Raw genomic sequence first — 52,635 nt, 5'->3', positions numbered from 1 at the left:
TTGCGGTGCTTGACGAATCAGATGGACGACACGATAGGTCGCATCCGTTTGTTTTAAAACAAGCAAAAACTGCACTTTTGCCGTCTTGACGAAAGCAATCGTGTGCCTGTCACCGAGCGGTTCGATCCAGTAAACTTGTTTGGTTGAGAACGGAATCGTTTCCGGTTGCTGCTTCATAACGTCGACCAGCGTTTGAGGGGTCACACCGTAAGCGTCGGGCTGCGCCGTCTGTTTCAATGGTGAAATCAGCAAACCGACGAGACAGGTGATGGCGAAGAATAACCCAATTCGTTGTTTCATGCCGAACCGGAAGACGGAACAAAGTGTTTGACGAGTGTGTACTGCGCAGAACCCGGTGGATAGTCGGGAATCACACCGGTCGTCTCGTATCCGTGTTTTTGATAAAAGGCATAGGCCTGAAAAGAAAAGGTCGTCACAAGCACCCGTTCAACCCCTGATTGACGGGCCAGCTGTTCAATCCGGTGCAACAGTTGGCTGCCGAGACCTTGTGCGCGTAAGTTGTCCGGGAGATAAAGAAACTCCACCTCGAGCCACCCCCAATAGATTTCGCCGTAAATACCTCCGACGATCTGCTCGTCATCAAATACCATCACATGAACGGGACGAACCGCGGTACGGCGTTTTTCGGCATGGTACGGAGAATGTTCGTCATTGTACGTGCGGATTTTTTCTTGAAGAAACGTTTTGTAGGGACCGGATTCTTCCGTTCCCTCTTGAATGGTCAGCATCCGCGTCTCCCCCTTCTCATTTCCCGATTGAAAAGCCATCAAAGTAACGGCCGCCGTGTTGATCCAGCCAGCGTTCAACGAGCCGGATGACGGCTTGTTTTTGATCCAGTCGGAAATAGTCTTCAAATGCAGTCGTCAGCTGAACCGCTTCAGACGGATCGACGGCTGCCAAGCTCCGGATCAGCCATTTGCCTTGTCCGGTCCAGTGACCACGTGCCCGCAGATAAAACTGCGTCGCTTGTTCCAGTAAACGCGACGCAATCCCGAGTCCTTCCGTCCGGTCTGTTACACCGATGAAGTCATCCAGTACATCCGTCAGAAAATAACGGGCCTGGTTGGCTTCATTTGCTGAAAATACCGGTGGACCAGCCAACAACTCTGTCTCTGCCTGGTGTTTCAGTGTCGTCAGGACAGGATGATCCCGAAGAATCATCCCTTCCGCCATCATCCTTTGCATCGACGGGCGTCCCCGTTTTTTGTCCTGCTGAAAGAAGGCCAGCACCGTCGTACTGGAATGGATAAAGGCTTCGACGGGATAACCGTCCGCGATAAACGATTCCCGGTATGAGGACGGGACCGTCTCATCGATGATGACAAGATCCAAATCTGATGTGGCGGTAGCTTGACCGCGGACAAAACTACCGGCGAGCACTGCCGCGTCACAGTTCGGATAACGCGTCGCGATGACGGCGCGTGCCGCCAAGAGCGCCTCTTGCAACCGGTCACTCATGGGTTTGATCCAACAGCATCGTGTGATCCGAAGCGAAGACCGCCAGTTCGTCCCCCGGCACAGCGACGATTGAGACGAGTCCTTCCTGCGGTAATTTCATATCGATTGTCCATGATTCGTAATAAGTGTCAGAACCGTTGATGACAAGTGTTTTACCGGAGCTGAACGTCAGGAACAGGTGCGGTGCGGCCTTGCCGATGCGGACGGCGATGATGCGTTCGGTATGTAATCGGACAATCAGTTGCAGCATCTCTTCTTTTGGCATATGACGGACAACCCAGTCCTTGGTCGATTCGACGTCGCCGTAATACAGACGATCGGTTTCGATCCGAATCGAGATGTCGGGAATCGTCGCATCATATAGATTAATCAGTTCGATGCTTGTAAATCCGGTTAGGTGGAGAGTAGCGATTTGTGTTCCTGTCAAATAAGTGGAAACGAGCTTACGGGCGAGTTGATGATCTTCCTTGTTCATAATTACACCTCTTTGTAAAATATTCGATAGTCGGAATAAATCGAAAGACATAGTTTCAGCACTTTTACCCTCTCAATTTACCACATATTAGCAAAGGACGGGAGTGGGCAACAAAAAACAGATGCCCGCCACGCGGGCGTCATCTGTTTGGTCGTGCTTAGTTGGCTTTTTTTAAGATGTTGAGTAACCACTTCTGAAGATCCTTGCCACCTTCGTAAAACGAACAATCACGGAGTTCGATCGTATGTCCACCCGCTTGGATCAGCTCGTTAAACGTGTTTCCGAGATCACGGTTCTCCCATTGACGCTCATCATTGAGATACTTGAAACCGAAGTTACACTCAACGTTGAAGATGATATGGAACGGTTCCTTAAATGACTGGACGGCACGGATCATCTCGAGGAGAATCATCCGCTTGGGTGTTGATTTTTTGAACGTATCGATGACGGTTGTCCGTCGTCCGTGAAATTCGACGACGCGGACGGCGCGTCCTTCATCCGCTTTGAAGTCGTAACTCGTCCGAATCGAGACGATGATTTCGCGTTGATCTTGTTGTTGCATCGTATACCACTGCCTTTCTCTCGATTGAGTATACCATCTCACTCCACTTGTCTTGAAGCGTTATTTCGCAATTGGTCCGAAGAATGATTGAAACCTCCTATAATTTGGCTTATAATGAGAAATATGCTGAAAGGAGCTTGATTGTGAAACCGTTATTTTCCATCGTTTTAACTGTTTGCTTACTTTTCACAGGGTGTTACTGTACGCTCGACGAGCAGACAGACGGCCCACACTTCAAGTCGCGTGCGCGGACGATCTCAAAGTACCATACATTTGACATCGAGTTTTCAAAAGGACTCCGTCCGGACCAAGTCTCGGACCGGACTGTCACGATTACGGACTCGACCGGCGAGCGGATGCAGACGGAACTTGAAATCATCGACGGTAAGGAACTCCGAATCAAACCGCCTCGTTCAGGCTACCAAAAAGGACGACGCTATATCATCCACATTCGGGATTCAATTGATGCACGAAAACAAATCAAAAGTAATACGATAAAAGAACGGACCTTCACTGTTGATCGTTAAACAGGAAGCTCCGTTCTTCTTTTTTAGTCGGCGCGTTTTGGAAACAACATGTAACTGAAGGCAATCAGTCCGTCGACGAGGAGGACAAGGAACCAAATTTGAATCGTTTGCAGCAAGGCTTCGGTCTGTTTGAAGTCTGCAATCCAATAAATCATCCCGGCTAACAATACACTTCCAATGACGAATGCCGTCAAGTGGCGAAAAAATCCCTCGCGTTTTCGCTGCGCCTTTGGGCGGACATCGCGTGCGACATCTTTGCGCAAGACGAATCGTTGATACGTCTGGTCCGCCCATGCAATCAACGATTTACCGAAGGCGAGTGAGACAGCGATATAGATGGCGGCGACACCATGAGCCCAAGTTGCTTCCGTCCCCTGTCTTAAGTCATAAACGGTCAAAACAAGCAAGACAAGATCAATGACCGGCGACATCGCCATCAGGCGCAGACCAAGTCGTTTTCGCCCCCACCCATAGCGGACGATCAGTCCGGCAAGGATGAAAACCCAAAACATGATTTCACACACGATGATGCCCCATGCAATTCCGTTCATGTTGACTCCTCCTTTTTAATACGGATGTATTATAAAAATACCACATCCAACTCCGGTTGCCTATCGTTTTAATACATTTGTATTAAAAAAATGGTATACTAACGTCATGCCAAAACAAGTCGATCACGAAAAAAGACGACGCCAAATCGCAGAAGCGACCTGGCGTCTCATATCAACAGAAGGAATTGAACAAGCGACCGTCCGTAAGATTGCCCAGGAAGCCGGTTTATCGCTTGGTGCATTACGGCATTACTTCGCAACTCAGGACGAGTTGCTTCGCTTTTCGATGGAACTCGTCTCGGAACGGGCGCAACAACGGATTACCACCATCTTCGAACAAGGAGGTCCGCCGCAGCAAGTCTTGCTCGATGTTTTACTGGAAGTGTTGCCGTACAAAGAAGAATACCAGCTCGAAATGAGTGTGTGGTTTCAATTCATGATGGCGGCCTATCGTTCCAAAACCGATACCGGCACGGACGATTTGTTTCGGATGTGCCTCGTCCTGCTCGAACGATTGCCGACAGGTACGTTACGGGATGGAACCAATGTTCGGCTCGAAGCGGAACGATTGGCGGCACTGGTCGACGGTCTGGCGTTTCATGCCTTATTCCGACCGGAACGGTTGACGAAAGACCGCTTGAAGACGATTTTGGTCCACCACCTGAACACCATTTTCCAGTCATGACGACACCCCGCCGCCCTCCCCTCAGGAGCGGACGACGGGGTGTTGTTTGTGTACCCGGCGTTCTGCCAGGTGAAGCGATCCGGAACGCATCAGACCAAAACCGATGAAGGCGAGCCAAACGCCGTGATTGCCGATCCAGTTGATGGACAGCAACAGCACGGCAAACGTGATGAATCCTTGAATCATCGAGTTCCGGACCGGTTTCGCTTGGGCGCGTCCGGCGAACACCCCTTCATACAGCATCGCAAACCCTCCGGTCAGCGGGAACAAGAGAATCCAGCCGTAGTAGGCACCGGCGACAATCAAAAGTTCCGGGTCAGCTGAAAACAAGCGGAGAAAAGGCTGCTGGAACAGAAACAACAGGAGCATGATGAGGACAATCGACGCCAGACCAAACTGCCGGGTCAGCCGGACACTTTGTTGATAACCCGCTTCATCGTTGCGTCCGCGCGCTCGTCCGACAAGAATCGTCGAAGCACTGCCGAGCCCGCCAAACCAGTACGCGATGACATACTGCATTTGCAACAGGATTGCATTAGCCGCCAGAATGTCCGGTCCAAACGACGCTCCGGTCCGGGTGAACCAGCCGGTGACGAGCAAAAGAAAAATCGTTCGGATGAACAAGTCGGCGTTGACGCTAAAAAACTGCCGGTAGTCCTGAAGGCGGAATAACAGGTGCCGATACGTCGGTTTCCAAATCAGTTGTCGGACAATAAAGGATAAGGCCAAGAACACGGTACAGACTTCGGCGATCAGTGTCGCAGCGGCGACGCCGGCAACACCGTAATCAAGACCGACCACGAAGATGACGTCCAGCCCAATGTTGATGATATTACTCACGATTTGAATCATCAGAGCCCGTTTCACCTGCCCTTGTCCAATCAGCCAACCGAGTACCGCATAACCGATCAAGACGAACGGCGCACCGTAAATCCGGTAATCGATGTATGTGTTGACGTCCGACAACAATGAGGCGGGTGCGGCCAACAGGTATAATCCGACAGATGCTAAAGGGGCGCGGCAGACAATCAAGATCAGACCGATCACCAGTCCCAGCAGGACCGGCCGGTATAAGGCAAACTGCAACGAGGTCTCATCGTGGTGGACACTCGCTTGGGCACTGAAACCGGTTGTACTGACTTTCAAGAATCCGAACAGCCAGTAAATCGTATTAAAGAAGACGGCGCCAAGCGCGATGCCGCCGATTGCCGCGGCATCCCCCGTCTGACCGATCACAATCGTATCCGTGACGCCGAGCAACGGCGTTAAGATACTCGACAAGATCAACGGATAGGCCAGCACCCCATACTGCCGGGCCGTAACCGGTGCCGTCACCACGCTGCCGCCTCAATGAACGCCTTGGTGTAATCAGGGCGGTTCGGATTCCGTTGCTCCATCGTATCGAATCGATCGATGATCCGACCATCCTGCAGCACCAGAATTTCGTCGCACAGGGCCGTCACACAGTCGAGCTGATGGGAAATGAAGACGTACGACATCTGCAGGGATTGTTTTAAGTCCTGCAACAAATCAATCATCTCACGCAAGGCGAGCACATCGAGTCCGGTCGTCGGTTCATCGAGAACGATGACGGCGGGCTCGATCGAAATCGCCCGGGCGATCGCCATCCGCTGCAATTGTCCGCCGCTGAGAGCCGCCGGCAGTCGATCGAGCAGGGATTCGTCCAGTCCGACAGCAGCCAGCAATTCGGCTGTCAGATGCTCTTCCGATTCATTTGAGAAATGGTTCAAGTCCGGTTGATGCAGACGATACGGTTCAAGCAGCGACCGACGCATCGTCCAATCCGGATTGAAGGAGCCGTGTGGATGTTGAAAAACGGCTTGAATATGCCGGCGCTGGGACCGCTTCGATCGTGTTGAGAACGGTTGTCCGAGCAACTGAACTTGTCCGTCGTCCTGCGCCTGCAGTTGTAATAACACCCGGGCCAACGTCGATTTCCCGCTCCCGCTTTCGCCGATGATGCCGAGGGAGCGACCGGCGGAAAGCGCAAACGTGACATCGGTCAGGACGGGGTGATTCCGGTAACGAACCGAGACATGCTCGACTGTCAATAATGCGGACATCTTCATGCCTCCTCTTGTCAGTGTCTGTTAATGTATAAATCTTGGGTATAGGGATGCCGGCTCGCGTGAATCGTCTCCGGAGTGACGGCATCGATGATGGTTCCCTCTTTCATGATATACAACGTATCCGCATAATGTAAGGCATGGGTCAGTTCGTGGGTGACGAATAGGACCGTCGCCGCCGTTTGTAGTTGGTAATTGCGGAGCCAGTCCAATAGTTGCCGGGTCGCGACCGGATCGAGGGCCGTCGTCAGTTCATCGGCTAAAAGGAGGCGCGGTTTCAGGAAAACAGCAAGGATGATCGCCATGCGTTGGAGTTGTCCGCCGCTGAGTTGATGCGGCAGACGGTCCAGTAAGTCGATGTCGAGACGGAATGAGCGCAGTAACGATTCCGTCTGTTCTTTATCGTAGGCGACATGATGTGCCCGGCACAGATCGCGCATCGTTTCCTTGATTGTCAAAAACGGGACAAAGGACTGCTGGTAGTGTTGCGGAATGTAGCCGATCTCCCGTCCCCGCACCCAGTCCTCCCCTTCTGCAAACGTCACCGTTCCACCGACCGACAGCGTTTCCGGTACCAATCCGAGCAAGTGTTTCAGCAGGAGGGTTTTGCCGCTTCCGCTCGCACCGATCAGACAGATGAATTGATTGGCCGGAAAATCGACGGTGATGGCATGCAACAACGGCTTGACCGGTGCCGTGACCGTCACGTGATGCAGTCGAATCATGTTCATGCTCCTTTCTTTGACGTCTGCTGTTGCAGACGGCGGTTCCACCACATCGAAGCACTGACCGTCAGGACGATACACCATCCGGGCCAGATCATGAATCGGGGGGCCGCCTGAAAATACGGTCGGGCTTCATTTAACATTGCTCCCCATTCGGGTACGGGAGGCTGGACACCCAAGCCGATGTAGGAGAAGGCGGACAAAAATAAGATGATTTTTCCGATGTCGACACTCATCAACACACGGACTTGCCGCAGGACGGGCCATAACAGATGGCGCCGGACGATCATCGCATCCGATAATCCGTTGACCCGTGCCATCCAAATGTACTCGGATTGTTTCGTCGACGAGACGATTGTTTCCGTGAGTCGGGCATAGGAAACCCATTTAATCAATAAGATGGCGAGGACGAGACTGTTGATTCCGGCACCTAACAAACCCGCCAAGACGAGAGCGAGCACCGTATCCGGGAAGATGATCAGACTTTCTTCGATCCGGTGAATGATCCGTTTCAACAGACCGCCGTAATAACCGGCGAACAGTCCGAGAACCGTTCCGACGGTTGCCGTCAACAACACGGTCACGCCGCTGAACAAAAAAGAAATCACTCCCGCCAGAATCAAACGGGCCAGAAAATCACGTCCCAAGGCATCCGTTCCGAGCCAATGTTGCATCGAACTCGACGCGAGGCGTTGCGTGACGTCCGTCGTGTAAGGCGAGTGGGTGCCGAGATAGATCAGCAGAATCCCAATCCACACGCTGAGGATGAACCAATGCAGTCGCTTCATCTCACGTCACTTCCCCGCCAATCGGGACGCAGATGTTGCGTCACCAGTCGCATGATCACGTTCAGCGTCACGATGATGGCCGTCGTCACCAGGATATAACCTTGAATCAGCGGATAATCCCGTTGCAAGACGGCGTCGACCATCAATTTCCCGACGCCCGGATAGGCGAACAGGACTTCGAGTACGACGACGCCACCGGCCAGGCTGCCAAGCGATAAGGTAAAGACGGCGAGGACCGGGGGCAGACTCCCGCGAAAGGCGTATTTCCAAAAAATCGTCTGTTCGGAGATCCCGCGGGCGCGGGCAATCTGAATGTACTCTTTTGCCAGTTCCGTCTGTAGATTGACCCGTAACAGCTGGATGTAGACACTGGCCAACGCCAAACTGAGCGAGACAGCCGGCAAGACGACGGATAATGCTCCGTCCCGCCCCATGACGGGGAACCACGGCAGACGGATGGCAAACCAATCGGTCAAGACGAGCCCGATCCAAAAGCTCGGGACAGCCGCACCAATCAGGGACACACCGTCAGCAGTCAGCCGGACGGCGTGACGGTTGGAACGGGCACTCCATGTTCCGAGCGGTACGGCGAGGAGCAAGGCAAGCACCAAACCGCTTCCGGCGATTTCAAAGGTTGCCCGGTAACTTTCTGCCAACATCAACAAAACCGGCCGTCCGGTCATGAACGATTCTCCAAGGTCGAGTCGACCGACCCGGCTCAGCCAGTCGATATACTGCGCCAGCAACGGTTCGTGAAACCCGAGTTCCCGGCGGACCGCCTCGATTTGTTCCGGTGACGCACTTAATTCGTCGATATTGAGCAACGTCAAGACAGGATCCCCCGGTAAGAGACGTAAGAGCGCAAAACTGCCGAACGTCATGAAAAACAGAAAAAACAGGGCTTCCCCTGTTTTGCGGACGAACAGACGTCTCATGTCACTTCACCTCAAGCTGATTCGTGATCATGTAGTATTCGCTTTTTTCCGTTTTCCAGCCTTTAACGTGTGCCTTGTCGTAGGCGACGAGCGTCGAGGGATGGAGTAAAAAGCTGTTCAGTTGCTTGGCATCAACCTCGCGGGCAATCTGTTCAGCGAGGACATTTCGTTCTGCGGGTTTGACGGTTTGCTTCAGACGATCAAGCTGTCGTGTCAGTGACGGATCGTTGACACCACTAAAGTTCAATCCCCCCTGCGGATGATACGTCGCATTCAAGTAATACCCGGCATCTCCCCGCGGTGCCGTCAAATTGCTGTAGGTCGCAAGATCCCAGTCCCGGTGACTGCTCATGTATTCTTCCGGCACGTCAATCTGCTTGATCTTGATCGTCACTCCGATTTTCTTCGCGTCATCCTGCAAGACTTGGGCAATCAACGGTAAATCGGGTCGTGCCGAGTAGGTCAGCAACGTCAACGTCAACGGTTGACCGTTTTTTTGCATTTGACCGTCCTGCAACGTATAGCCTGCCTGTTTTAAGTAGGAGACAGCCGTCCGCTGTGTCTGTTTTTCGTATGTCGGCGCAAACGGAAACGACTGGATGAACGGACCGGTCGCGACCGTCGCATATCCTTGCAGGACGTGATCGACCAACTCGTCCCGGTCAACTAACGCATCGATGGCTTGGCGAACGGGCAACGACTGCATCGGTCCGTTCGAGACGTTCATCGTCAGTTGATGGACACGGAACGTCTCCACCGCCTCGACCGTCAGTCCTTTGTTCTTCAGCTGATCGACGGATTCGACTTCCGGTCGATAGACGACATCGGCTTGTCCGGACTGCAACGCCATCGTTCGTGCCCCGGCGTCCTCGTTGAATAAAAAATCAACGCTCTCCAGTTTGGCCCGCTCGCCCCAGTATCCGTCAAACCGTGTCAAGTCAACTTTTGTCCCGGGAGAGAAGTTGCTTACGGCAAACGGACCGGTTCCGACGGGTTGTGTATCAATCCGTTTCGCATCGATATCAATGATGGCCGTGTTCGGATTGACCAGTTCCGAGATGAACTCGGGATAAACCGTCCGGGTCTCAATCAGCAGATCTGCGCCGTCAACGGTGATGGATTTGATGTTTAAGGCGTTTTTGACGCCTGCATTCTCGCGGATTGACCGCTCTAGTGAAGCTTTGACGGCGGCAGCATCAAGCGGCTCCCCGTTTTGAAATTGGATGTCTTCTTGTAAAACGATGCGCCAAACGGTCTGACTCTCATTCGTCCAGCTTTTGGCAAGCCACGGCTCGATTGTCAGCTTGTCGTCGTCCAGACGGACCAAGGTCTCCGTCACGCCTGCCCGTAACGGGACGTAACTGCTGTCACGATGCGGATCGAGGGATAACGTCGCGAAATTGTAGACGAACGTCAAGTGCTGATCTTTCGGGGAATCGGTTGCCGGACTGCATCCGCTGAGTAATACCGTACCGATGGCGACGGTCACGAACGTCTGTCGTGACCACTTTTTATATGTAAACATTTGTGTTCCACCTCTATTTCGGAATAATTACGTTTTACATCATATCGTAATCATTCCGATTTAACAACACTCTTTTCACCATGAACAAAAAATCCCTTTCAGATCTTCCTGTTAAAAAAGATACGCGAAAGGGAGTATGGATTGTATACTGTTCATTTTACAAGACGCGGACAAAGTCCTTGGCTTGCCGTTCAAGTTGTTTGGCAGACTCGGCCAACAGATCAAATTCATTGACGGTCTGCTCGAGTTGCCCGCTGCTCGTCTTGACCTTGGACGAAATTCGCTCAATGCTCGTCGAGACGGCTTCGATTCGTTTGACGATGCCTTCAATGTTCTCTTTCACTTCTCCAATCGATTGGGAGACTTTATTTGATAAGTTTCTGACTTCGGTTGCGACGACGTTAAATCCACGTCCGTGTTCACCCGCCCGTGCCGCTTCGATCGCGGCATTCAGGGCAAGGAGATTCGTCTGGGCGGCGATTTCCCGGATTGTCTTGACGATGTCTGTGATTGAATCGGCTTCCTCTTGAAGCTGCACAAGGTTTGCTAAATTTTCGATTGATTCCGCTTCGACTTGCTGGACGGTCGCGAGGACGTTGAGTCCGTCCTGACGACCGCTTTCAGACTTAATGGTCAAGAAAGCTGAGGTTTCATTTAATTCCTGAGCCATCCGCAACACGTCCTGTTGCCGGACCGTGATGTCGGTCGCGATTTTCGATACACCGACGACACGCCGACCGTCGTCGGAGAAGATGGGCATATAGGTCGCTTCCAGCCACTTATGTTGTCCATCGGCAGCCTTCCGTTCGATTTTATCCTGATAGGTGATGCCTTGCATCAACTTTCGCCAAAACATCTCATATGCCGGGCTGCTTGTATATTCGGAGAAACAGAGATCACGATGGTACTTACCGATTAACTCATTGACTTCATATCCCATCGTTCGGGCAAACAGCTCGTTGACATAAGCGACTTTGCGCCGGTCATCAAAACGAATGATGGCTAAGTTTTGTTCGATGGCACGAACGACTTGTGTATCCGTGATCTGAGTTGCTTGATCTTGCATCGACATATCCGTCCCTCCCTAAAGTTACACTTGCTTGTCAGCATAATGCTTACACTGTCTTATTATCCCTTCTAATGTCTAATTCCTTCCAAAATAAACCGAATGCAGTAAATAATTTGTCGGATTGTACGTAAAAAGAGGTCCCCTCGTTTAAGGGAACCTGAGGGAAATTCTTCAATAAGCGCTCCAACCGCCGTCGGCGACGACAATCGCTCCATTGACGAAACTGCTTTCTTCCGACACGAGGAACAGTGCCAGCTTGGCAATTTCTTCTGGCTGGGCCGTCCGTGGGTTTAAGCCCATCCCGAGCATCGTCCGTCCCATCCCGAATTCGTTGATGTGCGTCATCGATTGACCGATGTTTGTCTCGACCGCTCCTGGAGCCATCCCGTTACAACGGATTCCTTCGTTCGCATAGAGATAGGCTGTGTTTTTTGTCAATCCGACGACGGCATGTTTTGACGCCGTATAGGCGGCTCCAGCCCGAGCACCATTCAGTCCCCCGATTGAAATATTATTTAGAATGACGCCGTGCCCTTGCTTCTGGAAAATGGGAACGGTCAACCGCATCGTCCGCATGACGGCTGTCGTATTGATGGCGAAGACTTGGTCCCACCGTTCATCCGTGATATCTGCGACCCCTTCCATTCCATCCATGATGCCGGCATTGTTGACCAGAATATCCAGTTTTCCGTAAGTGGTGAGGGTGTGATCAATTAAATGTTGAACCGCAGTCACATCAGACACGTTGGTTTCCATTGCAAGTGCCGCTCCGCCACTCTTCGTAATCGTTTCGGCAACTTGTGTTGCTCCGTCACCGTGAATATCCGAAACGACGACACGTGCCCCTTCTGCCGCAAACAATTCTGCCATCGCTTTCCCCATTCCGGAAGCGGCTCCGGTCACGATGATGACTTTTTCCGATAAACGCATGATTCCTCATCCTTTCCGATTGGATTTAGTCCTGCCTTATTCTCTTCCCGTTTTTCGTTCGGACAGTCGTTGTACTGGATGGCGATTTGGTAAACATTCTCTCAAAGAAGCACAAAAAACAGGAACCCCGTTTTAAGAGTTCCTGGTCGTTTCGATTATTTTAATTCGCGATTCGTTTTCTCTTCGGCAGCATCATTATTTTTACTTTTCGCATCAAATTCAGCACGTGTCATCACGTCTTCGACATGCATGTTGACTTCGACGACTTCTAGTCCTGTCATATCCCCGATTGCTTTTTTGATTTTCGCGACCGCTTCTTGGAAAATCGATGGAATGTTTTTACCGTATTCGACGATGACACGGAGGTCAAGCGCGACTTGACGTTCGCCAACTTCAGCACCGATACCTTTTGTGATGTCTTCCGTGCTGCGCAGGCGATCCGTCAAACCGCTCATGAATCCACCACTCATTGATAAAATGCCTTGTACTTCATTTGAAGCAATCCCGGCGATTTTTTTAATGACCTGATCTTCGAACGTTAATTTGTTTGAACGTACCTCTTCAGTTTGTCCAGTTGTGTTTAATGATTCGTTTGCCATTTGAAATCTCTCCTTTTGAATAAAGTATAAGGTGTTTTATATATGAATCAGTCCCGGTTAAAGAACTGAATCCATCCTTCAATATCGAGTGCCCCGTCCCGCCATTTCCCGATCAAAAAACCGATTGCAGTAAAGACGAGCAGTAATAATGTAGGTCCGAAACCGATCGTCAGGAACAGAACCGCGATCACGAGTCCAACAAGACCGCCGATTAACCGGAACCGGTACGGATACAACTGTTCTTTCGTACTCATGTTCAATTCCTCCCTTTAGACGACACGTTCCGAAGTTTTCGTTTTCGTATCACTGATTTTGACTTTTGTACTGCTTACCGGCAACTCGAGCAACGATTCGACGGCATGTTTGGCACGCTCTTGAATATCTTTACCGATTGTCGGTAATCCTTCTTTCCCAAAGACAGAACAATCGATTGTTAAGGCGACTGTCTCTTTCTTTGAATGAATGTCCGCGTGGACACTTGGTGTCCGGACTCCACTGATGCCTCGAATCGACTCGAGGGCTGTTCTTTCAATGGTCTCTTTCGAAATCGTAATATTGCCATCTCCTGTCCGGATCAACAACCGTTGACCTTTCGAGCGGCTGAGCAATCCGGTGAATAAGAGAATAACGAATACGAAAGCTAAAAATCCACCAATCGAGAGAACCGTATAGCTGTACCATTGTTGATCCTGCCATTGTTCGAGTAACGGGCTGAGTCGCGGAACATCGTAGACGCCGAGGACCAGTAAGCCGACACTCACTAACCCGAGCAGACCGATGAGAACGAGTAAGAAACGATTGAACCCATTCATCTTCATCTCTCCTTTTAAATAACGTTGTAAAATACTTTCACATAAGACTTTCTCTAGCTGAAATATTATGTGTATGGTGTGTTTATTCCCGTTCACTAGACCTTAAAACATTTAATTGCACTTTCTTTTGAAGTTCAATTATTCTGAAAATTAAGCTTTGATTACTGGTCAATCCAGTGTTTTATCTACTATATTTAACAAAAAAAGCCCCTTTCACCTGAAATAGAGGAAGGAACTTTTGTGTTTTTTACGATTCGTACGATTTAACATGTTCTTAATGCTCTGTCAATATCATTTTACCCGGACGGAAAATGCAACGTTTCCGTCTCCTTGCTTCCACCACCCATACACATGATAGATATAAAGACCTTTCTTGTTCGGTGCGGTTAACTGTTCGTTCTTCAGTTGAACGGTTTTGTTTGTTCCTTCCTTCAACCACTGTTCTATCTTTGTTCGTTGAGGCGTCGGACCGTCGTTAAAAGCAACTTTAATGATCGCACCCGGTTTGACCACAATCGCTTTTTGTTTTGCCGTCATCTCGAGCGGTGTCGAAGACGTGAGGTCAATACATTTGCTGTTTAACAGGCTACGCCAACAAGACGATCCGCTCGTCACGTCGATGTCCGTCCCGTTGACGGAAACATCCGGTTCAGGCGGGGCACCGCGAAACGGTTCAACATATAAAATCAATCCGACTACCAATAAGAGAACGAGCCAAAATCCTTTTCGCATCGCTTTTGTCCTTTCTGTCTTCGAAACTGTCCCTTCGAAGTTTGTTCTTCTATAAAACAGGTTAATACTCCTAAGGTCGAGATAAAAAATATACAGGAGGTTTTTTGCATGATTGAAAACAAAGTCGTCATCATTACAGGAGCATCAAGCGGCATAGGGGAAGCCACTGCCAAGTTACTGGCAAAACAAGGTGCGCAACTGGTACTCGCAGCACGCCGGGAAGATCGTCTGAAAACCTTGCAACAGGACATCGAACAACTGGGCGGTAAAGCCGTCTACCAAGTAACGGACGTAACGGACGCGTCGCAAGTCGATGCGCTCGCAAAACTCGCACAAGATACGTTTGGTTCCGTCGACGTCCTCGTCAACAATGCCGGCTTGATGCCGCTGTCGAAATTGAATAAAAATAAACAGGATGAATGGAACACGATGGTCGACGTCAACATCAAAGGCGTCCTCTACGGTATCGGTGCCGTCTTACCATATATGCGGAAACAACAACGAGGTCATATCATCAACATCTCTTCTGTTGCGGGACACGATGTCATGCCGTCGAGTGCTGTTTACAGCGGGACGAAGTTTGCAGTCCGTGCGATTACGGAAGGACTACGTAAAGAAGAATCGGTCGAGAACAACATTCGGGCGACGATCATTTCGCCAGGAGCGGTCGATACGGAATTGAAAGATCACATTACGGATGAAGAAATTAAACAAGGCATCGGCAACTTAAAAGCAATGGACGCGGATGCGATTGCCCGTGCGATTGCCTACGCCGTCAATGAGCCGGACGATGTCGCGGTGAATGAGATCTTAATCCGTCCGACTGCACAACAATGATTCAAAAGGAACACCGCCTGCTTGGGCGGTGTTTTTTAATGGAGCAATTGTTCCGCGATCAACTGATAGGACCGAAGCCGTTTTTGCTGATCAAAGGCATTGTTGATTAACAGGAACTGATTGGTTTGGTACCGGTCGGACAAGATTCGCAGTTCTTCGGCGACTGTCTCCGGTGTTCCGACGATCGTCCGACGGCGGTCATGTTGGATCCGTTGTTGTTGTTCCGCGTTCCATCGTTTGGTTTTGGTCGTCGCAAACGACGGCACAATGGAGTGGCCGAGACGGATGCCTTGAATCCAGCCGTCCTGAGTTTGAGCGAGACGTTCCGCTTCCTCCATTGTTTCGGCACAGATGACGAAGACGCAGACGATGACATTTGGTGTTCGTCCGTCGATCGGCACGAATCCGTCCCGGTAGGTTCGTAATGTCTCTTCCCACTTATCCGGATTGATGAAGTGACCAAACACCAATCCGTGTCCCCGCTCAGCAGCAAGAACCGCACTGCGCGGCGACAGTCCGAGAATCGAAAGTGGAAGCTGTTCCTTGACACGCGGCGTCGTCTTGACAATCCGGTACGGATGACGGGACGACAAAGAGTCTGTCAAAAACCCTTCGACTTCATCCAATAACCGCGGGAATTGGGCCGCCCCGTTGTCTGCCCCGTCCGTCAACGCACTCCGGGTCCGTTCACTTCCTCCCGGTGAATTGCCGATGCCGAGTTCAATCCGGTTTGGATAAAACGCAGCTAATGTCGAAAATGACTCGGCGATTTTTAACGGGTGGTACTGAGGTAACAAAACTCCACCGGAACCGAGTTTGATCCGAGAGGTTGCTTCCCCCATGCGGGCGATGAACAATTCCGGTGCCGCACTCAGCAATCCGTTTGTATTATGATGTTCGGCAAACCAGTATCGCTCATAACCGAGGCGTTCTGCTTCGATGACCAATCGTTTCGTTGCCTCCATCGTTTGTTCGATGGTATCCCCCTCGTGCAAGGGGACTTGATCTAAAATTCCTAATCGCATCATCTTACCTCCTCTACACCTTTCAGTGTACGCGGTCGATGCGGTGAATTCAAAAAGAAGGTGTCAGGCGTGCATGAGCCTGCGGTCTTCGATGATTAGACCGTCACGCATCTCGATTTTCCGGTCAGCACGTTCGGCCAGTGCCGGGTCATGCGTAACGAACAGGACACCGCATCCCTTCTCCTCATTCAAGCTGCGCAACAGATTAAAGATGATTTCACCGGTTTCGGTATCGAGATTGCCGGTTGGTTCATCGGCAAGCAGCCATTTTGGTTCATGGACCAAAGCGCGGGCGACCGCGACGCGTTGTTGCTGACCGCCGGATAATTGGGACGGCAGTGAGCCGGCTTTGTCCGCAAGACCGACTTTCTCAAGCAGGGACAAAGCCCGCTCTTTTTTGTCGTAGGTCACTTTTCGTCCGAATAACGGTGCCATGACGTTCTCGAGTGCCGTCAAGGTCGGAATCAAGTGAAACTGTTGAAAGATGAAGCCGACGTTCTCGAAGCGGAAATCGGACAATTCTTTGCTCTTTAACTGATGAATTGCCTGATCACCGTACGATAACGTGCCGCTCGTCGGACGATCAAGTGTCCCGATCAAGCTGAGCAGGGTCGATTTTCCAGAACCGGACGGACCGATGATTGAAATGAAATCACCTGAATCCAGTATCAGGTTGATATCTGATAAGGCATGTGTCTCGATGCCGTCACCAATAAAGGACTTTCCGAGTTGTCGACAAATGAATGTATCCTGCATGAATACTCTCCTCCTTTGATGTAGCTGTTTACCTGTTTCTCCTTTTTATTGGGAATTCCTGCAAAAAAAGACCTTCTTTTCAGAAGGTCGCAGTCATGAAGACATCGAGGGATGATTCGTCGATGATTTTTTTTGATAGATCCATTCATACGGTACGATATAAAACAGACAAGCAAGTGTCGCAAATCGGACGATGCCACTTAAGTTTTGGCGTGACTCGACGAATGTCGCTTGCCCGAAGTAGTCATAAAAGCCGACGAACAACAAAATCGTAAAGACACCAGCCGTCACATAAATCAAACAGCGTAAGGAAAACGGATATCGTCTCGTAATGAAGAGCATCGGCAGACCGACGGCAAATGTAAACAAGGTCGTCGCAAACGTACCGAACTGATATAAAAACTCATTTTCAACATTCGTTAAGAAGGCATAGGCTGTGAACAACAAAAAGGATCCAATTGCACTGACGGCTGAATAACTGATCAGTCGCATCTTGACATTTCTCCTTTCAAAAGTGGAGACATTCTTAAATAAATTAAACGACAGGCGACCATCATCTTGCCCGGACAAGACGATGGAGAATATCAGAGAGGGTTTCGGCCCCCAATTCTCCTTCTAGAGCCTGTTGGGCCCGTGTGAAGGACTGATTGAGTGTCGATTGGATGTCCCGACCGACAGGACAAGCAGGATTCGGTTGATCATGCATCGAAAATAATGTCTCTTTCGGTTCGACGGCCCGGTAAATCATCAACAATGTAATGTCATGCGGATCTTTCGTCAAGGTCGCCCCGGTTTTTCCGGCAACCGTCGTAAGCAGCCCGGCTTGACGCAACGAACCGATCAAACGACGGATGACGACGGGATTGGTATTGACACTTCCAGCGATGTATTCGGAAGACAAGGCTTGGTCCGGGTGTGTCGCGATCAAGGCCAAGATATGAACAGAAACCGCTAATCGACTGTTAATCATTTGTTTCACCACCAATGCATTTAGTGTAATGAGCATCCCGCTTAATGTCAATTGGCTTGACAACGGCAGTTTCTGTAACTAAAATAATTACATGTACAGTTACATACGAAAAAAGGAGGCGTTTTGGTTGAAGATTGCTATTATCGGAGCTAGTGGAAAAGCAGGGCGGGTTATTTTAGAAGAACTTGCTGCACGGGGGCATTCCTTGACTGCGATTGTCCGTGACGCCGCGCGGACAAAACACGACACAGTGCTCGAACGTAATGCGTTTGAGCTGACGACAGAAGAATTGACGGGTTTTGATGTCGTTATCAATGCCTTTGGGGCAGCACCCGGAAATGAACATCAACATGTCGATTTAGGTCGACATTTGATTGATCAATTACGCGGAACATCGACGCGGTTGATTGTCGTCGGTGGTGCAGGCAGTCTGTTTGTTGATCCGGAAAAAACGTTACGGCTAGCGGATACGCCGGAGTTTCCTGATGCATATCTTCCGACGGCAAAGAATCAAGCAAAAAATTTGGAAGATTTACAACAAACGTCCGATTTGCACTGGACGTTTATCAGTCCGGCGGCTTTCTTTGACCCGGAAGGTGCACGAACCGGAAAATATCAATTGGCACAGGATATCCTGACCACGAATGCAGCCGGCGAAAGTTATATCAGCTACGCGGATTATGCAGTGGCTTTGGCGGATGAAGTCGAACATCATCGCCATGAAAAGCAACGGATTTCTGTCGTATCAATCTAACCGTCATTACAGCGTTCTCGTTCGACGAGAACGCTTTTTTTGTAGTCGGAAGCTCGTCCTAGGGTCCTGTCTTTCTTCCGGTTGGGTTTTCCCTTATACTAGAATGTGACAGATGAAAAGAACGACTCAATGAACTGTGAACGCACGTCACTCGGGAATCCCCCACCTTGCAGTGAAACACAGGTGAAGAGAGTTCAGTTCATTGCAGCATGCACTACGAATCGAGCGAGGAGAAAAATATGATTATCGGCTATATGCGACCATTTTTTGAAGATCCTACATGCGAGAAACAGACAATGGTACTTGAGACGTATGAAACAGATGAAGTAAGAACAGAAGAACACGGTGCCTCCAAACGCCGGTACGTGCTCGATCAACTGTTAGAAGACGTAACGCCGGGAGATATCGTGCTCGTTTCTCATTTATATGTACTGGCGGACTCTACTCGCCATTTGATTGAAGTGTTAAATACTTTGGACGCAAAACAGGCCTATCTTTTATCCATCCGCGAAAGCATCGATACCCGGCAGGCTTTGAAACAATCGTTCCGGGATATCGTCCAGCACCTCGTCGCTTTGCAGAGTGACGTCGTCAGTATGGCAACCCGGGAAGGATTGTCCAAAGCAAAAGAACTCGGCAAGCAGACGGGACGTCCACGGAAACCGGATGAAAACGTCAAACGGGCCATCAGCATGTACCAAAGCAAACAATACAGTTTGGCAGAAATCCGAGAACAAACAGGAATCAGTAAAAGTACGCTTTATCGTTATCTAGAACAATGATATCCCTCGCCTTCTTAACGTTCTGAAGTGAAAAAAGTTCAGAAAGGTGGAAACACGATGCAACAGAAATCGTTACAAGAAACCTTGCAGCAACGGTTTGAATCCAATATGACACGTCACGCTGCCGTTTCTTTTGCAGATGTCCTTTCTCGGTTTTCTCAGGAAGCACTCCGTTCTCTGGATTGGATGGAACAGACCGGTGGTGAGCCGGATGTGGTCGTCATGCCGGACGGTCAGTGGTTGTATGTCGACTGTGCCGAAGAAAGTCCCGCCGAACGGCGCAGCCTATGTTATGACGATCTGGCGCTTGAAAAGCGAAAGAAAAATAAACCCGCCGGTAGTGCCGTTGCGGCAACCACCCAATACGGTGTGGAGCTGTTGACGGAAGATCTCTACCGGCATCTGCAAACGATTGAGGCGTTCGACGTGAAGACGTCAAGCTGGATCAAGACGCCGGAGTCGATCCGGACAAAAGGCGGTGCCCTGTTTTGTGATCGACGGTATGACCATGTTTTCGTGTATCATAATGGAGCCGATTCGTATTACGCCAATCGGGGTTTTCGAACATATTTCGTTTTATAATCGATTTGAAAAAGTGGTACCCACAGTAATAAGTGAGTACCACTTTTTGTTTACGGAATAATCACCAACGACACGGTTCTTTTTGTCTCATCTTCTTCTTTTTGTGCGGATAATTCATAATATTTTTCTAATAACGCACTCAGCTCTGATTGAAAGGAATGAAACATTTCGTCGGGCAAATTTAATTTAACTAATGAAAATGTTGCTTTATCCGGAGAAACGGTTGTCATTAGCTGATCATGGTAATTTTTATAGTTTTGTAAAATGTACATAAAATAAAACGAGACAAAGTTGACCTTTTCATCATATGTCGCTGAAGCCCAGTCTTCTTCTTTAATTTTGTATCCGGATGTATTTAATGCATAAACTTTTTCCTCGACTTTTCCTGCGCGTTGAATGCCAACCACTTTCAATAAAGAATCTTGGAGCATCGCATTTACATGGCGGTAGAGTGTAGCTTGCGGAACGTCTTCGAGATGTTTATTCAGTTGCATGATAGACAACCCTTCATCCCGATCAATTAATTCCAATGCGATTTTGAATCTGACTTGGTTTTTAAATAAATCTAAATTCATTTCATCTATCCCTTCGTTTGCTAATGTAAATAACTGTTCATAAAAAATAGGACGTTCTTTTGTTGTTCCTGCTACATGAACATACCATATGTCTCTCATCATTTTTAAAATTTCGTTCATTTCATAAAAAGTAAAAAATTGGTTGACTTATTAATTATCATTATCGATAATGATAATAGAAAGAGGTGAGAGCATGAATACAGATATAGCTCCTTTATTGGAAATGGATTGGTTTCAACTGCTTCCTCTCATGATCCCTGTCTTGTTCTTTAACATGCTGTTGATTGGAATTACTCTTCTAGATTGGTATAAAAGAAAAAATCAACTTGTGCAGCCGTATATGTGGCTATTGATCATCGTAAGTCTGCAAATGATTGGTCCAATCGTGTACTTGATGATAGGAAGGAGAACCGTCCGCCATGATTACGATTCATAATCTGCATAAAACAATCGGCAAACAAAAGATTCTTAACGGTGTTCAGCTTTCAATCAAGGAAAGTGAATGTGTTGGATTGCTTGGTCCAAATGGAGCAGGGAAAACAACTCTTCTGAAATGTCTGATGGGGATTCTTTCGTACGAATCAGGCGATGTTTTATTTGATGCGCAACCGATCGAAACACGTAAACAACAGATTGGTTACCTCTCACAATATACAGATTTTAAAGCATGGATGACTTGCAGAGAATCGCTTCGGTTTTTTGGAAGGTTGTCTGGCATAAAAAAAGATCGATTAGAAATCAGGATTCAAGAAACCTTAAAAGAAGTCGGTTTGCACGAAAAGCAACACTTCAGAGTGGAGCAATTATCTGGTGGAATGAAACAACGCCTAGGCATTGCTCAAGCGATTTTACACAATCCACGATTTTTAATTCTGGATGAACCTGTTGCATCACTTGACCCGATTGGTCGAAATGAAATACAGAAGTTGATTGTCCGCTTGAAACAACGGATGACCATTCTACTCTCGACGCATATCTTACACGATACAAAATACATTTGTGACCGTTATATCATCATGAAAGACGGAAAAATTATTGGCGATATCAATCAGGATGATCAAAAATTCGATACGAAACAGCTGCTTGTTACATTAAAAGAATCTGTCCAACTGAATCATCTTCGAGAATGCTTGGACGTTATCTGTTTAAAAGAATTAACACCACACACGTTTCTGATAACAGGAGCGGGCGCATTCGATTTAAAAGAAGTCATCAACACTTTTTCGGTTAACAGGATTGAAGTGATGTCCGTTGGGTTTTATGAAAAAGGGTTGGAAGAAGTGTTTACCGAATTGGCGGCAGATGTATGATGAATTTAGCGATTCTTATACGGGCTGAACTGACGGAAGCGGGAAAGGATTATAAATATGTGTGGTTGACAATCTTTTTTATCCTTCTGGGCTTTACGCAGCCCCTGATCAATATGTATTTGGACATCATTCTGCAACAGTTAGGTGGCACGATTGGAGTCATACTGGATCCAAACAAACCGCCCCCCACTTCAAGTGAAATTTTTTTATCGACTGTCTCCGGTCAATTTAATCAAATCGGTTTGATTATTCTGATTATCAGTTTTATGGGTCTGATTACAACAGATCGTCAAAGTGGAATGCAGGATTTTATTTTGACACGACCGGTATCGATTTACAGTTACGTACATGCAAAGCTGATTGCTCATTGGTTGATCAGTATGTTCAGCATCTTCTTCGGGATTCTGGCATCTTACCTCTACACGGTGTATTTATTCGGTTCGTTCCCTTTCTTAAAGCTACTTTCCTTTTCAATCTTGTACAGCCTTTGGATTCTTTATCTCGTTAGTCTTGTTCTGGTCATCAGCGTATACATAAAACAACAGATCCTTATTGCTGTTTTGACCATCGGAGTGGCCTTTTTCCTTCTTGTTATCAAAGGTCTTTCCCCCACGTTTCTTTATTTTTTACCGTCATCGATTTTAGACGTAGCAACACATCAAATATCAGGTGCTCATGATGTTCATAATTCAAGTGTTGTATGCTGCCTTTTAATTACTGTCGCTCACCTGATATGGGCGAGTAAGAAGCTGAAACAACATTAATCCTCATTCTTGTCGTCTCCTTAATTTCGATGTCATGAAAAAACACGGTCCCTGTAAATCAGGTGCCGTGTTTTTTCATATTCATATTTAAGGAAAATCACAATGGTTAAAATGGAATTTTATGTATTTATAAAACAATTCATTTGGTATACTTTAGTGTATCTCATTTATAATTCATCCATCCTAACACTGTAGGATGAAAACCATAAGGCAGGTGAACACGTTTGTTCTGGACCGGTATCGTGATTGGAATTGGATGTACCCTGCTCGGACGATGGGCTTTTAAGAAGTATCTCTTGCCGTCCGTTGCCACTTCGACGATTGCCACATTCGGAAACCATTCGAAGGATATCATGTATATTTTTGAAGTAAAACCTGTTTATCGGTTCCGTTATATCAGTCCCTCTCTCGACGAACACATCGGACCGGGTACAGTCGAAGCCAGTTATGCCGATCCTTCGGAATGTTTTGACCGGATTCATCCGGACGATATCGAGATTTTGATGTCGAAAATCTCCGGCAACTGTAATTACGATGAACCATTCTCGCAACGTTGGCGGACGAATGACGGTACATACATTTGGTTTGAAGAATACACGACGCCGATTTATGAAGGCGGCGAAATCGTCGCCGTTCAAGGCGTGATTCGGAATATGGATGCAGCCAAAGCCAAACAGGAGGAACTCGAGCAATTATGTCAACGGGATTCCTTGACAGGATTGTATAACCGGCATGCGTTTGACGAAACAGTTGTAAAACTTCAAGCGGGTCCCCCGCTTAACCTCGGCGTGATTGCCCTTGATCTCAATGACTTAAAGCTGGTTAACGACCGGTTCGGTCATGTCGCGGGTGATGCCTTGCTTGAGCAGACGGCTCTTTGCTTAAATCGCTTCAGTCACGAGACGTTTCGCCTCGGTGGTGATGAATTTGTCATCGTCTGCAAAAATGATACAGAACAATCAGTTCACGATTTAATCGCAGCGTTACGGCAGGATTTTATTCGTCATGAACTATCGGTCTCGCTGGGGTTTGCTTATCGGACAGCAACGACAGACCTTCCAGATTTGTTGCGAAAAGCCGATCAGGCGATGTATGAAGAAAAACAAACCTTTAAAGCGTCAGTAGGATCGGCTTAGTATCTGCTCCAACCGTTTGTTGAAGGATTCCGGCTGGTCCAGGTTTGCCGTATGTCCGGCATCTGCGATCAAATCGATTTCCGTCGCCGGATAATCTTTCTGCAGACGAGAGGCACCGTCTACTTCATAGGCTTGATCAGTTCCGTTTAAAATATGGAGCGGGATCGTCAAATCAGCTAACGTTTCCTTCGTCATCACCGGATAACGGAACGTCATTTGATACAAGACGTGTTGCATCGTTGTTTTCCAACGGTTTCCGTGCAACGCTGCAAACTGTTCGGCGACGTCCGGTTGATGTTGGTCAATTTCCAAAAAATAAGTATATTGTTGTGCCATGATATCTGTCAGCTCTTCCGGGACATCCGGCGTATAACCGGTTAAGACAACACCCGCGACAAGCGTTGGTGCTTGAAGGGCGATTTGTAGGGAAAGCGATGCCCCGAGCGATAATCCGACGAGGTATCCGGGACCTGTTTTTTTCATCTGTTCCAGAACATAATCGGTTGCCTGATCGATATAATCAGCAACAGCGTCCGTTTCTGAAGCACCGTGTCCCGGTAAATCCAGTAAAATGACATCGTAATCGGTTTTAAAATAAGTCAGTTGTGGTTCGAAGTGTGTTTGTCCTGTACCCATAAAGCCGTGCAAAAAGTAAATCCGTTTCACGATTGACACATCCTTTTGAAATTGAAGTCGAGTTTGCGGACCGCTGAGATCACAAGATCCGGCCGGTCCAAATGAATCGAATGTCCGGCTCCCGTTGCCGTAATGAATGTTGCTTCTTCTGTTAACGCAACTTGCCGTAATACCAACCGGTGCCATGTCTGCTCAACTTGTTGCAGTTCGGATTCCGGTAATCCTTCGTCGAGTCCGTCCTGAATGGCCCGTTTTGAATCGCGACCGATGACGATCAGTGGAAGATTCGGAAATGGACCGGTCCGAATCCGGTCCGCATCTGCTTTCCAGTATTCGACTTCCGAATCCATCATGGCATAGAGTGCCGGTTCGGTGTGAAAGTCAATTAAAGCCGACTGGACGGCTTCCGGTAATTGTTTCTGAGATTCAGTCAGGATCGGTGCCAGCAAAGAATGTAATTGCTCTTTCGTTTGTATGGCATAGTGCCGGCATTGTTCTTGCCATGACGCGTCCGATGAAAAGGAATCGAGAACGGGTGTATCGAGTGTATCGAGTTCATGTAAATCAACGGATGTGGAGTCAACCAGTAGCAAACCCTTTATCTGTTCAGGGAATCTTTTTGTGAATTCCTGGGCAATTAGCCCGCCGTAAGAGTGGCCGATCAATAAAAACGGTTCATTCACACCAGATTCTGTTAACAGTGTTTGAAGTTGCAGTACTGCGTGACTGGTTCGGTGAATGCCGTTCCCCTCTTTCCAGGTATGCCGATGAAAACTGAGAACACGATTCGTTTGTTGCAGCGATTGAACAATTTCGTACCATTCTTCGTAAGAACAGCCCATTCCGGTTAAGATAATCACGGGAGTTCCCGGGGATTTCGTGTCTAAATAGTGTTTAGTGTGGGTTATGTTTGAATGAAACTGCATTGGATACCTCCTTTGTCCGCTTTAAGTGGTATTTGACAAGAAGTTAGTTTATCCTTTATTGCGTGCTAAGATTTTGTTTAATATTACGGTAATTGAAATATATAAAATATGTAGGAGTTATTGTACTATGCCGATTGAAGCCATCTTATTTGATCTTGACGGAACCTTGCTGGATCGCAAGACTTCGTTGCAACTCTTTTTGACCTCTCAGCATCAACGGCTGATTGCTCCGGTTGCTGATTGTCCGCTCGAAAGTTATCACGCACTGTTTATTGAGCTCGATCAACGCGGTCTCGTTTGGAAGGACATCGTTTATCAACAACTGGTCGTCCGCTTTGAGTTGCCAGTTGATCCGACTGATTTGCTCGACGACTACTTGGCTGAGTGGGCAAACACTAGCGACTTGTATCCGGGGACAATTTCTTTGCCGGAAAACCTGTCGTCCTCTTACCGGCTCGGTCTGATCACGAACGGTCGGAGCGACTTGCAACGTGCGGTCATCAATCACCATCAATTGCAGATATTTTTTGACCCGATCTTGATTTCGGAAGAAGTCGGTCTTTCCAAACCGAATCCGGAACTGTTCTTACGTCCTTTGATCAACTGGGAGCTTGCCCCAGAAAATGTTTTGTTTATCGGGGATCATCCGCTTCACGATATCAAAGGAGCAGAAGCCGTCGGGATGACGGGCATCTTAAAAACAGATCATCCGGTTGTTGCCATTCCGTCTTCCTACACGGTGAACGATTGGTCGGAACTCGAACCCTTGCTCATCCAACTTAACTTAGAAAGAAGGTCACGCTCATGACAACTGCCTATCAGATCCGCCCGTACCAAGATCAGGACTTCCACACTATTCAGCGCTTAAATGCTGCGAAAGGTTGGAACCAGCTCGTCCGTCTGCATGAACGGACCCAACTCGCTTGGCAACACTCAAACGCTGCGCTTGTCGTTGAACATGCGGGAGAGGTCATCGGTTATGTTCGCGGAATGACAGACACGCAGGTCACGTTGTACATCTGTGAATTATTGATTGATGCGAATTTCCGTGGGCAAGGTCTTGGTCAACAGCTGTTCGCCCGCCTTCATGACTGGTATCCGACGACACGGATCGAAGTCCTCGCCTCAAGCAGCTCGGAAAGTTTTTACCGCGGTCAGTCGTTTCGTCCGTTTTACGGTTTCCGGAAATCGTTTGAATAAGCTGATTTATTTTCCGGAATCAATCAAGACATATTTCAGACAGGAGATCCATCAGATGAATTTTTATCAAAATCAGTCGAGAATACGCCCACTTCTAAACGTTCAGGGCGAAGCCCTAGTGCAAGTGGGAGATGAATCGTCTTCGGGCAAGGCGTGTCTTGCGACACGTCAATTGCCCGGCACTCTTGGTTTGAAAGCAATTAAAATCAGGAATAAAAAAAGAGTCATGTTCTTTGAAAACTGAAGATATGGGGTTGTGACAAGAAGTTCGTCTGTCACGTAAAATCTTCAACGTTTACCTTGCGGATGACCGAAGTAGCGAAAACCAAGCAGAGTAGGCATCCGCATAAAAGAAACGGACAAGATCAACGTTCAACCGTCGGGACGACGGGGTTAGCCTGATAAATTTTTGACCGCTAGGTTGAATAACTCAGGAATTCTCCACCTCTTAGCGAAGCGTAGGTGGAGGTAGTTCAAACCGCCAGTAGCTTTCGTAACATCGAAACAGTTCGTTCGATTAATCATCAATTGACCAGACAGGGACATCACCTGACGTACGACTGGACACGGTCAGACCGGGTCGATACACCGGCTGCCCTGCAACGAATCGGTCAACTGGAACTGGATGCCGTCAAAGCAAGTGACTGTTTGATTTTAGTGCTCCCCGCCGGAAAAGGCAGCCACGTCGAGCTCGGGATTGCCCTTTCCAACCAGATTTCGGTGTTCCTTTGTATGCTCGATTCAACAAGTTGGATCGGTCCGGAAGCCAGCACATTTTATCATATCGGTGATGTCCGACCGTGCTTCGGTCAGACTGAGGACTGGGTCCAGGTTATCCTCGATGCGATGGCTGAGCGGACTGTCCGATGATCCGGATCCGCACGCAAACCGACATCGAGTCTTTTCTTCAGGATACTGCCTGGTTCATGAATGAGAAAACGTCGAAAGGACCTGTTTGAGCAAACAGCTCAAGCAGGTCCTTTTTGCGGTATTTGAATTTGGGCAGACGTTCCTTGACCGGTTGTGCTGTCAAGAGTCACTGCCCCGCCGTGTAATTCGACGATCCGTTTGACAATCGACAAGCCAAGTCCGTGACCATCCGTCGTCCGTGAGGTCTCGCCTTGATAAAAACGGTCAAACACGAATGGGAGCTCCGCCGCCGAAATGCCTTTTCCTTGATCGGTGATGGTCAACGTGACATCCGTTGCTTGTGTCAGCCGAATCGACAGGATGCCGTTTGCAGGTGAGAAATAAACTGCATTTTGCAGAAGATTGAGTAAAACCTGTTGCATCAGTTCCTCTTCCCAGACGACCGTCACTTCCGCCAACTCGAGATCGAGGATCAGATGTTTGTCTGTCCACTGGGATTCCAGTAACAGCAAAGCATGACGGACCTGTTCATCAAAACGATACGGCTTCCGCTGGATGATTGACTGATGATCGAGGCGCGATAACCGGACAAGATTCGAGGTCAGGCGGGACAGACGGTCACTTTCCTGTCCGATGATCCGGATGTAATGCTGTTGCTTGTCTTCCGGAAGACCGGGCTGTGCCAGTAACCGGCTGAACCCATGGATCGAGGCGATCGGTGTCTTCAGTTCATGGGAAATCGCCGCCGCCAAATCTTTTGCCAAATATTCGTTTCGTTGCAAGGCGACGGTCATCTGGTTAAAGTTCTGAATCAAGTTCGCGACTTCATCATTCCCCTGATCCGGAATCTGAATGTCGTAGTTGCCTTGCGTCACTTCAACAGCGGCTTCGCTGATCCGTTTGATCCGTCGGGTCACGAGCCGGACGGCAAACCAGGTCAGGAAAAAGGCGACGGCAATCGTCAGACCGATTCCAACCAAGGACGAGTTGCGAATACTTGAGACAAGGTCCTGGTCCGGATTCGGTGTCGCCACCAAGTAACGTTCGCCGACCTGCCGAATATGAAGCGGACGCTCCGAAAAGGTTCCGGCGACAGCCACTTCTCCTTTCTGTCGGAGCGTCTCTGTTTCAGTTTCAGACAGTGAAACCATGGTTTGTAAACGGTCGGCCGAGACTTCCGTCGTCGCAATCACCGATTGTTCGACGTAGCGGCTGGCTGAAGCGAAGGACAGTTCTTGTTCGACCATCAACCGTTCGACGGTCCCCGTCCGTTCCGCCAGTTGTTGTGCGACGTCTTGGCGGACCGAATCGAATTGGAAAAAGAACGTCGCCCCGAGCGGAATCAATAACGGCAACAGCAGCAAGCCAAACAAAATGAGGAAAAACCGACCGGAGATTGACTGAAAAAACGGCTTCATAACACGACCCCTTTGTAGCCGAGTCCCCAGACCGTCTCGATCGTAAAGACTTCATACTGATTAAATTTATCCCGTAACCGTTTGACATGGACATCAACCGTCCGGCTGTCACTTTCAACATCATATCCCCAAATCTCATCCATTAACTATTGGCGTGTGAAAATCTGTTTCGGTTGGGACAACAGACGATAGAGCAATTGAAATTCCTTTTGCGGTAACGTAAGTTCGCCGTCCGGTGTGACGACGGTCGCATCCCGCATCCGTAACGTCAACGTCTTCACGACAAGTTCCTGCGTCGCGACGATTTTCGATCGCCGAAGTAAAGCATGAATCCGTAACAGCCATTCATCAAGGTCGACCGGCTTGACCAGATAATCATCGACGCCGGTCACGAATCCTGCTTCCTTATCAGCAAACGTATCGAGGACCGTCAGCATCAAAATCGGCAGATCATACCCGGCTTGCCGCAACGCATGGACGAGTTCGATGCCCGAGACATGCGGCATCATGACGTCCGTGACAAGCAGATCGATGTGTTGTTCGTCAAAGCAGGCAAGCGCTTGTGCTCCGTCTGCGGCTTCGATCGTCCGGAATCCTGCCGCACGTAAAGTTTCGCCTAACAGGTACCGGACATGTGGATCATCTTCTGCAATCAGGATGGTAACCATCCCACACCTCCTTTACGCATTGCGCAGGGCTTCAATCGGATGGAGCAACGACGCTTTTCGAGCGGGCGCGTATCCGAAGACGATCCCGACAAGCATTGAAAAACCGGCTGCAAGGAGCAACGTCCCGACGGAAATCGTAAACGTCGTTCCGATCAACAGACTGACGAGATAAGCTAGACCGACCCCGACGATGATGCCGATCCCACCACCCATCAAGGATAATAAGATCGACTCGAGTAAAAATTGGAGCCGAATCGCCCGTGGTCGTGCGCCGAGTGCTTTGCGCAGACCGATTTCCGTCGTCCGCTCCGTGACCGAGACGAGCATCATATTCATGATTCCGATGCCGCCGACAATCAAGGAAATCGAGGCGATCCCGGTCAACAGCAACGACAACATCGTATTGATTTGATCAATTGAATCAAGAGCTTCATCAAGACTGACGATCGTATAGCGGTCTTCCTGTTCATTATAGAATTGATACATTTTCGCGGACAGATCCCGTTTGACGGTCGCGACGTCGGCCGACTCCTCCTTGAAGACATCGACTTGTTGCACCGTGTCGATGTCAAGCGTCCGCAGTGCCGTCGTATACGGAATCACGATTTCCTCCGAGTCGGCATCACTCACGCCGATGACCTGATACGTCAAACCGTTCAGGAACAGCGACTGTCCGACCGGTTCCTGTCCCGGAAAAAGTGTCCGGGCAACGGAGGGACTGATGACGGCGACGACGGTTTCCTGCTCGACATCACTGATTTTGATTTCCCGTCCCTGTGTGACATCGGCCGATTCCTGGTAGTAGATGTGATTGCGGCCGCTGATCGTCACGTCATCGAGTCGGGCGTCTGCCGACCGCACCGATAATTGAGTCGTCAACGTCGGGGCAATACCGCGTGTCCCGTCGACTTGATTTAACTCTTCCAGTTGTCCTTGGGATAATCCTGCTTTTAACGGAGACGCCGTCGTTTGAATCGTCAATTTGTTTGCCCCGAACGTTGAGACTTCGGCATTGATCGAGGCGGTCGCCCCGTTGACGATTGAAATCAGGGTGATGATGGAAGCGACGCCGATGATGACCCCGAGTGTCGTCAGAAAGGACCGCATTTTATGATGGACGATATTCGTCCAGGCCATCCGAAAGGTTTCGCGTATCATGGATGACTCGCCTCCTGTACCTGTCCGTCTTCAATCCGGACGATTCGTTTCGCCTGTTTCGCAATCGTAATGTCGTGGGTGATCATGACAATCGTCTTCCCTTCGTCCGCCAGCTCGTGAAACAAGCCCATGATTTGCTGACCGGTCTTTTGGTCGAGTGCACCGGTCGGTTCATCCGCCAGCAGCAGCGTCGGTTTCGTGACAAGTGCCCGGGCAATCGCGACCCGTTGCTGTTGCCCGCCGGACAACTGATGCGGATAGACACTTCCCTTTTCCCCGAGTCCGACCCGGGTCAGCAAATCGACCGCCCGCCGTCGTCGCTCTTTTGGCGGGACGCCCGCATAAATCAGCGGCAGTTCGATGTTTTGCAGGACCGTCAATCGCGGTAACAGTTGGAACTGTTGAAAGATGAAGCCGACTTCCTGATTCCGGATCCGGGCGAGTTCATCTTCAGACAGTTGGCTGACATCCTGATGTTGCAGGTGATAGTTGCCGCTCGACGGGATGTCGAGACATCCGATGATGTTCATCAAGGTCGACTTACCGGATCCCGACGGACCGAGAATCGTCACGTATTCCCCGGCCTCGATCGATAAATCCACATCTCTCAAGACCGTTTGCCGGTTTTCGCCTGCTCCGTAAGCTTTCGTAATCTGTTTCAACTCGACGACAGCCATTACGATGCACCTCCCGGAGGAGTCGGTAACAGACCTGAACTGCCTTGTTCGGTCGGCAACACGACATAGTCATCAACGGACAGACCTTGTTTGATTTCAATGTCTTGCCCGTCCGTCACTCCGGTCGTGATGAACCGGCGGACAACTTCGCCTTCTTCTTCGACGTAGACGTACGGACGGTCATTTTCCGTATACTCGACGACATCGAGTGACAAGACGGCCGCCTCCTTGACCAATTGTTTGTTGATGCGGGCCTCGACGGTCATGCCGACACGCAGTTGGTCCGGCTTATCGATCGTGACGTCCGCCGTGAAATACGACAGTCCATTTTCTATGACCGCTTCTTTACCGACCGATTCCACTGTACCGTCTACCATTTCATCCAAGCCGTTTACACGCAACTCGACCGACTGATCTTGTTTGACGCGATGGATATCTTGTTCGTCGACCTTCAGTTGAACGGTCAAGTCTCTGTAGTCCGTAATGACAGCGAGGGACGTGTTGGGTCCGTAACTAGCGTTTGGTTCAACTTCAAGCTTGGCGATCTCACCCGTAATCGGGGCTTGATACGTTTTGCCACTCACGCTTGAAAACAGCGTGTCCCCCGCTCTGACTTGTTGCCCGACTTTAACCTCGACCGCCTTGACTTCGACCAGCTCATTACTGACGACCGTTCTACGATTATCGGCCATGACTTGACCCGTGAAATGATAATACGTCTGCAATGTTTTTTGTTTGACTTGCTCCCGTTTTAATCCATCCGCTGACGATTGTTGCCCCATCGCTGCGACACCGGCTGTCCCAATCAGCAGGATGACTAGCAATCCGATCCACCATTTTCGTTTTTTTGTCTGCTTCATCTGTTTGTTCCTCCCTTGTCTTGAATACTCATACTGTAGAAGGAAGTTATGAACCAATTATGAATTCCGGTCGCGTTTCATCAAGAAAATCTTTTTTCTTAAATAGACAAAATTTTCAAATAATATTACACTTATTTTACCTTAATTTGTAAAAGGAGTGGTTTGGTGGATATTTTGGTCAAAGATGTCTCGCATACATTCAGCCAGGCAGGATTACAGAGTGAAGTCTTAAAAGCGTTGACCTGTCAGTTTTCCGCGAGTGACATCACCGCCCTGGTCGGTCCGTCCGGATCAGGGAAATCAACGTTTTTAAGTCTGATTGGCTCGCTCGACCGGCCGACATCAGGGCAAATCGACTATGACGGACAAGACATCACGAAGTGGAAGAATCGGCAATTGTCGAAGTTCCGGGCGCAGGAAATCGGTTTTGTCTTTCAACAGTTTCATCTTTTGCCCGCTTTGACGGTCAAAGAAAATCTGCTCGTTCCCTTACTGAAACAAAAAACCGACTTCAACAAAGAAGACCGGATTGCGGAAATCTTGGAAAAAGTCGGACTGACAGCGAAACAGGATGCCTTGCCGGCGCAATTGTCCGGCGGGCAACAGCAACGGGTCGCGATTGCCCGAGCCCTGATCAACCGGCCACGCTGGATTCTCGCCGACGAACCAACCGGTAATCTCGACTCGGTCAACGGGGAGACGATCTTTCAACTGTTGCTCGATCTTCATCAAGAAGAACAATGCGGCATCCTGTTCGTCACGCACGATTTGGCACTCGCGGAACGGGCGGATCGGATTGTATTCATGCAGGATGGACAGATTGTCGAAGATCGGCGGAAGCAGACCGTTCGGAGTGTGTAAAAACGATTCATGAAGGCGAGGTGGAATTCATCAAAACGTTCCGATCCAAACTCATTGTATGCATGATTGGTTCATCCGCCGTCTTTTTTCTGCTGTTGTTTACGACACAATCGGTCTATCAATCCTTTCGGCAAGCAGACTTTTCTGAACAGGAAACGACGGTAAAGCGGGGATGTGGAAAGGATTCATTGTCAAATCGGATTTTTTCAAAATATAACTGTTCCGAAGGGATCATCCGAGAAGATTCCGAGGGTGAAATTCTTGGGGGTGCGACCGGGAAAACGGAAAAGATCGAAGGTGCTTCACGCGGAAAAGTAAAAACGGCTGAATCGCCCTCTTTCTTCGAAACAACCAAGGAAGCCACCCGTTCCAAGTCGTCCGATTGGTTATGGGCAGGTCTGTTGCTTGCCGGGTTCTTCATGTTCTTCATCTCTCATCATTTCAATCAGCGACGGCTCCGGAATCGCCCAAACAGCGAAACTTCCGTAATCCATAACCGGACCGCCTTTCCACGACCCTTCTCGATTCATCCGACGAGCACACCCAAGATGCCCGTTCCACCGCAGGAATCTGTCCGGCTGCTCTTATTCGACTTCAATCAGCAATTATCAAAACCATTGCAACGCCGGCGGCACGAGTCGCTGACGGAGTGGACGCAGCGAATTGAGTTGTCGACGTCACTTGCGCCCTACCTGATTACCCGCTATGCAACAGAGACAGATTGTCAAAGAGTTGATCCAAACGAACTCCGTCACTTCAAACAGGATTTAACAACGTATTTACGCTATCAGTCTTCCCATCACTGAATAAAGGAGAATCCCTATGCTACGTTTCGTTTTGAATCACTGGCGCCGACAACGGTTTAAGTTCATTTTGACGCTTGTCGGCGCGCTCATCATCAGTGCCGGACTCAGTCTGATGTTCAACCTGACCGACTCCAGTCAAGGGACGGTTGAACAGACGTTACAGAAAAAATGGTCATCGGCCTACGATATCGTCGTCCGCCCGAAAGGCAGTCAAATGTCGACTGAATCGAGCGACCTGCTCGAACCCAACTATTTAAATGGAATCAACGGCGGAATTTCTATGGAGCAATATGAAACCATCAAACAGATGAAAGAAGTTGATATTGCAGCACCGATTGCTGTCATGGGCTATGCCAACACGTTTGTCATGTTCAAGAAAGCCATGACGTTTCCAAAGGAACCCGGTATTTACCGCTATAAGAGAACGACATACACCGAAACTGGCCTTGGCAAAGAACAGCAATTCGAAGAGCAGATCCATATTGCTCAAGGCACAAAGATCCAGTTACCAGAAAAAGTCCCCTTCTCGACCTCCCCGGTGGACAGCTTTCGGGATGTCTCTGCCGGTAATCCGGTTCTGATTGTTGCTGTCGATCCGAAAGAGGAAGCCCGACTAGTCGGGCTCGATCAAAGCGTCAGTTCCAAAAATAATTCCCGGTATTTTTCACAACTGGATCAACATGAGTCACCTCGAGGGGCTGACGACAACATCATTCCGGTTCTTGTCAATCCGCATTCCTTTAATAAAGGGACATATGAATTTACGATTGAAAAGCTGGATGCTCCGTATAAAACTGAGCAGGATCAGCAAAAGCTGGTTCAAGATCTGGTCAAAAAACAGCCGGACGGTGACCGTGTAAAGTCTATCTTTCAAACGTATCCGGCCAAATTGACGCAACGCCTTGAGATGCCGTCTTCTAAAGTCGAAGAAACCTATCTCAAAACATTGTCGGAAGGGACAAACCTCCAGACGTTTGTTGCAGAAGATGCTCCAGGTGCCCAGTTGCTGTATAAATCAGGTCCGCTTCAGTTCAATGAAACCAAAAGTCCATATCCGACGCGCTGGAAGAATGCTTTTGAAGTCAGCACCTCTGCGATTCATTTAAAGAACTGGTACTTTTCGGAGTCGACGCATCCTTCAAAAGGATATCGGTCACTTGTCTCGACCGGAAAAAAGGTTAAAAATCCGAGCGAGATGGAAATTCCGTTTAAGTATCCTTACCTCACCTTTAAAGTCGTCGGTCTCTATGATCCGAACAAAATTAAAGTCTCAAAAGATCCGCTCAATGAACTGCCGATGGAAACCTATCGACCGTCATCCGCTGATCTCGTCCTCGATGCGAAAGGCAATCCGGTCAATCCGGCAAAGTCAATCGACACGTCTGGTAATCCGGTTGGTTTATTGACGAACTCGCCGAACATCCTGACGACGTTAGACAGTGCCTTTGCCGTCAACGGAAAACAGGCCATCTCGTCGATTCGTCTCAAAATCAAAGGCGCAACAACCGTCAGTGAGGAGTCGGAACAGCTCCTGCAAAACGTTAAGACACAAATCGAACAGGAAACCGGACTGCTGGCAACGATTACAAAGGGGTCGTCGCCGCAACCGGTCGTGACAAAGGTCGTCGATAACGGCAAGACACTCGGTTGGATTGAACAGCCTTGGATTCACATCGGCGCCGCCATGACAATCTTCCGCGAGACGAGTGTCGGCTTCTCCGGTGTCATCTTCGCCATGCTTGCCGTTGCGATCGTTTATGTCCTTGCGACAAGTTACGTCTCGATGCTTGCCCGTCGGAAGGAATTTGCCGTCTTGCTCGCACTCGGCTGGCGGACAAAAGACTTGTACCGGATTGTCTTGATTGAAGCCGCGCTTCTCGCCGCTTTTGTCTCCGTTGTCGCTTTAATTGTCGAAAGCATCTTCTCGTATGTCCGAAACGAAACGATGAACGGGTGGAGCTTACTCTGGATTACTCTGTTCAGTCTCGTGATTTACTTTGCCGGTGCCGCCTGGTCGTCCTTTACGATCCAGAAAATTTCCCCCTACGAAGCCATCAAGACGGGTGAATATGCGTCATCGTCCCACGTCAAACTCGGTCTCCGTTCGACCTGGACGCTCGCACTCAAAGAGATTTTCGGCAAATGGAAACGGAATGCGCTGTCGATTTTATCGATTGCTTTACCGACAGCTCTGTTGACGTTCTTCCTGTTCGTAACGTTCCACCTACAAGGCGTCCTGTATACGTCGTGGCTCGGTCAGTTCGTCGCCTTACAGGTCGGTCCGATGCATTACGTGACGATGGGAGTTGCGATTGCGATCGCGATCTTAACAACTGGAGAAATCATGTGGCAAAACGTCACCGACCGGCGGGCGTCGCTCGCGATTTTAAAAGCGGTCGGCTGGACAAACCGTTCCGTCCGTCAATTGATTGTGTTAGAAGGGGTGCTGATTGGGTTCGTCGCCGGAATCGTCGGACTGAGTATCTCCTACATCACGATTTATGTGTTGTATGATCTTGTCCCGTGGGATGAGCCGCTCTTGATCGCTGTCTCCCTGCTTCTGCCGGTGCTATTCGGAACGATCGCTTCGCTATTGCCTGCGCAAATCGCAGCACGCGTCAATCCCTATCAGGAATTGAAAGATGCAGGATAATCAAAATCAGTAGACAACATGAAGACCGGCTCTCGATATACGAGGTCCGGTCTTCATGTCGTTTTTGTTTGCTTGTTCGTCAGGCGTGCCATCCCCTGATGGATGAGCCAGGCAACCACCAAGATGAACGGGAAGAATTGTAACGGAAATAAAAACAGCAGCAAGGTTGCGGTGACAAACGGTTGTTTCAGGATGACCGTACAACTGGCAGCGACACTGACTGCGATCAGCAAACCCGGTGTATATGGAAAGACGGACGCTAAGGCAAACGCCATCGCTGTACTCGAGAAGACCGCCGGAAAGATTTTTCCGCCCCGCCATCCGAACGAAAAACAGACATGTGTCAAAAATGCTTTCCCGACGGCGATGCTGATTAAGAATAAGACCGATTGATCGAAGGCAATCCGCGAGAACTCAAGAATTTTTTGTTCACCGGAAAATAAGAAATAAGACGACATGCTGCCGAACAGACCTAAGATTGCGCCGGCGGCTAAAGCTAAACCCAGTGGATGCGGATAGTTTCGCGCCACACTGTCCGTCCAGCGGCCAAATAACAAAAACAAGTATCCGAACCCCGTCCCGATCATGACTGCCGGAAGCAGAAAGTACATCACCTCCACCGTCCAGTTCACTTTTGGTGTACTGATGGAAAATAAGATTTCGTGTGGGAACAGTCGATTCAGTGTCGTAAAGGCGAAAATCCCGCAGGCTGTCGTCAGTGCATACAACAAGACTTTGATGGATTTACGCTTGAAGTTGGTCCGGTTCACCCCGTCTTCGAGAGCTTCACTGACGCCGATCAACGGCGCGTAAAAAATCGTCGATAACATCGCTCCAATACCAAGATCAAGCAACTCTTTTTTCTTTTGCAGGGTCCAGGTCATCCGGTCACCGGCCCACGTCATCCATCCGCCGAGGATGCTGATCAACGCTGCTTCCGGACCGAGACTTGCTCCGAACGTCAAAACGAGTAAGGCAGCTACAGTATTTTTGACGACTGCGCCTTCATACGTGACCCGGCCTGTCGTCTTGAATTCCTCAAGCGTCTGATGCATCGTCCGGGGATAGTCGCCGATGTACGTCTGGAACAGACCAATCAACAGTCCGCCGAACAGACAAATCCAAAACGGATAAAACGGCGTGTCCAACTGTTCCGGAATTGTCGTCCACGTCACATGAATCAGCAGATTCGACAATGCCAGAAACAGTGACGCAAGTGCCCCGACAATCAGCCCGAGCAGACAACTGTAGAGGACGAATACCAGATTAAAGTTCATCTGCTTCACTCCTTATTCGCAAATACTGCCCGTCACTTCCCGTCTAGTTTGTTTTTGTTTAAATGGAATTCTTTTAACGCCCGGTTAAAATTCACGATCAGAGCACTGATGACACCGATCCCAAGCAAGACATACCCCATCGTAAAGATCTTGCCGATCGGCGTGACCGGATGAATATCACCATATCCGACTGTCGTCAGCGTCATGACGGAAAAGTACAGTGCGTCGAGATAACTCAGCTGTTCGACGCTGTGATAAAAAAACATCCCGACCGCCAGCAAAAAGGCGACGGAGAACATGACGGCTTTTTGTTCATCTTGACGAAACAGGATTTTCAGGACGTAATACATATTGCGTACCAGAATGAAAAAGGCAATCATCGCATCCATCCTCTCCTCACAAGCAGACTTGACACGTGACGACTAGCGTTCCTTTACCTTATCTATTGAATTACCCGAAAAAAGGGAGAACGATTCTTAAATCGTCTCCCTTTACATCCATCCTCTTGTTCGGTTTCCAATCTGTTTGTCCACTCCCTTATTTTGAACGATAGAATGAGGTAATATGAAGGTTCCTACAAAACATTCATCTACCTTAGAGGAGGTCAGAAACATGCGCATTCAAATCATCGGTGGTTCCGGTACCGGGAAAAGCACGCTCGGCAAGTGGATCGGCAAACAAGAAAGTATCCCCTGGATCGACAGCGATCATTATTTGTGGAAAGATCACACGTTTACCGAAAAGCGATCGGTCGCGGAGCGGTATGCCTTATACACACCGGATATCGAAAACCGTCAACAGTATGTCGTCTCCGGTTCCGTCTTTTCGTGGAATCGGACCGGCTTCGACAACCGGGAGTTGCTTGTCTTTTTACGCTTGGATGAAACGACACGGATGAACCGTTTAATCCAGCGGGAACAAGAAAGGTATCCTGATTTCACGGGAACGAATGCATTTCTCGACTGGTGCAGCACATACTTGACGGCGACGAATCCGGCGATGATTGGAACGCTAGCCGAACACCGCCTGCAAATGGAACGTTCCGCTTCACCCGTCATTGAAATCGATGCGGCGTTACCGACGGACGAGATCTACAGGCAAATCAGACACGCCTATCAGCAACTGCAAAACGCACCTTGAAGTTTCGTGTACTTACCGGAAGCAATCGGCTCCCTCCCGTGTCAGAAAATCGAGTTCCCGTTCGTAATGCGTGACATGTCCCTCTTCAATCATCCGCTGAAAGGCTTCGTCGCCTTCCGTTGCTTTCCGCTGAATCGTCGCAATCAGTGTCTGGATGCGGAGCAGCACCGTTTCGTACAAGGCGGCTTTTACGTCTGGTTTTCCGTAAGCCGTCAAAAACAGTTCGATTCGCCGCCGGATGCGTTCCTGATCTGTGACTCGATCATAGAGCACGGGCTCCCCTGTTCCCGTCATTTGATGGCGGCTTAACGGAACAAACGTATACATCGTATACGCGATATCCCAAATCCGTGGTCCCGGGGCGGCGACATCGAAATCGATGATGCCGATCGGCCGTTCATTTTGAAAAATGACGTTATAGACGGCAAAATCATTATGGCAAATCAGTTCAAGTGGCTCGGGTGTTCCGTCGAGCGGTGGCCAATCAGGTGGGATTGGAAAATCCGCGACGGCTTCGTGATAAGCACGCAATAGGCGTGCCGTTTCTTCAAGAACGGTATCCGAGCGCATGTATGGCTCGAGCGGATAATTCCCGGCCTCGCCTTTAATGTACGAGACGATTTCTCGATTTTGTGCGTCAATCCCTAAAAACCGCGGACTCCCTGTAAACCCTCTTTTCTCAAGATGGTGTAACAACCGGTGAATCCGTTCACTGTCCGGTTTTTGTTCTCGTCTGACTGTATCCCCGATCCGTGAGACGTCGGAGACATTCCCGCCCGTCAATTGTTCTTCCCGCTCTGGCTGTATCATGTTGCGTCCTCCCCTTTTGAACGACTCAGTGCCGCAACGAGAATCGATGCTCCGACTAAACTGATGACAAGATCGCTTCCTTTGACCAAAGCGAAGTCAAAATGCCACAATGTGTCAACCCCATTCGTGATTATCATCCCGATGACATACAGCGTGATACTGAGCGGAATCATCCGTTTAATGAAACGCGGTACGCGAATCCAGATTCGTAACAAGCGTTCACCTGTCTTACTCACAGTCCCATCCCCTTAAAACCTAAATTTTTCCTGTTCTTGACTAGCTTATCATGTCTGGATCGATCGCTCAAAGTGTTCGCCGGCCTTGCCAACTGGTAGACTAAAGGATAGAAAAGTCAGGAAATGGAGTCGATATTCATGAAAGCAATGACCATCACACAATACGGTCACGTCCCGCTTGAACTTACAGAACAGCCCCGTCCGCAGGTCAATCCGCACGACGTACTCGTCGAAATTCACGCCGCAAGCATCAATCCGGTTGATTATAAGATTCGTGACGGGAACGTCAAACTGTTGATTCCCTATCAGTTCCCGTTGATTCTCGGGAATGATTTTTCCGGTGTCGTGACTGAAATCGGTTCTGCCGTCACGAAGTTTCAGATCGGGGATGCCGTTTATGGTCGTGCCGAGAAGAATCGGATCGGCACGTTTGCTGAATACATCGCAATCGATGAACAGATGCTCGCTTTGAAACCAGCCACACTTTCGTTTGAGGAAGCGGCTTCGATTCCGCTGGTCGGCTTGACGTCCTATCAGGCGTTACATGACATTCTGCAGCTGACACCCGGACAAAAAGTTTTGATTCACGCCGGTGCCGGAGGCGTCGGAACGTTTGCGATTCAACTGGCGAAAGCGATGGGACTATATGTCGCAACGACGGCAAGCCCCGCCGGACATGAGCTTGTCCAGTCACTTGGGACCGATAAAATCATTAATTACCGGACCGAAGCCTTCGAGGACCTGTTGCACGATTACGACGGAGTCTACGATACGATTGGCGGCGAGACACTCCGACGGTCGTTTCAAGTTGTCCGTCCGGGTGGACACATCGTCTCGGTTTCCGGACTGCCGAATGGCCGGTTCGGTAAGTCCTATCGGTCCGGTTTTCTCAAGACGTCATTATTTAGACTGTTGACGCTCCGCGAGACACTTCTTGAACGAAAACATGATGTCACCTATACGTTTTTGTTCATGCGACCAAGTGGTCAACAACTCGAACACATCACGGAATGGATCGAGAGCGGACAAATCAAACCGATCATCGACCGGGTGTATCCGTTTGAAGACGCCCAAGCGGCGCTCGAGTATTCCGAGTCCGGTCGGGCCAAAGGAAAAGTCGTCTTAAAAATCAAATGAACCGTTCAAACAGTCAATAAACACCAGACATACTGGTGTTTATTGACTGTTTTTGTATTGATGTTTTATTTAAATCCGACTCTCAAACGAAGTATAAAATAAGCTATTATGTAAAATAAAGGATGTTAAATTTAAGTAACGTAAGGAGTAAATACATGTACATGCGTACCGGCCCTAGTACAAGTATTATTTTGGAAAACGGTTTTTCCTGCTGTTCATTCCGCTGTTTTGTTGTATCTGTTTGTGATGTCCGGAATTTCCGATTGTTTAGTCTCGATGCGTTGGAGAAGAAAACAGAACCTCTATTGATCATTACTTTACTTAAAAGGAGGCATACACCATGCACTGGAAAACAGCTTTTACGGCGGTTTTAACTGTGACGCTCGTCGTCACGTCAGGATGCACCGATTCCGATTCAGCCAAGCACCCGCCGAAAATCAAGGCAGATCCGCAGGTGGCTGAGCCGACGCCAAATCTCGAACCGGTCAGTACCCCTTTGTCTGACTATGGAAAATATGTGCCGTTGAAGAAAAAGACAGACCAGATTTCGCTCGGAACACATCAAACATACAATTTATCTTCGTTTTTTACCGGTCAAAACGTCCTGATTGCTCCGGACTATCTGTATGAGCAATCGATCTACTATACGCACGTTAAACAAACGAGTGATACAAACATTAACAGTTACATTTACCGCTACAGCCAAGGATTGAACGATAACCAAGTGCTGCATACGGTCAACCGAACGATCGGTATGATGACCGGAGTGTCGCATTACCTGTTTTGGGTCGAATACAATCAAACCAAGTCCGGACAAAAATGGGCGATTCGTTCGATGGACTTGAAGACGGGAAACATCAATACGCTTGATCAAGGCATCAGCCGTTATGACACGGCGATTCCTTATCTTGATGCTTCCTCGACACAGGTGTCATGGATGACGCATGACGCGACGCCAGAAAAAACCAAAACGACCGTCAAATCGTTTGATCTTGCGGAAGATACCATCATCATTCATCAGCAGTATATGTTAAAAGAAGGCGAAAAACGGAATGGCCAGTATCCGTTCGACTTCCGCCGGAGCGATGCCGGGCTGATTTTGCATACAAGCACCTTTAAAAACGGTCATAAAACGCCGACGCTCGAGACGTTTGACGATACGTTTAAACGACGGATGAACGGACTGATTGATTTTGAACACAACAAAAAGTACGTTGCGATCGGCGAAGAAGGCTCCGCCCTCTTCATGCCTAAGAAAGGACAACAACCGGGGTACCAGTTCAAACCGTCGGACAACCGGTTGACGGTTGATGCATTCCGCTTTTTAGCGGCTGACCGGGTCATTTTCCGGGAGAGTATGACGCGACTCTGGTACGCCGATCTTGCGCGCGGCACAGTAGCTCCCTTGACGGAAATGACCGATACGACGTCCAAACCGATTTATGCGAACGGGAAGCTCGCATACGGGGTATCGGACGACGAACAGATTGAATTCCATGTCATCGATTTAAAAAAATGATTAGTTAAGACCGTTCCTTTCGTGCGAAAAGGACGGTCTTTGTTTTGTCCGGAGGGGTCCATTTCGAGCGTTCGGTATGCTACACTTTTGGTAATAATTAGTCATGAGGAGGAAATACGATGACGAAACATCGGTTGTACACGACAGCGTTTTCGAGTGTCTATTCGCTTTACGTGACAAAAGCGGAACGCAAGGGTCGGACGAAACAGGAAGTTGATACGATCATTTGCTGGCTGACCGGTTACTCGGAGCAACAACTCGCAACGCTGGCAACAGATCAGACGACATTCGAAGCCTTTTTTGCGGAGGCGCCGGACATGCAGGAACGTCGATTGTTAATCAAAGGTGTCGTCTGCGGCGTCCGGGTCGAAAACGTCGAAGATCCGTTGATGCGGGAAATCCGCTATCTTGATAAGTTGATTGATGAATTGGCAAAAGGAAAAACGTTCGAAAAAATCTTACGGTAAGAATTGAAGGAGGAAAACATCGTATGCTGACTACCATTGCGTCACTCTTCGCTCTCGTCACGATGTTAATGAGCGGTGTTTACGGCTATGTCTATTTTCAACAAAAACAAGAAGGCATCCCGCTTTCTCCCCGCACGAAAGCGGTCTTTACCTCGTTGATCATCATCTTCGGTACGGCGTCTCTTCTGATCACTCAGTACTAAAAAAACCGGGCATCTCAGGCAGGTGTCCGGTTCTTCTGTCTGCTCTCGTTAAAAGCGCTCATCCAACCAAACGAAGATGTCCTCTATCATCTGATCCGACACAGTATGGTTGATGAAGGGATATTTGAAAAACGTCAAATCGTTGTTCGTTCCAGCAGACTGCTGGACATAGTGTTCTTGCGTTTCAATCGGAATGACCGCATCGCGTTGTCCATGTACAAATAACGTTGGTGTAGACTGTTTTTGCAGGACAGGATCATACGCCCGCAAGCGTCGTTCTTCTTCTACCGTTAAATCGTCTCTTTTGTCACGACTTCGAAAAAGCTGTTCCGAAAAGAGGAAGGAGCCGGACCCGTTGATGTTAATCACCCCTGCGCTGCCGTTGTGTTTAGCAGCTGCACCGCTTGCGATGAATCCTCCCATCGAGACACCAAGCCAAATGATGTCCTCTCTCGGAACGTTCAGCCGCTGAACGAGTGTGCTCGATTCCTCGATGCTTTGAAACACGACTTCCCAAAAGTGACGTTCGACGACGCCCGGGTAAAATACGTTGCTAACGCATCACGGCTGTCATGCAGGTGGAGTTCCGGCACAATGACCGTAAATCCTTGTTCCGAGAGCATCCGGGCGAATTCTTCATATTTTGTCACACTCGATCCCCAGCCGTGGTACAAACAGATGATTTTGCGGTAATCCTTACGCTGAGCTGGAAATATGCGAATTGGCAAAGTTGAATCAGTTAACAGGTTCATATAATAAGTCTCCTTTTTCAATCTCTAGATGAATCCATGACAATTATGTAAGTTGCTTGAAACATCCATTTTTTGTTATGTTTGTTAATGAGAGGAGGAAGAACATGGGTTTACTATGGTTCAATCTAATCATGTTTTGCTTTTACTTCCCCAGCCTGATTTTGCACGAATACGGGCATGCGCTCGTCGGCCGCCTGATTGGTCTGAGGCTAAAATCAGTTTCGATCGGGAAAGGCGAACCCTTCTTACGCATCGGTCATTTTTCCGTCGCCCGAAAGCAATTTTGGGAGGGACTCTACCAATCTCACCCGTCAGAGATTCCGCGCCGTCGCGGACAACGAGCCGCCTTGTTACTCGGCGGGATTTTCGCGAATTTTATAGCCGGAACGTTCGTCGCCGGATTAAGTCTGCTCTTTCCAAGTCCAGTCATGCATCTGTTGGCTCCACCATTTATTCAGCTGTCAATAATTTTTATTTTGTTTAACCTGATTCCAATCCGGTTGACTAGTGGCTTTCCGAGCGACGGACTGCAATTAAAACGGTTGTTCTTTAACAAAAACTCACGGACTGACTGACAGGAGATGATTTCATGTTAAAACCATTGCTGTTTGCAAGCAGTCTACTGCTCGTCGGATGTGCTTCTTCCGAGCAACCGAAAACCGTTCCATGGGGTGAAAATACACCCGCTCAAATGGAACGACTAAAAGCCAATGACATTGATTTTACAGTCAAGGGCGACCAGTTACTGATCCCGCAAGATCAGGTCGATCAAGCGACAAAGTGTTGCACCTGATGCAAAACATATAGCGGCCACTCCTAGACAAATCAGGAAATAGCCGCTATTTTTGTGTTGGTTTAAAAGTCGGACTGATCCAATTCTTTTTGTGTCCTGCGTAATGAGATTTTTGTGAAGACCCATTCGTACAGTTGCAAAAATGCGATTACGACAACGAATGTCACCAGGACTCTCAGCCAGTCACGCAACGTCTCCGGCATCCCGCGCAGGAATAGCATGACGATTGCAAAAAAGAGACCTCCGGTAAGGTGTGTCCAAAAATGTTGTTTCATTTTCTTCTTGAAACTGCGTTCGTCATCGACTTCCGTATCATAAATCCCTTCCAGTGCCATCTTCGCTAATGCATAAAAAACATAGACGATGACATAGACGAGACTGGCTCCCCAATGTGAAGCCGGACGGTCCAAAATGAATCCCCGGACGATGACGTCAAGAATCGCCAGGACGACGATAAACAGTCCGGCATTATGGAATGACCGTAACTCCTTCAGTTGTGTCCGTTCATCCGCTACAGTTTCAATCCCTAACCATTGTTTTAACTTATTCATCGGCTTCCTCCCAAAATAGCGTATTTAAATCGGTGTGCAACGCATGGGCAATCTCAAGACACAGTTTCAGACTCGGATTAAATTTCCGGGCTTCAATCAGGGCGATGGTTTGACGTGTCACCTTCACACGATCGGCCAATTGTTGCTGCGTCCATCCTTGTTCCATTCGTTTTGATTTCGTCGGACTCATGCTTGGACTCATGTTACTCACCTACTTCAAAGATTTTCCTTTTTCAGTATGTCATATATACATTCCATATGCAATGTATAAATTACATTTCTTTATCCTGAACTGATTCTATGATTTGTTTTTCAATAAAATTCATACAATCCGTCATCGAAATAGCGGAATGTTTCTTCTGAGATTGGTGAAAATCCATATCCGGAATAGAACGCATCGAGCATCTTGATATCCGTCCGAAAAGATCGTGTCGCCAAGGCTTCATCGTAGCGGGGATCGCCGACCGTCATTCCGGCTACATCGATAAATGCAACGATTGCGTTGTCTCGGACCAACAGATTGTCCGTCGTACAATCTCCGTGTATCCGCGTCGCCGGAACAGGTTCCGGCTGTTTGGTGGATGATGCGTTAAGCAACTCGCGCGAACCACTTGTCCAGCCCTGTTTAATATAGTGATCGGCTTGAAGCAGCTGTTTGTCCAGCCAGTCTTTTGAAGAATGGGTGGAGCTAGTCTCCCTCGTATGAAGCTGTCTGAGAAACCTTCCAAATGCACGAATCAGCTCAAGACGCTGCAGTTCGGAAGCATTCGCGAGTGCCGTTGTCAACGTCTCACCGGCTATGTAGGACATCAGTAAATAATCCTGTTGCTCGTCTTCCATATAATCAATATAAGTCGGGATAATGATGTGTTGTGACTTGAACGTCTGCATCACTGTCGCTTCCTGCGCCAACCACTTGCGGTATCGGGGTAAACTTGCCTGCTTGAGGATATAGGTACCGTCTAACGTTTTCACATGATAGACGATGGCTGTTCTCCCCTGCTCGGCAACGGGATGGATCGAATGGATCCAACCGACTTGTTGCTCGATCCGTTGCCTGATAACACATTTCATATCAGCACTCCATCCCCGACCGTAAATGCCTTAAACGCGACGGGTGAGGATAACCGGATCCAGGTCGACGGTTTTCCGTATTCCATCGAGGCATCGATAAACGTTTCCAATGTCTCGACCGACGGCGTGTACAGCTTGACCATGAAGTTAAACGTCCCGGCGAGCCGGTGGCACTCGACGACATCCGGATGGTCTTTGCAAAACGTGATGAATGCCGCACAGCGTGTCTGCTCGAACATCATGATCGCCATGATCGTTTTTTCGATGGCGGCCGGATTGATGACGGCGCGGTATCCTTCGATGACACCGCGGTCCTCGAGTTTCTTGACCCGTTCGTTGACGGCCGGCGTCGAAAGACCCACCGTTTTGCCGAGTTCCGTCCAGGACATCCGCCCGTCTGCCTGCAACGCCCGGATAATTGCGTAATCAATTTCGTCCATTTTTAAACCTCCTAATATTATGAAGACATATCTTAAAATTACCATTCATTTTCAGGTGAAGCTACTGAAAAACAAACAAAACCAGCTGTCCGGTCACGTTTTTCTTTCGTACAATTAAGACAGATCAAACGAGACGTGAGGTGAATGACATGCAGGCAACAAATTGCACCCGATGTGCTGAGACATTTGAAGAAGGTCAGGAAACGTATCATTGTTCGCACAACTGTACCTTTTGCAAAGAGTGTACCGAGACGATGAATTCGATTTGTCAAAATTGCGGAGAAACATTAGTCCGGGTAGAACAGTAATACATACAGCAAGGGAGCGGATCATTGGAATCCGCTCCCTTCGTTCGTTATTCACGTGTCGACACCGGTTTCCGTTCGGCCAAACGGTCCTTCGCCTGTTCCTGATGTTTCTGAATCGTACTTTCTCCGACCGCTTTCGCCAGTCCCCGCGTCGGCAGATTGACATACATCGTCTCGTAATTGCTGATTTCAAACGTCTCATGGAAAATCCCGACGGCATGACTTGCCCGGGCCGACTGATTAAACTGTTTCCACGCGGTCAGGTGACGGTTGCCGTGCGAATAGGCAATCAGAGCGTCGGAGGAACGCCAATACTGAATCAACGTGACTGACCGCCAACCGACGAGCATCTCATGCGACAACAAACCAACCTGCTGCTCATAACATTCCTTGATCATCGGTGTCATCGCCTGAACGGCCGGTAACCATTTCCGGACCGCTCGCAGCCGGTTGATTCGTAACCCGATGATAAATACGACGACGTCTTCATTCGGTGTCGCGATCACGCGTTTCATCGTCTTTTCCTCCTTCAAGTGTCTGAGTCGACGCAGCACACCATTCAAGCAAAGCTTGTGTCTTTCGTTTACCGTAATCGAGCGTCAACAGCCAATACACCGCTTCGTTTGTTTCAGGATAGGCACGAATCGTTTGTTCAATCATGTTGTACGTCTCCAACCGTTCCCGGAGCAGAGCAGCATGCTGGTCGATTTTTTGAATCGTCGTTTCTTTTGACTCATGACGGGCAAAATAAAGCTTCAGCAACAGTTCATTCCGCTGGACCGGCAGTTCGGTCGTCGGCTCCTCGACCCAACGTCTGAGGTCGGCCTCTCCGTCCGGCGTCAAGATGAACGTCTTCCGGTCGTCCCCTTCACTCGTCTCTTCAATTAGTCCCTCTTGCGCCAACGTCTTTAACATCGGATAGACCTGTCCGAAGCTAATCTTCCAAAAATGATTGAGACTTGTATCAATCGTATGCTTCATTTCGTAGCCTGACGTACAGCCGCTCGCGAGTAACCCTAAAATCGCATACCGGGTCATGTTTTCTTTTGGCATTGGTTTCTCCTATATCTTTTAGATAGTATCTTTTAGATATATATTCCCGGTCTTTTGTTTACTAAACGAATATTCGGAATTTTTAGTGGATGATTTCATTTCTTTCATGAAGTATGTTACCCTATTTACAATTATTAACAAAGGAGGTACATGATGCACGCGATTCAAAGTTACTTCATCCTGTATTTAAAAATCATGGTAACGGATAAAATTCCTTTTTTGTGGACAATCGGACTGCCGCTTGTGCTCGCACTGGCGTATGGCACCCAAAATGACTTTACATATGCCGACTTCCTGTCCTTCATCCCGCTGTTCTGGGGCTATATCATCTTATCGACGTACTTGAACGGAATCGGACTCCAACTGGCTCGGATGCGGGAACGAGGGTTGATGAAAACCTATATCATGATTTCCGGAGATAAGCTGAGCTGTATTCTTGCGATGATTCTTGTTCAAGTCGTGTTCGCCGCGGTCAGTCTCGTCTTTTTTACGGTGACGGTGTCGCTCGTAACAGACTTCTTTTCGTTTCAACTGATTGGACTTTCCCTGCTGGTCCTGCTCGGCAGCCTGCCGCTCGCTTTCGCAAGTACATTGCTGACACTTGTGCCGTTTAAGATCTCCAGCATGGCGACACTTGCTAATATCGTCATGTACCCGTTGTTTTTAGTGTCGACCCGCCAGAGCGAGCAGTGGTTCAGTTACTTAAATCCGTTTTATACGATCCGTCAGTTGTCGTTTGAGATCCTTCACTTTTTCAAAGACCTCGATGCGTCAGTCAACGGACCGATTTTGCTGTTGGCGCTGATTCTTTATCTGCTGAGCGGTCTTTTCGCCATCAAACGTTTTAACTTATTGTCCATCTTGACCCGTTAAGGAGGAAACCCATGTTTGTTCAACACCTGCAATTTGCTTATCCAAAGTCCCGTGCGTTATTACACGACGTGACGTTTACGCTGCAACCAAACAAGCTCAATGTGTTGATTGGCATGAACGGCTCCGGGAAAACTACTTTATTTGACTGTATGACGGGTGCCTTGCGTCCGCAGGCAGGTGACATTTCCCTGCCGGACCAATCCGATATCCTCTATCTGACGCAATCCATCTATTATTCCGATGAATTAAAGGGAAAGGACGTCGCCTATTTCATCGGCCGGCTCGCCCAACTCACTGATTTTAAAAAACAAACGACCTACAGTGCTTCGTTACAGAGCCGACGCGAAATCGATTTATTCCATCATCTGTGGCAAATGAAGGTCGGGAAGATGTCGGCTGGCGAAAAGAAATGGTTGTTCGTCACATTGTTGACGACGATCCCCCGCGCATTGTACATGTTTGATGAACCGACGAGCGGTGTGGATCCCGCCACCCGCCTGCACATCATGCGCCGATTCGAAAAGTTGATTGCCGACGGTCGGACCTGTTTGTTTTCGACTCATCAGCTGCATGACTTATTGCACACGGATGCGCATGTCATTTTCCTGCATGACGGATCGATTGTCTATGAAGGAGATTTTCAGGACTGGTTACAGACGTTTCAAACGACCGATCCGGACGTCGCGTTCACAAAAATGCTTGACCTGGCAATTGAACCAGAACGTGCCAACACGATGCCTTAAGGGAATCGTGTTTTTTCTTACATTCTTGTAAGCACCTCTTCTTTTTTAGGGCAATGGATTCGTTTCCCTATACACTAATAGAGTTTTCATTTTCCTAAAACAGAACGGGAGTTTTTTGCTATGCCTTATTTTTTAAAACTCAGCTTATTCAGTCTTGTCCTGCTGCTTGCCGGATGCAGTCAACCGGAATCGGAACCAACGCCCCCGGTTCCAGCACCAAAAGAATTGATCCGAAGTGAGACGTTTTCGCCGCTCGGACAAAGCAACAGTTACGATTTAACGGCTGTCTATCAGCGGTATCCTTACCTGTCCGGTCCGAGTTACATCGATGAAACCGCCTTGTATTTTTACGCCTCAAACGAGAAAAACAGCTTCATTTTCCGTTATTCCTTAACGGATCAAAAGCTGCAAAAATTGTATACGACGAAGCAATCCATTTACAAACTGGTCGGTGTCGGACGGCAGTTATTTTTGATCCGTTATCAAGATCATGCGAATGACAGCACATGGACACTGGAGACCATGGATTTAGCGACCGGTTCCATCCAACAACTGGATCAAGGAACCGAGCCGGAGCATTTTTACCCGGATTTGCAGACGGCAGCGACGCATGTCTCCTGGATCAAGCATATGAAAAAGAACCGTCAGACACAGTCGCTCGTCCAAAAATATGATGCAGCGACCGGGTACGTCACGACACAAAAAACACTGACATTGAAGGAAACAGCAACACGCAGCGGAGACTATGCCCAGAACTTACGGGACGGAGACGGCGGAATTCTCCTCGATCAAACCACGTACAAAGCGGATGAGAAAACGACCGCCTACACGACACTTTCCGGAAAAACGATCAAAAAAGCCACGATGCCGCTTGATTTTGCTTATGGACGGCACTATCTCGCAACGGGTGCGGAAGGAAACGCTCTATTCCAGTCGCATGGATCGAACCGGACATCGTATTACTATACGACGCCAGAACCGTATGATCTGACTGATGCCTTTTGTTTCCTGTCAGCCGATCGTGTCGTCTTCCGGGAAGAACAGCATCAACTCCTTTATGCGGACCTGATAAACGGGACGGTTGTCCCACTGACGGACAAGGAAGGCGAGTATTCGAAACCGGTTTTCACGAACGGTCGACTCGGTTACAGTGTGCTACGGGATGACGGAACATTACATTTCCACCTCATACAAATCAAAAAATAAGGAAAACACAAAAACCCGTCCTGTCATGGAACGGGTTTTGTCGTTTTCCTTCCATTCACTGTTGCTCCGTGTACGCTTTAAAACGGTCAAGAATCGCCTGCCAGCCCGCTTGTTGCATTTCGGGCGGATTCGTCGACTCCGCTTCAAATGTTTCGACAACTTCCGTTTCATCACCATTCGCCGTAAACAGAATCGTCACGTGGCGTCCATCGTCAATCGTATACGCTAATTTTTCATAAAGAATCACCTCTAGGTAGACACCGGAAAAATCAAAGCCGACACTTCCATCCTTTGCCGCCATGTGACTGGAAAAACGACCGCCTGCTTGAACATCATTCGTGGCTTCTGTCGTATGCCAATCATCGGAGGCGGCATTCCAGGATTTGATATGTTCCGGTTCCGTCCAATACGTCCAGACTTCGGCGACAGGACGTTGGATTACAGTCTGGATTTGAATTTCTTGAGCTTGGTTCATGTGAATCACTCCTCTGTAAGTTCAGAATCTGTTCTTTGTTTAACGTTCTGCTTTAACTAAACAAATCCTTCTTTAAAAAAATGGTTTATTTTGTCAATATTCGAGGGCGGATGACCGTGTCTTCATGGAAAGAGAGTAGTCTCGAATCGTTTTGGTGGATAGCGTTTTTGCATTGGGGATTATGGTTTATCTCTATCATCCAAGATGTGGATGGTTTACAGTTAATTGGACATGAACTTTAAGGTCAATTAGACTTAGGAAAATTATGAATAAACAGGAACGAAGAATCATGAGCCATTGAAACAAAACTAATCCGTGAGGGGGATTGCCTGTATGAATATAAACATCCGTCAACTGTCAGCTTATGAGAATCCTCCGATGGAGCTTTTGCTATTAGCGGACCCGTCTCAGAAACTAGTCGAAGAATATTTGAAAAGTGGTAGTTGTTTCGTAGCTGAAATAAGGAATCAACTGATTGGGGTACATGTGCTTCTACCCACGAGACCTCAAACGATCGAAATCGTAAACATTGCAGTAGACGAGAAGTATCAAGGCAACGGCGTCGGAAAATATCTCTTAAAACATGCAATCCAAACCGCGCAAGCGATGGGATACTCAACGATCGAAATCGGGACAGGCAATTCAAGCATTGGTCAGTTGGCTCTTTATCAAAAATGTGGATTTCGTATTGTTCGAGTCGATCTAAACTTCTTCTTGCGGCATTACGAAGAGGACATTATAGAAAACGGTATCCGGTGCACAGATATGATTCGGTTATCTCAAGACGTTTGAACTACCTCCACCTACGCTTCGCTCAGAGGTGGAGGATTCCTGAGTTATTCAACCGAGCGGTCAAAAATTTATCAGGCTAAC

Annotated in this window: 73 protein-coding genes (1 of these 73 only partly in view); 29 read left to right on the top strand and 44 right to left on the bottom strand. The window is 48.6% G+C overall.

Annotated elements, in window-relative coordinates:
* The 5 genes from ACHA8N_RS06030 to ACHA8N_RS06010 all read right to left on the bottom strand — a co-directional run.
* A protein-coding gene (locus ACHA8N_RS06030) for a hypothetical protein (RefSeq protein WP_393965086.1) crosses the window boundary here: on the bottom strand, positions 1–300 show its start. The gene continues 312 nt to the left of window position 1, outside the view; 300 of the gene's 612 nt are visible here — the first part of the coding sequence; the start codon lies at positions 298–300; its stop codon lies beyond the left edge, outside the window.
* On the bottom strand, positions 297–749 hold the full coding sequence (locus ACHA8N_RS06025; protein ID WP_393965085.1) for a GNAT family N-acetyltransferase: 453 nt from the start codon (positions 747–749) through the stop codon (positions 297–299). Before ACHA8N_RS06025 ends, ACHA8N_RS06030 begins: the two co-directional genes overlap by 4 nt.
* A 16-nt stretch (positions 750–765) precedes the next feature.
* Complete coding sequence (locus tag ACHA8N_RS06020; RefSeq protein WP_393965084.1) at positions 766–1,479, bottom strand: nucleotidyltransferase domain-containing protein; 714 nt, start codon at positions 1,477–1,479, stop codon at positions 766–768.
* Entirely contained in the window at positions 1,472–1,954 is a 483-nt protein-coding gene (locus ACHA8N_RS06015; RefSeq protein WP_147511106.1) for a hypothetical protein, read from the bottom strand. Before ACHA8N_RS06015 ends, ACHA8N_RS06020 begins: the two co-directional genes overlap by 8 nt.
* Positions 1,955–2,111: 157 nt before the next feature.
* Entirely contained in the window at positions 2,112–2,516 is a 405-nt protein-coding gene (locus ACHA8N_RS06010) for a hypothetical protein (RefSeq protein ID WP_026832897.1), read from the bottom strand.
* 143 nt (positions 2,517–2,659) lie between these two features.
* Between ACHA8N_RS06010 and ACHA8N_RS06005 the strand changes: the two genes are divergently transcribed.
* Positions 2,660–3,043, top strand: a complete 384-nt coding sequence (locus ACHA8N_RS06005; protein ID WP_147511107.1) for a hypothetical protein — start codon at positions 2,660–2,662, stop codon at positions 3,041–3,043.
* Between the two features lie 23 nt (positions 3,044–3,066).
* Here ACHA8N_RS06005 and ACHA8N_RS06000 read toward each other — a convergent pair whose 3' ends face one another.
* Positions 3,067–3,594: a hypothetical protein gene (locus tag ACHA8N_RS06000; protein WP_393965083.1), complete on the bottom strand. Its 528-nt coding sequence runs from the start codon at positions 3,592–3,594 to the stop codon at positions 3,067–3,069.
* Positions 3,595–3,700: 106 nt separating this feature from the next.
* On the opposite strand from ACHA8N_RS06000, the gene ACHA8N_RS05995 reads away from it, so the two are divergent.
* Positions 3,701–4,279 (top strand): TetR/AcrR family transcriptional regulator, encoded by a 579-nt coding sequence (locus tag ACHA8N_RS05995; protein ID WP_393965082.1) that lies wholly within the window; start codon positions 3,701–3,703, stop codon positions 4,277–4,279.
* A gap of 21 nt (positions 4,280–4,300) precedes the next feature.
* On the opposite strand, the gene ACHA8N_RS05990 is transcribed toward ACHA8N_RS05995, so the two are convergent.
* The 12 genes from ACHA8N_RS05990 to ACHA8N_RS05935 form a co-directional block, all read right to left on the bottom strand.
* On the bottom strand, positions 4,301–5,614 hold the full coding sequence (locus ACHA8N_RS05990; RefSeq protein WP_393965081.1) for an MATE family efflux transporter: 1,314 nt from the start codon (positions 5,612–5,614) through the stop codon (positions 4,301–4,303).
* On the bottom strand, positions 5,611–6,363 hold the full coding sequence (locus ACHA8N_RS05985) for an ABC transporter ATP-binding protein (protein WP_393965080.1): 753 nt from the start codon (positions 6,361–6,363) through the stop codon (positions 5,611–5,613). The genes ACHA8N_RS05990 and ACHA8N_RS05985 overlap by 4 nt, the downstream gene beginning before the upstream one ends.
* 17 nt (positions 6,364–6,380) lie before the next feature.
* Complete coding sequence (locus tag ACHA8N_RS05980) at positions 6,381–7,091, bottom strand: ATP-binding cassette domain-containing protein (RefSeq protein WP_393965079.1); 711 nt, start codon at positions 7,089–7,091, stop codon at positions 6,381–6,383.
* 2 nt (positions 7,092–7,093) lie between these two features.
* Positions 7,094–7,879 carry an ABC transporter permease gene (locus ACHA8N_RS05975; RefSeq protein ID WP_393965078.1) on the bottom strand — a complete coding sequence of 262 codons (786 nt, stop codon included), beginning with the start codon at positions 7,877–7,879 and terminating at the stop codon, positions 7,094–7,096.
* Positions 7,876–8,814: an ABC transporter permease gene (locus ACHA8N_RS05970; protein ID WP_393965077.1), complete on the bottom strand. Its 939-nt coding sequence runs from the start codon at positions 8,812–8,814 to the stop codon at positions 7,876–7,878. The genes ACHA8N_RS05975 and ACHA8N_RS05970 overlap by 4 nt, the downstream gene beginning before the upstream one ends.
* A gap of 1 nt (position 8,815) precedes the next feature.
* Positions 8,816–10,339 carry a nickel ABC transporter substrate-binding protein gene (gene nikA / locus ACHA8N_RS05965; RefSeq protein WP_393965076.1) on the bottom strand — a complete coding sequence of 508 codons (1,524 nt, stop codon included), beginning with the start codon at positions 10,337–10,339 and terminating at the stop codon, positions 8,816–8,818.
* A gap of 157 nt (positions 10,340–10,496) precedes the next feature.
* The gene (locus ACHA8N_RS05960; RefSeq protein ID WP_393965075.1) at positions 10,497–11,411 is read right to left on the bottom strand and encodes a methyl-accepting chemotaxis protein; all 915 of its coding nucleotides are present in this window, start codon (positions 11,409–11,411) and stop codon (positions 10,497–10,499) included.
* A gap of 168 nt (positions 11,412–11,579) precedes the next feature.
* Complete coding sequence (locus tag ACHA8N_RS05955; RefSeq protein WP_393965074.1) at positions 11,580–12,338, bottom strand: SDR family oxidoreductase; 759 nt, start codon at positions 12,336–12,338, stop codon at positions 11,580–11,582.
* Between the two features lie 155 nt (positions 12,339–12,493).
* Positions 12,494–12,937, bottom strand: a complete 444-nt coding sequence (locus tag ACHA8N_RS05950) for an Asp23/Gls24 family envelope stress response protein (RefSeq protein ID WP_147511117.1) — start codon at positions 12,935–12,937, stop codon at positions 12,494–12,496.
* A gap of 47 nt (positions 12,938–12,984) precedes the next feature.
* Positions 12,985–13,191 carry a DUF2273 domain-containing protein gene (locus tag ACHA8N_RS05945; protein ID WP_026832910.1) on the bottom strand — a complete coding sequence of 69 codons (207 nt, stop codon included), beginning with the start codon at positions 13,189–13,191 and terminating at the stop codon, positions 12,985–12,987.
* Positions 13,192–13,206: 15 nt separating this feature from the next.
* Complete coding sequence (gene amaP / locus ACHA8N_RS05940) at positions 13,207–13,749, bottom strand: alkaline shock response membrane anchor protein AmaP (RefSeq protein ID WP_147511118.1); 543 nt, start codon at positions 13,747–13,749, stop codon at positions 13,207–13,209.
* A 291-nt stretch (positions 13,750–14,040) separates the two neighbouring features.
* Entirely contained in the window at positions 14,041–14,481 is a 441-nt protein-coding gene (locus tag ACHA8N_RS05935; protein ID WP_393965073.1) for a hypothetical protein, read from the bottom strand.
* 108 nt (positions 14,482–14,589) lie between these two features.
* On the opposite strand from ACHA8N_RS05935, the gene ACHA8N_RS05930 reads away from it, so the two are divergent.
* Positions 14,590–15,318: an SDR family oxidoreductase gene (locus tag ACHA8N_RS05930; protein ID WP_147511120.1), complete on the top strand. Its 729-nt coding sequence runs from the start codon at positions 14,590–14,592 to the stop codon at positions 15,316–15,318.
* Between the two features lie 35 nt (positions 15,319–15,353).
* On the opposite strand, the gene ACHA8N_RS05925 is transcribed toward ACHA8N_RS05930, so the two are convergent.
* The 4 genes from ACHA8N_RS05925 to ACHA8N_RS05910 form a co-directional block, all read right to left on the bottom strand.
* Positions 15,354–16,343 carry an LLM class flavin-dependent oxidoreductase gene (locus ACHA8N_RS05925; protein ID WP_393965072.1) on the bottom strand — a complete coding sequence of 330 codons (990 nt, stop codon included), beginning with the start codon at positions 16,341–16,343 and terminating at the stop codon, positions 15,354–15,356.
* A gap of 63 nt (positions 16,344–16,406) precedes the next feature.
* Positions 16,407–17,099 carry an ABC transporter ATP-binding protein gene (locus ACHA8N_RS05920; protein ID WP_147511122.1) on the bottom strand — a complete coding sequence of 231 codons (693 nt, stop codon included), beginning with the start codon at positions 17,097–17,099 and terminating at the stop codon, positions 16,407–16,409.
* A gap of 93 nt (positions 17,100–17,192) precedes the next feature.
* Positions 17,193–17,591, bottom strand: a complete 399-nt coding sequence (locus ACHA8N_RS05915; protein ID WP_393965071.1) for a hypothetical protein — start codon at positions 17,589–17,591, stop codon at positions 17,193–17,195.
* Between the two features lie 61 nt (positions 17,592–17,652).
* Positions 17,653–18,069 carry an Rrf2 family transcriptional regulator gene (locus ACHA8N_RS05910; protein WP_393965152.1) on the bottom strand — a complete coding sequence of 139 codons (417 nt, stop codon included), beginning with the start codon at positions 18,067–18,069 and terminating at the stop codon, positions 17,653–17,655.
* A gap of 127 nt (positions 18,070–18,196) precedes the next feature.
* Between ACHA8N_RS05910 and ACHA8N_RS05905 the strand changes: the two genes are divergently transcribed.
* The 3 genes from ACHA8N_RS05905 to ACHA8N_RS05895 all read left to right on the top strand — a co-directional run bounded on the left by ACHA8N_RS05905 (position 18,197) and on the right by ACHA8N_RS05895 (position 20,187).
* Positions 18,197–18,823, top strand: a complete 627-nt coding sequence (locus ACHA8N_RS05905; protein WP_393965070.1) for an NAD(P)-dependent oxidoreductase — start codon at positions 18,197–18,199, stop codon at positions 18,821–18,823.
* Between the two features lie 209 nt (positions 18,824–19,032).
* A complete protein-coding gene (locus ACHA8N_RS05900) occupies positions 19,033–19,605 on the top strand; it encodes a recombinase family protein (RefSeq protein ID WP_393965069.1) in 573 nt (190 codons plus the stop codon).
* A 57-nt stretch (positions 19,606–19,662) separates the two neighbouring features.
* Positions 19,663–20,187 carry a DUF4256 domain-containing protein gene (locus tag ACHA8N_RS05895; RefSeq protein ID WP_147511127.1) on the top strand — a complete coding sequence of 175 codons (525 nt, stop codon included), beginning with the start codon at positions 19,663–19,665 and terminating at the stop codon, positions 20,185–20,187.
* 50 nt (positions 20,188–20,237) lie between these two features.
* On the opposite strand, the gene ACHA8N_RS05890 is transcribed toward ACHA8N_RS05895, so the two are convergent.
* Positions 20,238–20,882: a transcriptional regulator gene (locus ACHA8N_RS05890; RefSeq protein ID WP_393965068.1), complete on the bottom strand. Its 645-nt coding sequence runs from the start codon at positions 20,880–20,882 to the stop codon at positions 20,238–20,240.
* A gap of 73 nt (positions 20,883–20,955) precedes the next feature.
* Between ACHA8N_RS05890 and ACHA8N_RS05885 the strand changes: the two genes are divergently transcribed.
* From ACHA8N_RS05885 to ACHA8N_RS05870, 4 genes are all read left to right on the top strand, one after another.
* Complete coding sequence (locus ACHA8N_RS05885; protein WP_393965067.1) at positions 20,956–21,198, top strand: PLDc N-terminal domain-containing protein; 243 nt, start codon at positions 20,956–20,958, stop codon at positions 21,196–21,198.
* Entirely contained in the window at positions 21,182–22,072 is an 891-nt protein-coding gene (locus ACHA8N_RS05880) for an ABC transporter ATP-binding protein (RefSeq protein ID WP_393965066.1), read from the top strand. The genes ACHA8N_RS05885 and ACHA8N_RS05880 overlap by 17 nt, the downstream gene beginning before the upstream one ends.
* Positions 22,072–22,836, top strand: coding sequence for an ABC transporter permease (locus ACHA8N_RS05875; RefSeq protein ID WP_393965065.1), 765 nt, complete (start codon positions 22,072–22,074; stop codon positions 22,834–22,836). The genes ACHA8N_RS05880 and ACHA8N_RS05875 overlap by 1 nt, the downstream gene beginning before the upstream one ends.
* A 242-nt stretch (positions 22,837–23,078) precedes the next feature.
* Positions 23,079–23,972 carry a sensor domain-containing diguanylate cyclase gene (locus ACHA8N_RS05870; RefSeq protein WP_393965064.1) on the top strand — a complete coding sequence of 298 codons (894 nt, stop codon included), beginning with the start codon at positions 23,079–23,081 and terminating at the stop codon, positions 23,970–23,972.
* Here ACHA8N_RS05870 and ACHA8N_RS05865 read toward each other — a convergent pair.
* Together ACHA8N_RS05865 and ACHA8N_RS05860 are read right to left on the bottom strand one after the other, a co-directional pair.
* Positions 23,955–24,638, bottom strand: a complete 684-nt coding sequence (locus tag ACHA8N_RS05865; RefSeq protein ID WP_393965063.1) for an alpha/beta fold hydrolase — start codon at positions 24,636–24,638, stop codon at positions 23,955–23,957. The genes ACHA8N_RS05870 and ACHA8N_RS05865 overlap by 18 nt on opposite strands.
* Positions 24,635–25,468: an alpha/beta fold hydrolase gene (locus tag ACHA8N_RS05860; RefSeq protein WP_393965062.1), complete on the bottom strand. Its 834-nt coding sequence runs from the start codon at positions 25,466–25,468 to the stop codon at positions 24,635–24,637. The genes ACHA8N_RS05865 and ACHA8N_RS05860 overlap by 4 nt, the downstream gene beginning before the upstream one ends.
* 193 nt (positions 25,469–25,661) lie before the next feature.
* Here ACHA8N_RS05860 and ACHA8N_RS05855 point away from each other — a divergent pair, with 193 nt between their 5' ends.
* The 4 genes from ACHA8N_RS05855 (at position 25,662) to ACHA8N_RS05840 (ending at position 27,604) form a co-directional block, all read left to right on the top strand.
* A complete protein-coding gene (locus ACHA8N_RS05855) occupies positions 25,662–26,342 on the top strand; it encodes an HAD family hydrolase (protein ID WP_393965061.1) in 681 nt (226 codons plus the stop codon).
* Positions 26,339–26,734, top strand: a complete 396-nt coding sequence (locus tag ACHA8N_RS05850) for a GNAT family N-acetyltransferase (RefSeq protein WP_393965060.1) — start codon at positions 26,339–26,341, stop codon at positions 26,732–26,734. Before ACHA8N_RS05855 ends, ACHA8N_RS05850 begins: the two co-directional genes overlap by 4 nt.
* A gap of 55 nt (positions 26,735–26,789) precedes the next feature.
* Positions 26,790–26,978 (top strand): hypothetical protein, encoded by a 189-nt coding sequence (locus ACHA8N_RS05845; RefSeq protein WP_393965059.1) that lies wholly within the window; start codon positions 26,790–26,792, stop codon positions 26,976–26,978.
* A 218-nt stretch (positions 26,979–27,196) separates the two neighbouring features.
* Entirely contained in the window at positions 27,197–27,604 is a 408-nt protein-coding gene (locus tag ACHA8N_RS05840) for a group-specific protein (protein ID WP_393965058.1), read from the top strand.
* Positions 27,605–27,702: 98 nt separating this feature from the next.
* On the opposite strand, the gene ACHA8N_RS05835 is transcribed toward ACHA8N_RS05840, so the two are convergent.
* The 6 genes from ACHA8N_RS05835 to ACHA8N_RS05810 are packed head-to-tail and all read right to left on the bottom strand — an operon-like array spanning position 27,703 to position 32,385.
* Positions 27,703–29,022, bottom strand: coding sequence for a HAMP domain-containing sensor histidine kinase (locus tag ACHA8N_RS05835; protein WP_393965057.1), 1,320 nt, complete (start codon positions 29,020–29,022; stop codon positions 27,703–27,705).
* Positions 29,019–29,165 (bottom strand): winged helix-turn-helix domain-containing protein, encoded by a 147-nt coding sequence (locus ACHA8N_RS05830; RefSeq protein ID WP_393965056.1) that lies wholly within the window; start codon positions 29,163–29,165, stop codon positions 29,019–29,021. The genes ACHA8N_RS05835 and ACHA8N_RS05830 overlap by 4 nt, the downstream gene beginning before the upstream one ends.
* A gap of 3 nt (positions 29,166–29,168) precedes the next feature.
* On the bottom strand, positions 29,169–29,690 hold the full coding sequence (locus tag ACHA8N_RS05825; protein ID WP_393965055.1) for a response regulator transcription factor: 522 nt from the start codon (positions 29,688–29,690) through the stop codon (positions 29,169–29,171).
* 12 nt (positions 29,691–29,702) lie between these two features.
* On the bottom strand, positions 29,703–30,848 hold the full coding sequence (locus ACHA8N_RS05820) for an ABC transporter permease (protein WP_393965054.1): 1,146 nt from the start codon (positions 30,846–30,848) through the stop codon (positions 29,703–29,705).
* The gene (locus ACHA8N_RS05815; protein ID WP_393965053.1) at positions 30,845–31,525 is read right to left on the bottom strand and encodes an ABC transporter ATP-binding protein; all 681 of its coding nucleotides are present in this window, start codon (positions 31,523–31,525) and stop codon (positions 30,845–30,847) included. Before ACHA8N_RS05815 ends, ACHA8N_RS05820 begins: the two co-directional genes overlap by 4 nt.
* Entirely contained in the window at positions 31,525–32,385 is an 861-nt protein-coding gene (locus ACHA8N_RS05810) for an efflux RND transporter periplasmic adaptor subunit (protein ID WP_393965052.1), read from the bottom strand. Before ACHA8N_RS05810 ends, ACHA8N_RS05815 begins: the two co-directional genes overlap by 1 nt.
* Positions 32,386–32,550: 165 nt before the next feature.
* Between ACHA8N_RS05810 and ACHA8N_RS05805 the strand changes: the two genes are divergently transcribed.
* The 3 genes from ACHA8N_RS05805 to ACHA8N_RS05795 all read left to right on the top strand — a co-directional run bounded on the left by ACHA8N_RS05805 (position 32,551) and on the right by ACHA8N_RS05795 (position 36,705).
* Complete coding sequence (locus ACHA8N_RS05805) at positions 32,551–33,246, top strand: ABC transporter ATP-binding protein (RefSeq protein ID WP_393965051.1); 696 nt, start codon at positions 32,551–32,553, stop codon at positions 33,244–33,246.
* A 62-nt stretch (positions 33,247–33,308) separates the two neighbouring features.
* Positions 33,309–34,052, top strand: coding sequence for a hypothetical protein (locus tag ACHA8N_RS05800; protein WP_393965050.1), 744 nt, complete (start codon positions 33,309–33,311; stop codon positions 34,050–34,052).
* A 16-nt stretch (positions 34,053–34,068) separates the two neighbouring features.
* Positions 34,069–36,705, top strand: a complete 2,637-nt coding sequence (locus ACHA8N_RS05795) for an ABC transporter permease (protein WP_393965049.1) — start codon at positions 34,069–34,071, stop codon at positions 36,703–36,705.
* A 53-nt stretch (positions 36,706–36,758) separates the two neighbouring features.
* Here the strand turns inward: ACHA8N_RS05795 and ACHA8N_RS05790 are convergent, their stop codons facing one another.
* The gene (locus ACHA8N_RS05790; RefSeq protein ID WP_393965048.1) at positions 36,759–37,982 is read right to left on the bottom strand and encodes a chloride channel protein; all 1,224 of its coding nucleotides are present in this window, start codon (positions 37,980–37,982) and stop codon (positions 36,759–36,761) included.
* Positions 37,983–38,014: 32 nt separating this feature from the next.
* Positions 38,015–38,332, bottom strand: a complete 318-nt coding sequence (locus ACHA8N_RS05785) for a potassium channel family protein (RefSeq protein ID WP_393965047.1) — start codon at positions 38,330–38,332, stop codon at positions 38,015–38,017.
* A 262-nt stretch (positions 38,333–38,594) separates the two neighbouring features.
* Here ACHA8N_RS05785 and ACHA8N_RS05780 point away from each other — a divergent pair, with 262 nt between their 5' ends.
* The gene (locus ACHA8N_RS05780; protein WP_393965046.1) at positions 38,595–39,122 is read left to right on the top strand and encodes a shikimate kinase; all 528 of its coding nucleotides are present in this window, start codon (positions 38,595–38,597) and stop codon (positions 39,120–39,122) included.
* 12 nt (positions 39,123–39,134) lie between these two features.
* Here the strand turns inward: ACHA8N_RS05780 and ACHA8N_RS05775 are convergent, their stop codons facing one another.
* Together ACHA8N_RS05775 and ACHA8N_RS05770 are read right to left on the bottom strand one after the other, a co-directional pair.
* A complete protein-coding gene (locus ACHA8N_RS05775) occupies positions 39,135–39,932 on the bottom strand; it encodes a phosphotransferase (protein WP_393965045.1) in 798 nt (265 codons plus the stop codon).
* A complete protein-coding gene (locus tag ACHA8N_RS05770) occupies positions 39,929–40,168 on the bottom strand; it encodes a hypothetical protein (RefSeq protein WP_393965044.1) in 240 nt (79 codons plus the stop codon). The genes ACHA8N_RS05775 and ACHA8N_RS05770 overlap by 4 nt, the downstream gene beginning before the upstream one ends.
* A 138-nt stretch (positions 40,169–40,306) precedes the next feature.
* Between ACHA8N_RS05770 and ACHA8N_RS05765 the strand changes: the two genes are divergently transcribed.
* From ACHA8N_RS05765 to ACHA8N_RS05750, 4 genes are all read left to right on the top strand, one after another.
* Positions 40,307–41,305 carry an NADP-dependent oxidoreductase gene (locus ACHA8N_RS05765; protein ID WP_393965043.1) on the top strand — a complete coding sequence of 333 codons (999 nt, stop codon included), beginning with the start codon at positions 40,307–40,309 and terminating at the stop codon, positions 41,303–41,305.
* Between the two features lie 340 nt (positions 41,306–41,645).
* Positions 41,646–42,824 (top strand): hypothetical protein, encoded by a 1,179-nt coding sequence (locus tag ACHA8N_RS05760; RefSeq protein ID WP_393965042.1) that lies wholly within the window; start codon positions 41,646–41,648, stop codon positions 42,822–42,824.
* 119 nt (positions 42,825–42,943) lie between these two features.
* Positions 42,944–43,291 carry a DUF2200 domain-containing protein gene (locus ACHA8N_RS05755; protein ID WP_393965041.1) on the top strand — a complete coding sequence of 116 codons (348 nt, stop codon included), beginning with the start codon at positions 42,944–42,946 and terminating at the stop codon, positions 43,289–43,291.
* A 23-nt stretch (positions 43,292–43,314) separates the two neighbouring features.
* A complete protein-coding gene (locus ACHA8N_RS05750) occupies positions 43,315–43,494 on the top strand; it encodes a hypothetical protein (RefSeq protein ID WP_393965040.1) in 180 nt (59 codons plus the stop codon).
* Positions 43,495–43,542: 48 nt separating this feature from the next.
* On the opposite strand, the gene ACHA8N_RS05745 is transcribed toward ACHA8N_RS05750, so the two are convergent.
* Together ACHA8N_RS05745 and ACHA8N_RS05740 are read right to left on the bottom strand one after the other, a co-directional pair.
* Positions 43,543–44,001 (bottom strand): alpha/beta hydrolase family protein, encoded by a 459-nt coding sequence (locus ACHA8N_RS05745; RefSeq protein WP_393965039.1) that lies wholly within the window; start codon positions 43,999–44,001, stop codon positions 43,543–43,545.
* Positions 43,956–44,246: an alpha/beta fold hydrolase gene (locus ACHA8N_RS05740; protein ID WP_393965038.1), complete on the bottom strand. Its 291-nt coding sequence runs from the start codon at positions 44,244–44,246 to the stop codon at positions 43,956–43,958. The genes ACHA8N_RS05745 and ACHA8N_RS05740 overlap by 46 nt, the downstream gene beginning before the upstream one ends.
* Positions 44,247–44,350: 104 nt before the next feature.
* Here ACHA8N_RS05740 and ACHA8N_RS05735 point away from each other — a divergent pair, with 104 nt between their 5' ends.
* Positions 44,351–44,821, top strand: coding sequence for a site-2 protease family protein (locus ACHA8N_RS05735; RefSeq protein WP_393965037.1), 471 nt, complete (start codon positions 44,351–44,353; stop codon positions 44,819–44,821).
* A gap of 14 nt (positions 44,822–44,835) precedes the next feature.
* Positions 44,836–45,039 (top strand): putative periplasmic lipoprotein, encoded by a 204-nt coding sequence (locus ACHA8N_RS05730; protein ID WP_393965036.1) that lies wholly within the window; start codon positions 44,836–44,838, stop codon positions 45,037–45,039.
* Positions 45,040–45,101: 62 nt separating this feature from the next.
* On the opposite strand, the gene ACHA8N_RS05725 is transcribed toward ACHA8N_RS05730, so the two are convergent.
* From ACHA8N_RS05725 to ACHA8N_RS05710, 4 genes are all read right to left on the bottom strand, one after another.
* Positions 45,102–45,590: a DUF6773 family protein gene (locus tag ACHA8N_RS05725; RefSeq protein WP_147511156.1), complete on the bottom strand. Its 489-nt coding sequence runs from the start codon at positions 45,588–45,590 to the stop codon at positions 45,102–45,104.
* On the bottom strand, positions 45,583–45,780 hold the full coding sequence (locus tag ACHA8N_RS05720) for a helix-turn-helix transcriptional regulator (protein ID WP_393965035.1): 198 nt from the start codon (positions 45,778–45,780) through the stop codon (positions 45,583–45,585). The genes ACHA8N_RS05725 and ACHA8N_RS05720 overlap by 8 nt, the downstream gene beginning before the upstream one ends.
* 122 nt (positions 45,781–45,902) lie before the next feature.
* The gene (locus ACHA8N_RS05715) at positions 45,903–46,664 is read right to left on the bottom strand and encodes a phosphotransferase (protein ID WP_393965034.1); all 762 of its coding nucleotides are present in this window, start codon (positions 46,662–46,664) and stop codon (positions 45,903–45,905) included.
* A complete protein-coding gene (locus ACHA8N_RS05710; protein WP_393965033.1) occupies positions 46,661–47,104 on the bottom strand; it encodes an Lrp/AsnC family transcriptional regulator in 444 nt (147 codons plus the stop codon). Before ACHA8N_RS05710 ends, ACHA8N_RS05715 begins: the two co-directional genes overlap by 4 nt.
* 149 nt (positions 47,105–47,253) lie before the next feature.
* On the opposite strand from ACHA8N_RS05710, the gene ACHA8N_RS05705 reads away from it, so the two are divergent.
* Positions 47,254–47,412 (top strand): DUF1272 domain-containing protein, encoded by a 159-nt coding sequence (locus ACHA8N_RS05705; RefSeq protein WP_012370403.1) that lies wholly within the window; start codon positions 47,254–47,256, stop codon positions 47,410–47,412.
* A 47-nt stretch (positions 47,413–47,459) separates the two neighbouring features.
* Here ACHA8N_RS05705 and ACHA8N_RS05700 read toward each other — a convergent pair whose 3' ends face one another.
* Positions 47,460–47,927 (bottom strand): DUF4188 domain-containing protein, encoded by a 468-nt coding sequence (locus ACHA8N_RS05700; RefSeq protein WP_147511159.1) that lies wholly within the window; start codon positions 47,925–47,927, stop codon positions 47,460–47,462.
* Positions 47,899–48,465, bottom strand: a complete 567-nt coding sequence (locus tag ACHA8N_RS05695; protein WP_393965032.1) for a PadR family transcriptional regulator — start codon at positions 48,463–48,465, stop codon at positions 47,899–47,901. The genes ACHA8N_RS05700 and ACHA8N_RS05695 overlap by 29 nt, the downstream gene beginning before the upstream one ends.
* A gap of 153 nt (positions 48,466–48,618) precedes the next feature.
* Here ACHA8N_RS05695 and ACHA8N_RS05690 point away from each other — a divergent pair, with 153 nt between their 5' ends.
* The 3 genes from ACHA8N_RS05690 (at position 48,619) to ACHA8N_RS05680 (ending at position 51,287) form a co-directional block, all read left to right on the top strand.
* Positions 48,619–49,338 carry a hypothetical protein gene (locus ACHA8N_RS05690; RefSeq protein ID WP_393965031.1) on the top strand — a complete coding sequence of 240 codons (720 nt, stop codon included), beginning with the start codon at positions 48,619–48,621 and terminating at the stop codon, positions 49,336–49,338.
* 11 nt (positions 49,339–49,349) lie between these two features.
* On the top strand, positions 49,350–50,081 hold the full coding sequence (locus ACHA8N_RS05685) for an ATP-binding cassette domain-containing protein (protein WP_393965030.1): 732 nt from the start codon (positions 49,350–49,352) through the stop codon (positions 50,079–50,081).
* Between the two features lie 120 nt (positions 50,082–50,201).
* Complete coding sequence (locus ACHA8N_RS05680; protein ID WP_393965029.1) at positions 50,202–51,287, top strand: hypothetical protein; 1,086 nt, start codon at positions 50,202–50,204, stop codon at positions 51,285–51,287.
* Positions 51,288–51,342: 55 nt separating this feature from the next.
* On the opposite strand, the gene ACHA8N_RS05675 is transcribed toward ACHA8N_RS05680, so the two are convergent.
* On the bottom strand, positions 51,343–51,762 hold the full coding sequence (locus tag ACHA8N_RS05675; RefSeq protein ID WP_393965028.1) for an SRPBCC domain-containing protein: 420 nt from the start codon (positions 51,760–51,762) through the stop codon (positions 51,343–51,345).
* A gap of 339 nt (positions 51,763–52,101) precedes the next feature.
* Between ACHA8N_RS05675 and ACHA8N_RS05670 the strand changes: the two genes are divergently transcribed.
* Complete coding sequence (locus ACHA8N_RS05670; protein ID WP_393965151.1) at positions 52,102–52,554, top strand: GNAT family N-acetyltransferase; 453 nt, start codon at positions 52,102–52,104, stop codon at positions 52,552–52,554.
* Positions 52,555–52,635: the final 81 nt, after the last annotated feature.

The sequence above is a fragment of the Exiguobacterium sp. S22-S28 genome (assembly GCF_043359615.1).
Taxonomy (GTDB): domain Bacteria; phylum Bacillota; class Bacilli; order Exiguobacteriales; family Exiguobacteriaceae; genus Exiguobacterium_A.
The sequence above is the reverse complement of the archived record's forward strand: the minus strand, read 5'-3'. Positions and strand labels throughout refer to the sequence as shown.

Coding starts and splice junctions, on each gene's coding strand:
- ACHA8N_RS06025 (WP_393965085.1), bottom strand. CDS start 749: ATGCTGACCATTCAAGAGGGAACGGAAGAATCCGGTCCCTACAAAACG.
- ACHA8N_RS06020 (WP_393965084.1), bottom strand. CDS start 1,479: ATGAGTGACCGGTTGCAAGAGGCGCTCTTGGCGGCACGCGCCGTCATC.
- ACHA8N_RS06015 (WP_147511106.1), bottom strand. CDS start 1,954: ATGAACAAGGAAGATCATCAACTCGCCCGTAAGCTCGTTTCCACTTAT.
- ACHA8N_RS06010 (WP_026832897.1), bottom strand. CDS start 2,516: ATGCAACAACAAGATCAACGCGAAATCATCGTCTCGATTCGGACGAGT.
- ACHA8N_RS06000 (WP_393965083.1), bottom strand. CDS start 3,594: ATGAACGGAATTGCATGGGGCATCATCGTGTGTGAAATCATGTTTTGG.
- ACHA8N_RS05995 (WP_393965082.1), top strand. CDS start 3,701: ATGCCAAAACAAGTCGATCACGAAAAAAGACGACGCCAAATCGCAGAA.
- ACHA8N_RS05985 (WP_393965080.1), bottom strand. CDS start 6,363: ATGTCCGCATTATTGACAGTCGAGCATGTCTCGGTTCGTTACCGGAAT.
- ACHA8N_RS05980 (WP_393965079.1), bottom strand. CDS start 7,091: ATGATTCGACTGCATCACGTGACGGTCACGGCACCGGTCAAGCCGTTG.
- ACHA8N_RS05975 (WP_393965078.1), bottom strand. CDS start 7,879: ATGAAGCGACTGCATTGGTTCATCCTCAGCGTGTGGATTGGGATTCTG.
- ACHA8N_RS05970 (WP_393965077.1), bottom strand. CDS start 8,814: ATGAGACGTCTGTTCGTCCGCAAAACAGGGGAAGCCCTGTTTTTTCTG.
- nikA (WP_393965076.1), bottom strand. CDS start 10,339: ATGTTTACATATAAAAAGTGGTCACGACAGACGTTCGTGACCGTCGCC.
- ACHA8N_RS05960 (WP_393965075.1), bottom strand. CDS start 11,411: ATGTCGATGCAAGATCAAGCAACTCAGATCACGGATACACAAGTCGTT.
- ACHA8N_RS05955 (WP_393965074.1), bottom strand. CDS start 12,338: ATGCGTTTATCGGAAAAAGTCATCATCGTGACCGGAGCCGCTTCCGGA.
- ACHA8N_RS05950 (WP_147511117.1), bottom strand. CDS start 12,937: ATGGCAAACGAATCATTAAACACAACTGGACAAACTGAAGAGGTACGT.
- ACHA8N_RS05945 (WP_026832910.1), bottom strand. CDS start 13,191: ATGAGTACGAAAGAACAGTTGTATCCGTACCGGTTCCGGTTAATCGGC.
- amaP (WP_147511118.1), bottom strand. CDS start 13,749: ATGAATGGGTTCAATCGTTTCTTACTCGTTCTCATCGGTCTGCTCGGG.
- ACHA8N_RS05935 (WP_393965073.1), bottom strand. CDS start 14,481: ATGCGAAAAGGATTTTGGCTCGTTCTCTTATTGGTAGTCGGATTGATT.
- ACHA8N_RS05930 (WP_147511120.1), top strand. CDS start 14,590: ATGATTGAAAACAAAGTCGTCATCATTACAGGAGCATCAAGCGGCATA.
- ACHA8N_RS05925 (WP_393965072.1), bottom strand. CDS start 16,343: ATGCGATTAGGAATTTTAGATCAAGTCCCCTTGCACGAGGGGGATACC.
- ACHA8N_RS05920 (WP_147511122.1), bottom strand. CDS start 17,099: ATGCAGGATACATTCATTTGTCGACAACTCGGAAAGTCCTTTATTGGT.
- ACHA8N_RS05915 (WP_393965071.1), bottom strand. CDS start 17,591: ATGCGACTGATCAGTTATTCAGCCGTCAGTGCAATTGGATCCTTTTTG.
- ACHA8N_RS05910 (WP_393965152.1), bottom strand. CDS start 18,069: ATGATTAACAGTCGATTAGCGGTTTCTGTTCATATCTTGGCCTTGATC.
- ACHA8N_RS05900 (WP_393965069.1), top strand. CDS start 19,033: ATGCACTACGAATCGAGCGAGGAGAAAAATATGATTATCGGCTATATG.
- ACHA8N_RS05895 (WP_147511127.1), top strand. CDS start 19,663: ATGCAACAGAAATCGTTACAAGAAACCTTGCAGCAACGGTTTGAATCC.
- ACHA8N_RS05890 (WP_393965068.1), bottom strand. CDS start 20,882: ATGAACGAAATTTTAAAAATGATGAGAGACATATGGTATGTTCATGTA.
- ACHA8N_RS05885 (WP_393965067.1), top strand. CDS start 20,956: ATGAATACAGATATAGCTCCTTTATTGGAAATGGATTGGTTTCAACTG.
- ACHA8N_RS05880 (WP_393965066.1), top strand. CDS start 21,182: ATGATTACGATTCATAATCTGCATAAAACAATCGGCAAACAAAAGATT.
- ACHA8N_RS05875 (WP_393965065.1), top strand. CDS start 22,072: ATGAATTTAGCGATTCTTATACGGGCTGAACTGACGGAAGCGGGAAAG.
- ACHA8N_RS05855 (WP_393965061.1), top strand. CDS start 25,662: ATGCCGATTGAAGCCATCTTATTTGATCTTGACGGAACCTTGCTGGAT.
- ACHA8N_RS05850 (WP_393965060.1), top strand. CDS start 26,339: ATGACAACTGCCTATCAGATCCGCCCGTACCAAGATCAGGACTTCCAC.
- ACHA8N_RS05845 (WP_393965059.1), top strand. CDS start 26,790: ATGAATTTTTATCAAAATCAGTCGAGAATACGCCCACTTCTAAACGTT.
- ACHA8N_RS05835 (WP_393965057.1), bottom strand. CDS start 29,022: ATGAAGCCGTTTTTTCAGTCAATCTCCGGTCGGTTTTTCCTCATTTTG.
- ACHA8N_RS05830 (WP_393965056.1), bottom strand. CDS start 29,165: ATGGATGAGATTTGGGGATATGATGTTGAAAGTGACAGCCGGACGGTT.
- ACHA8N_RS05825 (WP_393965055.1), bottom strand. CDS start 29,690: ATGGTTACCATCCTGATTGCAGAAGATGATCCACATGTCCGGTACCTG.
- ACHA8N_RS05820 (WP_393965054.1), bottom strand. CDS start 30,848: ATGATACGCGAAACCTTTCGGATGGCCTGGACGAATATCGTCCATCAT.
- ACHA8N_RS05815 (WP_393965053.1), bottom strand. CDS start 31,525: ATGGCTGTCGTCGAGTTGAAACAGATTACGAAAGCTTACGGAGCAGGC.
- ACHA8N_RS05810 (WP_393965052.1), bottom strand. CDS start 32,385: ATGAAGCAGACAAAAAAACGAAAATGGTGGATCGGATTGCTAGTCATC.
- ACHA8N_RS05800 (WP_393965050.1), top strand. CDS start 33,309: ATGATTGGTTCATCCGCCGTCTTTTTTCTGCTGTTGTTTACGACACAA.
- ACHA8N_RS05795 (WP_393965049.1), top strand. CDS start 34,069: ATGCTACGTTTCGTTTTGAATCACTGGCGCCGACAACGGTTTAAGTTC.
- ACHA8N_RS05790 (WP_393965048.1), bottom strand. CDS start 37,982: ATGAACTTTAATCTGGTATTCGTCCTCTACAGTTGTCTGCTCGGGCTG.
- ACHA8N_RS05785 (WP_393965047.1), bottom strand. CDS start 38,332: ATGTATTACGTCCTGAAAATCCTGTTTCGTCAAGATGAACAAAAAGCC.
- ACHA8N_RS05780 (WP_393965046.1), top strand. CDS start 38,595: ATGCGCATTCAAATCATCGGTGGTTCCGGTACCGGGAAAAGCACGCTC.
- ACHA8N_RS05775 (WP_393965045.1), bottom strand. CDS start 39,932: ATGATACAGCCAGAGCGGGAAGAACAATTGACGGGCGGGAATGTCTCC.
- ACHA8N_RS05765 (WP_393965043.1), top strand. CDS start 40,307: ATGAAAGCAATGACCATCACACAATACGGTCACGTCCCGCTTGAACTT.
- ACHA8N_RS05760 (WP_393965042.1), top strand. CDS start 41,646: ATGCACTGGAAAACAGCTTTTACGGCGGTTTTAACTGTGACGCTCGTC.
- ACHA8N_RS05755 (WP_393965041.1), top strand. CDS start 42,944: ATGACGAAACATCGGTTGTACACGACAGCGTTTTCGAGTGTCTATTCG.
- ACHA8N_RS05750 (WP_393965040.1), top strand. CDS start 43,315: ATGCTGACTACCATTGCGTCACTCTTCGCTCTCGTCACGATGTTAATG.
- ACHA8N_RS05740 (WP_393965038.1), bottom strand. CDS start 44,246: ATGAACCTGTTAACTGATTCAACTTTGCCAATTCGCATATTTCCAGCT.
- ACHA8N_RS05735 (WP_393965037.1), top strand. CDS start 44,351: ATGGGTTTACTATGGTTCAATCTAATCATGTTTTGCTTTTACTTCCCC.
- ACHA8N_RS05730 (WP_393965036.1), top strand. CDS start 44,836: ATGTTAAAACCATTGCTGTTTGCAAGCAGTCTACTGCTCGTCGGATGT.
- ACHA8N_RS05725 (WP_147511156.1), bottom strand. CDS start 45,590: ATGAATAAGTTAAAACAATGGTTAGGGATTGAAACTGTAGCGGATGAA.
- ACHA8N_RS05720 (WP_393965035.1), bottom strand. CDS start 45,780: ATGAGTCCGACGAAATCAAAACGAATGGAACAAGGATGGACGCAGCAA.
- ACHA8N_RS05715 (WP_393965034.1), bottom strand. CDS start 46,664: ATGAAATGTGTTATCAGGCAACGGATCGAGCAACAAGTCGGTTGGATC.
- ACHA8N_RS05710 (WP_393965033.1), bottom strand. CDS start 47,104: ATGGACGAAATTGATTACGCAATTATCCGGGCGTTGCAGGCAGACGGG.
- ACHA8N_RS05705 (WP_012370403.1), top strand. CDS start 47,254: ATGCAGGCAACAAATTGCACCCGATGTGCTGAGACATTTGAAGAAGGT.
- ACHA8N_RS05700 (WP_147511159.1), bottom strand. CDS start 47,927: ATGAAACGCGTGATCGCGACACCGAATGAAGACGTCGTCGTATTTATC.
- ACHA8N_RS05695 (WP_393965032.1), bottom strand. CDS start 48,465: ATGCCAAAAGAAAACATGACCCGGTATGCGATTTTAGGGTTACTCGCG.
- ACHA8N_RS05690 (WP_393965031.1), top strand. CDS start 48,619: ATGCACGCGATTCAAAGTTACTTCATCCTGTATTTAAAAATCATGGTA.
- ACHA8N_RS05685 (WP_393965030.1), top strand. CDS start 49,350: ATGTTTGTTCAACACCTGCAATTTGCTTATCCAAAGTCCCGTGCGTTA.
- ACHA8N_RS05680 (WP_393965029.1), top strand. CDS start 50,202: ATGCCTTATTTTTTAAAACTCAGCTTATTCAGTCTTGTCCTGCTGCTT.
- ACHA8N_RS05675 (WP_393965028.1), bottom strand. CDS start 51,762: ATGAACCAAGCTCAAGAAATTCAAATCCAGACTGTAATCCAACGTCCT.